Annotated in this window: 51 protein-coding genes (2 of these 51 only partly in view); 23 read left to right on the top strand and 28 right to left on the bottom strand. The window is 68.3% G+C overall.

Translation table 11 applies throughout. The annotated features are described in order from the left end of the window. A protein-coding gene (locus ABL312_RS00795) for a GntR family transcriptional regulator (RefSeq protein ID WP_349359471.1) crosses the window boundary here: on the bottom strand, positions 1 to 526 show its 5' portion. Its footprint begins 197 nt before the window's first position; only the first 526 of its 723 coding nucleotides appear in the window; its start codon is at positions 524 to 526; its stop codon lies beyond the left edge, outside the window. Between the two features lie 362 nt (positions 527 to 888). Here ABL312_RS00795 and ABL312_RS00790 point away from each other — a divergent pair, with 362 nt between their 5' ends. The 5 genes from ABL312_RS00790 (at position 889) to ABL312_RS00770 (ending at position 6629) form a co-directional block, all read left to right on the top strand. Further along, positions 889 to 2304, top strand: coding sequence for a glutamine synthetase family protein (locus tag ABL312_RS00790; RefSeq protein ID WP_349359470.1), 1416 nt, complete (start codon positions 889 to 891; stop codon positions 2302 to 2304). Positions 2305 to 2471: 167 nt separating this feature from the next. Beyond that, positions 2472 to 3563 (top strand): polyamine ABC transporter substrate-binding protein, encoded by a 1092-nt coding sequence (locus ABL312_RS00785; RefSeq protein ID WP_349361311.1) that lies wholly within the window; start codon positions 2472 to 2474, stop codon positions 3561 to 3563. A 63-nt stretch (positions 3564 to 3626) separates the two neighbouring features. Next, entirely contained in the window at positions 3627 to 4775 is a 1149-nt protein-coding gene (locus tag ABL312_RS00780; RefSeq protein ID WP_349359469.1) for an ABC transporter ATP-binding protein, read from the top strand. A gap of 35 nt (positions 4776 to 4810) precedes the next feature. Beyond that, entirely contained in the window at positions 4811 to 5776 is a 966-nt protein-coding gene (locus tag ABL312_RS00775; RefSeq protein ID WP_349359468.1) for an ABC transporter permease subunit, read from the top strand. A 31-nt stretch (positions 5777 to 5807) separates the two neighbouring features. Next, positions 5808 to 6629 (top strand): ABC transporter permease, encoded by an 822-nt coding sequence (locus ABL312_RS00770; RefSeq protein WP_349359467.1) that lies wholly within the window; start codon positions 5808 to 5810, stop codon positions 6627 to 6629. Between the two features lie 40 nt (positions 6630 to 6669). On the opposite strand, the gene ABL312_RS00765 is transcribed toward ABL312_RS00770, so the two are convergent. Beyond that, entirely contained in the window at positions 6670 to 7842 is a 1173-nt protein-coding gene (locus ABL312_RS00765) for a GNAT family N-acetyltransferase (RefSeq protein WP_349359466.1), read from the bottom strand. Between the two features lie 286 nt (positions 7843 to 8128). After that, positions 8129 to 10045 (bottom strand): hypothetical protein, encoded by a 1917-nt coding sequence (locus ABL312_RS00760; RefSeq protein ID WP_349359464.1) that lies wholly within the window; start codon positions 10043 to 10045, stop codon positions 8129 to 8131. Positions 10046 to 10271: 226 nt separating this feature from the next. Here ABL312_RS00760 and ABL312_RS00755 point away from each other — a divergent pair, with 226 nt between their 5' ends. The 3 genes from ABL312_RS00755 to ABL312_RS00745 all read left to right on the top strand — a co-directional run bounded on the left by ABL312_RS00755 (position 10272) and on the right by ABL312_RS00745 (position 13049). Beyond that, positions 10272 to 10967, top strand: coding sequence for a CoA transferase subunit A (locus tag ABL312_RS00755; RefSeq protein WP_349359463.1), 696 nt, complete (start codon positions 10272 to 10274; stop codon positions 10965 to 10967). A gap of 17 nt (positions 10968 to 10984) precedes the next feature. Then, on the top strand, positions 10985 to 11626 hold the full coding sequence (locus ABL312_RS00750) for a CoA transferase subunit B (protein WP_349359462.1): 642 nt from the start codon (positions 10985 to 10987) through the stop codon (positions 11624 to 11626). 166 nt (positions 11627 to 11792) lie between these two features. Beyond that, the gene (locus tag ABL312_RS00745) at positions 11793 to 13049 is read left to right on the top strand and encodes a diguanylate cyclase domain-containing protein (RefSeq protein WP_349359461.1); all 1257 of its coding nucleotides are present in this window, start codon (positions 11793 to 11795) and stop codon (positions 13047 to 13049) included. 20 nt (positions 13050 to 13069) lie between these two features. Here ABL312_RS00745 and ABL312_RS00740 read toward each other — a convergent pair whose 3' ends face one another. Together ABL312_RS00740 and ABL312_RS00735 are read right to left on the bottom strand one after the other, a co-directional pair. Then, the gene (locus tag ABL312_RS00740) at positions 13070 to 13822 is read right to left on the bottom strand and encodes a glucose 1-dehydrogenase (protein ID WP_349359460.1); all 753 of its coding nucleotides are present in this window, start codon (positions 13820 to 13822) and stop codon (positions 13070 to 13072) included. 63 nt (positions 13823 to 13885) lie between these two features. Continuing rightward, positions 13886 to 15337, bottom strand: coding sequence for an aldehyde dehydrogenase family protein (locus ABL312_RS00735; protein ID WP_349359459.1), 1452 nt, complete (start codon positions 15335 to 15337; stop codon positions 13886 to 13888). Between the two features lie 190 nt (positions 15338 to 15527). Here ABL312_RS00735 and msrA point away from each other — a divergent pair, with 190 nt between their 5' ends. Next, on the top strand, positions 15528 to 16160 hold the full coding sequence (msrA, locus tag ABL312_RS00730; RefSeq protein WP_349359458.1) for a peptide-methionine (S)-S-oxide reductase MsrA: 633 nt from the start codon (positions 15528 to 15530) through the stop codon (positions 16158 to 16160). Positions 16161 to 16175: 15 nt separating this feature from the next. Here the strand turns inward: msrA and ABL312_RS00725 are convergent, their stop codons facing one another. From ABL312_RS00725 to cysG, 9 genes are all read right to left on the bottom strand, one after another. Next, on the bottom strand, positions 16176 to 17363 hold the full coding sequence (locus ABL312_RS00725; RefSeq protein WP_374730194.1) for a lytic murein transglycosylase: 1188 nt from the start codon (positions 17361 to 17363) through the stop codon (positions 16176 to 16178). Between the two features lie 104 nt (positions 17364 to 17467). After that, positions 17468 to 18472 (bottom strand): NADP-dependent oxidoreductase, encoded by a 1005-nt coding sequence (locus tag ABL312_RS00720; RefSeq protein WP_349359455.1) that lies wholly within the window; start codon positions 18470 to 18472, stop codon positions 17468 to 17470. A 47-nt stretch (positions 18473 to 18519) separates the two neighbouring features. Then, positions 18520 to 19128, bottom strand: coding sequence for an NUDIX domain-containing protein (locus tag ABL312_RS00715; protein ID WP_349359454.1), 609 nt, complete (start codon positions 19126 to 19128; stop codon positions 18520 to 18522). 85 nt (positions 19129 to 19213) lie between these two features. After that, complete coding sequence (locus tag ABL312_RS00710; RefSeq protein WP_349359453.1) at positions 19214 to 20026, bottom strand: ferredoxin--NADP reductase; 813 nt, start codon at positions 20024 to 20026, stop codon at positions 19214 to 19216. 130 nt (positions 20027 to 20156) lie between these two features. After that, positions 20157 to 20696, bottom strand: a complete 540-nt coding sequence (locus tag ABL312_RS00705) for a DUF934 domain-containing protein (protein WP_349359452.1) — start codon at positions 20694 to 20696, stop codon at positions 20157 to 20159. Between the two features lie 2 nt (positions 20697 to 20698). After that, on the bottom strand, positions 20699 to 21490 hold the full coding sequence (locus ABL312_RS00700) for a phosphoadenylyl-sulfate reductase (RefSeq protein WP_349359451.1): 792 nt from the start codon (positions 21488 to 21490) through the stop codon (positions 20699 to 20701). Further along, complete coding sequence (locus tag ABL312_RS00695) at positions 21477 to 23132, bottom strand: nitrite/sulfite reductase (RefSeq protein ID WP_349359450.1); 1656 nt, start codon at positions 23130 to 23132, stop codon at positions 21477 to 21479. The genes ABL312_RS00700 and ABL312_RS00695 overlap by 14 nt, the downstream gene beginning before the upstream one ends. A gap of 48 nt (positions 23133 to 23180) precedes the next feature. Continuing rightward, positions 23181 to 23501, bottom strand: coding sequence for a DUF2849 domain-containing protein (locus ABL312_RS00690; RefSeq protein WP_349359449.1), 321 nt, complete (start codon positions 23499 to 23501; stop codon positions 23181 to 23183). A 40-nt stretch (positions 23502 to 23541) separates the two neighbouring features. Further along, a complete protein-coding gene (gene cysG / locus ABL312_RS00685; RefSeq protein ID WP_349361310.1) occupies positions 23542 to 24993 on the bottom strand; it encodes a siroheme synthase CysG in 1452 nt (483 codons plus the stop codon). A 310-nt stretch (positions 24994 to 25303) separates the two neighbouring features. Here cysG and ABL312_RS00680 point away from each other — a divergent pair, with 310 nt between their 5' ends. Continuing rightward, on the top strand, positions 25304 to 26017 hold the full coding sequence (locus ABL312_RS00680) for a haloacid dehalogenase type II (protein ID WP_349359448.1): 714 nt from the start codon (positions 25304 to 25306) through the stop codon (positions 26015 to 26017). A gap of 143 nt (positions 26018 to 26160) precedes the next feature. On the opposite strand, the gene ABL312_RS00675 is transcribed toward ABL312_RS00680, so the two are convergent. Further along, positions 26161 to 27327 carry an acetyl-CoA acetyltransferase gene (locus ABL312_RS00675; protein WP_349359447.1) on the bottom strand — a complete coding sequence of 389 codons (1167 nt, stop codon included), beginning with the start codon at positions 27325 to 27327 and terminating at the stop codon, positions 26161 to 26163. 240 nt (positions 27328 to 27567) lie between these two features. After that, complete coding sequence (locus ABL312_RS00670; protein WP_349359446.1) at positions 27568 to 28608, bottom strand: substrate-binding domain-containing protein; 1041 nt, start codon at positions 28606 to 28608, stop codon at positions 27568 to 27570. 682 nt (positions 28609 to 29290) lie between these two features. Between ABL312_RS00670 and ABL312_RS00665 the strand changes: the two genes are divergently transcribed. From ABL312_RS00665 to ABL312_RS00645, 5 genes are all read left to right on the top strand, one after another. Beyond that, the gene (locus ABL312_RS00665; protein ID WP_349359445.1) at positions 29291 to 30607 is read left to right on the top strand and encodes an ABC transporter substrate-binding protein; all 1317 of its coding nucleotides are present in this window, start codon (positions 29291 to 29293) and stop codon (positions 30605 to 30607) included. A gap of 133 nt (positions 30608 to 30740) precedes the next feature. After that, positions 30741 to 31700: a sugar ABC transporter permease gene (locus ABL312_RS00660; RefSeq protein WP_349359444.1), complete on the top strand. Its 960-nt coding sequence runs from the start codon at positions 30741 to 30743 to the stop codon at positions 31698 to 31700. A gap of 27 nt (positions 31701 to 31727) precedes the next feature. Further along, on the top strand, positions 31728 to 32558 hold the full coding sequence (locus ABL312_RS00655) for a carbohydrate ABC transporter permease (RefSeq protein ID WP_349359443.1): 831 nt from the start codon (positions 31728 to 31730) through the stop codon (positions 32556 to 32558). A 7-nt stretch (positions 32559 to 32565) separates the two neighbouring features. Then, positions 32566 to 34260 (top strand): alpha-glucosidase, encoded by a 1695-nt coding sequence (locus ABL312_RS00650; RefSeq protein ID WP_349359442.1) that lies wholly within the window; start codon positions 32566 to 32568, stop codon positions 34258 to 34260. A 71-nt stretch (positions 34261 to 34331) separates the two neighbouring features. Further along, complete coding sequence (locus ABL312_RS00645; protein WP_349359441.1) at positions 34332 to 35435, top strand: sn-glycerol-3-phosphate ABC transporter ATP-binding protein UgpC; 1104 nt, start codon at positions 34332 to 34334, stop codon at positions 35433 to 35435. Positions 35436 to 36216: 781 nt separating this feature from the next. Here ABL312_RS00645 and ABL312_RS00640 read toward each other — a convergent pair. Further along, on the bottom strand, positions 36217 to 37407 hold the full coding sequence (locus tag ABL312_RS00640; RefSeq protein ID WP_349359440.1) for a porin: 1191 nt from the start codon (positions 37405 to 37407) through the stop codon (positions 36217 to 36219). Positions 37408 to 37865: 458 nt separating this feature from the next. Here ABL312_RS00640 and ABL312_RS00635 point away from each other — a divergent pair, with 458 nt between their 5' ends. The 5 genes from ABL312_RS00635 (at position 37866) to ABL312_RS00615 (ending at position 42958) form a co-directional block, all read left to right on the top strand. Then, positions 37866 to 38666: a glycosyltransferase family 2 protein gene (locus ABL312_RS00635; RefSeq protein WP_349359439.1), complete on the top strand. Its 801-nt coding sequence runs from the start codon at positions 37866 to 37868 to the stop codon at positions 38664 to 38666. Further along, complete coding sequence (locus ABL312_RS00630; RefSeq protein WP_349359438.1) at positions 38663 to 39958, top strand: TIGR03862 family flavoprotein; 1296 nt, start codon at positions 38663 to 38665, stop codon at positions 39956 to 39958. The genes ABL312_RS00635 and ABL312_RS00630 overlap by 4 nt, the downstream gene beginning before the upstream one ends. Before the next feature lie 199 nt (positions 39959 to 40157). Further along, positions 40158 to 41600, top strand: coding sequence for a diguanylate cyclase (locus tag ABL312_RS00625; protein ID WP_349359437.1), 1443 nt, complete (start codon positions 40158 to 40160; stop codon positions 41598 to 41600). Between the two features lie 375 nt (positions 41601 to 41975). Further along, the gene (locus ABL312_RS00620) at positions 41976 to 42188 is read left to right on the top strand and encodes a cold shock domain-containing protein (RefSeq protein ID WP_349359436.1); all 213 of its coding nucleotides are present in this window, start codon (positions 41976 to 41978) and stop codon (positions 42186 to 42188) included. 290 nt (positions 42189 to 42478) lie between these two features. Next, positions 42479 to 42958, top strand: a complete 480-nt coding sequence (locus tag ABL312_RS00615; RefSeq protein WP_349359435.1) for an Rrf2 family transcriptional regulator — start codon at positions 42479 to 42481, stop codon at positions 42956 to 42958. A gap of 261 nt (positions 42959 to 43219) precedes the next feature. On the opposite strand, the gene ABL312_RS00610 is transcribed toward ABL312_RS00615, so the two are convergent. The 8 genes from ABL312_RS00610 to kynU form a co-directional block, all read right to left on the bottom strand. After that, a complete protein-coding gene (locus ABL312_RS00610; RefSeq protein ID WP_349359434.1) occupies positions 43220 to 44419 on the bottom strand; it encodes an ABC transporter substrate-binding protein in 1200 nt (399 codons plus the stop codon). A gap of 130 nt (positions 44420 to 44549) precedes the next feature. Continuing rightward, positions 44550 to 45554 (bottom strand): branched-chain amino acid ABC transporter permease, encoded by a 1005-nt coding sequence (locus tag ABL312_RS00605; RefSeq protein ID WP_349359433.1) that lies wholly within the window; start codon positions 45552 to 45554, stop codon positions 44550 to 44552. A gap of 13 nt (positions 45555 to 45567) precedes the next feature. Beyond that, complete coding sequence (locus ABL312_RS00600) at positions 45568 to 46440, bottom strand: branched-chain amino acid ABC transporter permease (protein WP_349359432.1); 873 nt, start codon at positions 46438 to 46440, stop codon at positions 45568 to 45570. A gap of 5 nt (positions 46441 to 46445) precedes the next feature. After that, complete coding sequence (locus ABL312_RS00595) at positions 46446 to 47165, bottom strand: ABC transporter ATP-binding protein (RefSeq protein WP_349359431.1); 720 nt, start codon at positions 47163 to 47165, stop codon at positions 46446 to 46448. Beyond that, a complete protein-coding gene (locus ABL312_RS00590) occupies positions 47162 to 47932 on the bottom strand; it encodes an ABC transporter ATP-binding protein (protein WP_349361309.1) in 771 nt (256 codons plus the stop codon). Before ABL312_RS00590 ends, ABL312_RS00595 begins: the two co-directional genes overlap by 4 nt. A gap of 90 nt (positions 47933 to 48022) precedes the next feature. After that, on the bottom strand, positions 48023 to 48670 hold the full coding sequence (kynB, locus tag ABL312_RS00585) for an arylformamidase (RefSeq protein WP_349359430.1): 648 nt from the start codon (positions 48668 to 48670) through the stop codon (positions 48023 to 48025). Between the two features lie 49 nt (positions 48671 to 48719). Continuing rightward, positions 48720 to 49586, bottom strand: coding sequence for a tryptophan 2,3-dioxygenase (gene kynA, locus ABL312_RS00580; protein ID WP_349359429.1), 867 nt, complete (start codon positions 49584 to 49586; stop codon positions 48720 to 48722). Further along, entirely contained in the window at positions 49583 to 50845 is a 1263-nt protein-coding gene (gene kynU, locus ABL312_RS00575; protein ID WP_349359428.1) for a kynureninase, read from the bottom strand. The genes kynA and kynU overlap by 4 nt, the downstream gene beginning before the upstream one ends. Before the next feature lie 151 nt (positions 50846 to 50996). On the opposite strand from kynU, the gene ABL312_RS00570 reads away from it, so the two are divergent. After that, a complete protein-coding gene (locus ABL312_RS00570; protein WP_349359427.1) occupies positions 50997 to 51737 on the top strand; it encodes a GntR family transcriptional regulator in 741 nt (246 codons plus the stop codon). Between the two features lie 142 nt (positions 51738 to 51879). Further along, entirely contained in the window at positions 51880 to 53274 is a 1395-nt protein-coding gene (locus tag ABL312_RS00565; RefSeq protein WP_349359426.1) for an L-serine ammonia-lyase, read from the top strand. Positions 53275 to 53309: 35 nt separating this feature from the next. Here the strand turns inward: ABL312_RS00565 and ABL312_RS00560 are convergent, their stop codons facing one another. Continuing rightward, positions 53310 to 54653 (bottom strand): SAF domain-containing protein, encoded by a 1344-nt coding sequence (locus ABL312_RS00560; RefSeq protein WP_349359425.1) that lies wholly within the window; start codon positions 54651 to 54653, stop codon positions 53310 to 53312. A gap of 95 nt (positions 54654 to 54748) precedes the next feature. On the opposite strand from ABL312_RS00560, the gene ABL312_RS00555 reads away from it, so the two are divergent. Further along, positions 54749 to 55441, top strand: a complete 693-nt coding sequence (locus tag ABL312_RS00555; protein WP_349359424.1) for a thiamine diphosphokinase — start codon at positions 54749 to 54751, stop codon at positions 55439 to 55441. 10 nt (positions 55442 to 55451) lie between these two features. On the opposite strand, the gene ABL312_RS00550 is transcribed toward ABL312_RS00555, so the two are convergent. Together ABL312_RS00550 and ABL312_RS00545 are read right to left on the bottom strand one after the other, a co-directional pair. Then, positions 55452 to 56228 carry an ABC transporter permease gene (locus ABL312_RS00550; RefSeq protein ID WP_349359423.1) on the bottom strand — a complete coding sequence of 259 codons (777 nt, stop codon included), beginning with the start codon at positions 56226 to 56228 and terminating at the stop codon, positions 55452 to 55454. Further along, a protein-coding gene (locus tag ABL312_RS00545) for an ATP-binding cassette domain-containing protein (protein WP_349359422.1) crosses the window boundary here: on the bottom strand, positions 56225 to 56602 show its 3' portion. Its footprint extends 357 nt past the window's final position; the window shows 378 of its 735 coding nt (coding positions 358-735); its start codon lies off the right edge, out of view; it ends in the stop codon at positions 56225 to 56227. Before ABL312_RS00545 ends, ABL312_RS00550 begins: the two co-directional genes overlap by 4 nt.

The raw sequence follows: 56602 nt of genomic DNA, 5'->3' as shown, positions 1-56602 counted from the left end.
GCAGCCACAGGCTTTCCACCAGCGGCAGCAGAACCTCGGACCCGGCCGCGCGATAGATATAGAAGTGAAAGGCGAAGTTTTCGCGCATGTAGGTCTCCGCATCGCCGCCGCGCAGGCTGTCGTCGACGCGGTCGTCGATCCGCCGCAGGACGTCGGCGTCGCGCGCGCCGAGCCGCGCGCCGGCGGCCAGCGCCAACTCCGGTTCCAGCAACAGCCGCGCCTTGAGCAGTTCCGCCAGCCGCTCCGCGGTCATCGTGGGCACCTGGATGCGGCCGTTGGCGCGGATTTCCAGCGCCTGGCCGGCGGCGAGCGAGCGCACCGCCTCGCGCACCGGCATGGGGCTGACGCCCAGATCCTGCGCCAGTCCGCGCAGGGTCACCGACCGCCCCGGCACGAAGCGCCCGCTCAGCAACGCCTCGCGCACCGCGCGCTCCACCCGGTCGCGGGCGGACGAGCGCCCGGGTCGGTCGGGGGCGGGCGGCCCGGGCGGCGGCGTATCCGCAAGCGCCTTTCCACTGTCGGCCATCGCTGCCGTCCTTTCCTGGGCCCGGGGTCGCGTGCCCCGGAGCCTTTCATGTCGAAGGGGCCCACCCTGACAGGCCGCTTGACACTCCCGCACCTACGTGATCACATTTTTCAGTTCGCGGCAATCGCGCCCCGTCCACCCGCCCCGCGCGGCAGGCCTCACAACCTGTGTTGCACGCCTGTGCCACACTCAAGGGAAGACCGGGAGGGGGATCGGGACGGGCGCGCGCGAAACACCCCTTCGGCCACCTCGGGCGCCTTCGGCACCCCGCGGCTTCAGGCCCTGTTTCAACGCCTCTCCGGCCCGGCCCCGGCACAGTCCCGGGCCCGGCGCACAAAGGACCGTCCGATGTCGAGTTTTTCATGCTGACCTCCAGTCCGACCGGCACTGCGACCGGCGCCGCCACCGGCTGGACCCGCCCGGGCGACGACGCGGCGCGGCAGGAAGAGCTTGCGCGCTTCGAGGCGGAGCATCCCGATCTCGACACGGTCGAGGTGATCCTGCCCGACAGCAACGGCGTGCTCAGAGGAAAGTGGCTTCCCGGAAGCGCCCTGCGCAAGGTTTATGAGAACGGCGTGAACCTGCCCTTTTCGCTCTTCGGCCTCGATGTCTGGGGCCGCGAGGTCGAGGAAACGGGCATGCACATCGAGACCGGCGACAAGGACGGCGTGTGCTGGCCTGTGCCCGGCACCTTGAAGACCGTGCCCTGGGCCGCGCGGCCGACGGCGCAGGTGCTCCTGTCGATGCACGACCGCGACGGCGTTCCCTTCCTGTGCGACCCGCGCCACGTGCTGGCGCGCATGACCGACCGGCTGGCGGAGCACGGCCTGACGGCCACCGCCGCCTTCGAGATGGAATTCTATCTCTTCGAGGATCAGGACGACGGCGACTGGAGCGGCGATCCGACGCCGGTGTTTTCCACCCATCTCGGCCCGGCCCGGCAGAACATGTATGCGCTGTCGGATCTGGAAGCCTTCATGCCGCTGGTCGACGAGATCCGCCGCTCCGCCGACGCGCAGGACATTCCCGCCGACGCGGCGGTGTCGGAAGCCGCGCCGGGGCAGTTCGAGCTCAACCTGCATTACCGGCGCGATCCGCTGCGCGCGGCCGACGATGCGGTGCTGCTGCGCCGCCTCGTCGCCGGCGTCGCGCGCAAGCACGACCTCAAGGCGTCCTTCATGGCCAAGCCCTTTGTGGAATGGCCGGGCAACGGCATGCATGTGCATGTCTCGCTGGAGGACGGCAGCGGCAACGTCTTCGCCGATCCCGAGCACGGCGAGGCGCGTCTCGGCCATGCCATCAAGGGCCTGCTCGACACGATGCCGGTGGCGCATCTCCTGTTCGTCTCGACCTTCAACGGCTTCCGCCGGATGCAGCCGGGCTCCTATGCGCCGACCTCCATCTGCTGGGGCCACGACAACCGCTCCGTGGCGCTGCGGGTGCCGGCCTGCACGCCGGAGGCGGCGCGCGTCGAGCATCGCATCGCCGGCGCCGACGCCAATCCCTATCTGGTGCTGACCGGTGTGCTCGCCGGCATGCTCGCCGGCATGCGCGGCAAGGCCGCTCCGCCCCCGCCGGTGGTCGGCAATGCCTACGAAAAGACCGCGCCGCATCTGACGCCCTGGATGGACGAGGCGATCGACGCCTTCGCCGCCTCCGACGCCATGAAGGAGGCGGTCGGAGAGGAGATGCACAAGGTGCTGGTCGACATCAAGCGTCATGAACTCTTCGCATTCGGGCGCGAGATTTCGACGCTCGAACGCCAGACCTATCTGTGATCGCGTCCTTGATCGCGGGGGACGGCCTTCGCGCCGGGGGCGCACGTTTTTTCAGGGGGATGCGCGCGGTGTGCCCTTGAGCCGCGGCGCGCGTTGCTTCTAGGCTGGGGCGAGGTGCGCGGGCGCGTCGTGTGCCCAACGGACGAGACGGACGGAGGTGAGGAATGATGAAGAAGCTGCTTTGCGCGGGTGTGGCGATGGCCGCCGTCCTCGCGGCCACGAGCGTGTCGGCCCAGGAGCGCACGGTGCGCGTCTACAACTGGTCCGACTATATCGACGAGTCGATCCTGGAGGACTTCACCAGGGAAACCGGCATCAAGGTCGTCTACGACGTCTTCGACAGCAACGAGATCCTCGAAACCAAACTGCTCGCCGGCGGCACCGGATACGACGTGGTCGTGCCCACCGGCACCTTCCTCGGCCGGCAGATCCAGGCCGGGGTCTTCGGCAAGCTGGACAAGTCGAAGCTGGAGAACATCGACAATCTCTGGCCGCAGATCATGCAGCGGATCGAGAAGTTCGATCCGGGCAACGAACATGCCATCAACTACATGTGGGGCACGACCGGCATCGGCTACAATGTCGAGATGATCAAGGAGCGCATGCCGGATGCGCCCGTCGACAGCTGGGACATGATCTTCGATCCGGAGGTGGCGTCGAAGTTCGCCGATTGCGGCATTCATCTGCTCGACACGGCGGACGAGATGTACCCGGCCGCGCTCAACTATCTGGGCCTCGATCCGGACAGCAACAGCACCGAGGACTTCGAGAAGGCGACGGAGCTTCTGCTAAAGATCCGGCCCTATATCCAGAAATTCCACTCCTCGGAGTACATCAACGCGCTCGCCAACGGCGACATCTGCCTCGCGGTCGGCTGGTCGGGCGACGTTCTTCAGGCGCGCGACCGCGCGGCGGAGGCCGACAACGGCGTCACTGTCGCCTATTCGATCCCCAAGGAAGGGGCGATGATGTGGTTCGACAACATGGCGATCCCCGCCGACGCGCCGCACCCGGAGGAAGCGCATATCTTCCTCGACTACATCATGCGGCCCGAGGTGATCGCCCGAGCGACGAATTATGTCTTCTACGCAAACGGCAATCTGGCCAGCAAGGAGTTCGTCGATCCGGACGTGCTCAACGACCCGGCGGTCTATCCGTCCGACGCGACGGTCGACAACCTCTTCACCACGACCACCAAGGCGCCGCGCGCCATGCGCGTGCGCACCCGCGAGTGGACCAAGGTGAAGACCGGCCAGTAACGGCGTATCGGGCCCGGCCGCCGGCCGGGCCCGTCACCCATCAGGGGCGTGGGAGGGGCATCCTTGGCGAAGAAACCGATCGGGCCGGTACGGCGGGACTTTCAGCCCTGGGACGACCCCAGCGCCACGCCCTACATCGAATTTCGAAACGTCACCAAGCGGTTCGGCGATTTCACCGCCGTCGACAACCTCAGCCTCAAGATCTACGAGCGCGAGTTCTTCGCGCTTCTGGGCGGCTCGGGCTGCGGCAAGACGACGATGATGCGCATGCTCGCCGGCTTCGAGACGCCGAGCGAGGGGGAGATCCTTCTCGACGGCCAGAACCTCGCCGGCGTGCCGCCGCACCGCCGCCCGGTGAACATGATGTTCCAGTCCTACGCGCTCTTCCCCCACATGAGCGTGGAGGCGAATGTCGCCTTCGGGCTGAAGCAGGAGGGCATGGCGAAGCCGGACATCGAGACGCGCGTCGCCGAGATGCTCAAGCTGGTGAAGCTGCAGGACTTCGCGAAGCGCAAGCCGCATCAGCTCTCCGGCGGTCAGCGCCAGCGCGTGGCGCTCGCCCGCTCGCTCGCCAAGAAACCGAAGGTGCTGCTGCTCGACGAGCCGCTCGGCGCGCTCGACCGCAAGCTGCGCGAGGAGACCCAGTTCGAGCTGACCGACCTGCAGCACGATCTCGGCATGACCTTCGTGATCGTCACCCACGACCAGGAAGAGGCCATGACCATGGCCGACCGGATCGCGGTGATGGACAAGGGCCGCATCATCCAGATCGCGACTCCGGCGGAAATCTACGAGTTGCCCAACTCGCGCTTCGTCGCGGATTTCATCGGCGATATCAACATTCTGGAGTGCAAGGTCGCGGGCCGCGAGGGAGAGGTGACGCGGCTTGCCGCCAGCACGATGGCCTGCGACATCGAGGTGGCGCAGCCGGTGGACGCCGGCATCGGCGACACCGTGTGGTTCGCCATCCGCCCCGAAAAGGTGCGCATCGGCTTCGACGAGCCGGAGGGTGCGGTCAACCGCCTGACCGGCGAGATCTGGGACATCGGCTATCTCGGCGACGTGTCGATCTATCACACGCATATCGTCGACGATCAGACCGTGCGCGCCACCGTCGCCAACCGCAGCCGGGTCGTGGAAAAGCCGATCGGCTGGGAAGACCGCGTGTGGCTGTCCTGGGACCGGGACGCGGGCATGGTGCTCACCCGCTAGGCGGGGCGGCTTACCAGGGAAAAGGGGGAGCGGGCATGACGGATCGGACCGATAGTGGCGCTGCGGCAGCCTTCGCCGTGCCCGCGCGCAAGCGCAAGGCCCGGCGCGGAGCGGCCGGCTGGCTGCTGATCGCCATCCCTTACGCGTGGCTGCTGGTGTTTTTCCTCGCGCCCTTCTTCATCGTCTTCAAGATCTCGCTGTCGCAGATCGCGGTGGCGATCCCGCCCTACACGCCGACCATCGACCTTGCGCAGGGCTGGGAGAGCCTGCGCAGCGCCCTCGCCGCCTTTTCCTTCGAGAACTACGTCTGGCTGACGGAAGACGACCTTTACTGGAAGTCCTATCTCTCCAGCGTGTGGATCGCCGGCGTGTCGACGGCGATCACGCTTCTCGTCGGCTATCCGCTGGCCTATGGCATGGCGCGCGCGCCCAAGGCCTGGCGGGCGACGCTCCTGATGCTGGTGATCCTGCCGTTCTGGACGAGCTTTCTCATCCGCGTCTACGCCTGGATCGGCATCCTCAAGAACGAGGGGCTGCTGAACCAGCTTCTGATGGCGCTCGGGCTGATCGACGATCCGCTGACGATTCTCAACACCAACATCGCCGTCTATATCGGCATCGTCTATTCCTACCTGCCCTTCATGGTGCTGCCGCTCTACGCCAATCTGGAGAAGCTCGACACCAGCCTGCTGGAGGCGGCGAGCGATCTCGGGTGCCCGCCCTGGCGCGCCTTCTGGACGATCACCGTGCCTTTGTCCGTGCCCGGCATCGTCGCCGGCTGCTTCCTGGTGTTCATTCCCGCCGTCGGCGAATTCGTGATCCCCGATCTGCTCGGCGGCTCCGACACGCTGATGATCGGCAAGACGCTGTGGACCGAGTTCTTCGCCAACCGCGACTGGCCCGTGTCGTCGGCCGTCGCCGTCATCCTTCTTCTGCTTCTGGTGGTGCCGATCGTGCTCTTCCAGAACCAGCAGCAGCGCAGCGCGGAGAAGGATCGATGACACGCGCCGCCGCCAAACGGGAGCCCTCGTGATGCGTCAGGGACCGAGCTGGTTCAACGTCACCTCGCTGGTACTGGGGTTTTCCTTCCTCTACCTGCCGATCGTGCTTCTGGTGATCTACTCCTTCAACGATTCCCGGCTGGTGACGGTGTGGGGCGGCTTCTCGACGCGCTGGTACGTGGAGCTTCTGGACAACCAGCAGTTGCTCGACGCCGCCTGGGTCACGGTGCGCGTGGCCTTCACCTCGGCGAGCGTGGCCACCGTGCTCGGCACGCTGGCGGCCATCGTGCTGACGCGGTCGGGGCGCTTTGCCGGACGGACGCTGTTTTCCGGCATGGTCTACGCCCCGCTCGTCATGCCGGAGGTGATCCTCGGGCTGTCGCTGCTGCTGCTCTTCGTCGCCATCGACCAGGCGCGCGGGTTCTGGACGATCATGATCGCCCATACGACCTTCGCCATGTGCTATGTCGCGGTCGTGGTGCAATCGCGGCTCGCCGGCTTCGACCGCTCGCTGGAGGAGGCGGCGCAGGATCTCGGCTGTCCGCCGCTGCGCACCTTCGTCTCGATCACCCTGCCGCTCATCCTGCCCGGCGTGATCGCCGGCTGGATGCTGGCCTTCACGCTGTCGCTGGACGATCTCGTCATCGCCAGCTTCACCACGGGGCCGGAGGCGACCACGCTGCCGATGAAGATCTACTCGCAGGTCCGCCTCGGGGTGACGCCGGAGATCAACGCCGTGTGCACGATCCTCGTCGCGGTGGTCACCGTCGGCGTGATCGCCACCTCGATCGCCACCAAGCGCCATGAAGTGCGCCGGGAACGCGACATGCGCCGGGCCGAGGCGCAGGCCTGATCCGCGCGGTTCGCCTGCGAGCGGCCTGGAGCGGCCCGCCTCAATGCAGGCGCGGCGCGGGGGACACGGCCGGCGCCTGTCCGGCGTCGCCGCTCCGGGCGGACGGCCCGAGATGCAGGACGGCGCTGCCGAACATGTCCTTCAGCCGCAGGCAGGCGGCGCCGAAGCGGGTCACCGGCCGGCAATAGGTGTGCAGCGCGAGGCTTTCGGCGCCGAAGCGGGCCTTGTAGCCTTGGGTGCCGTTCCCGAAACAAAACTCGCGGATCCCGGCCTCGCGCGCGCGCTCCAGCAGGCAGTCGATCAGAACGATGCCGGGCGAGTATCTGATCCTGTCGCCGGAGGTGATCGAGTTGAGCACGCCGGTCATCTGACCGCGGTCGTGCAGCGCGGCCGTGGCGGCGAGGATCTCGCCGTCGAGTTCCAGCGCGGCGAGCCAGGCCCGGTCCGCGCCCCCGTCCTCGCACAGCAACGCGTGATAAAAGGCGCGGATCTCCGGGCTGTTGAGACTGTAGTCGACCCCTGAGCGCGCGAGCCGGTCTCCGGCCTGGGCGATCAGCGTTTCGAAGATGCGTTCGCGCTCCGGCGGGGTCTCGGCGAAATGGATGCGCAGGTCGCCGATCTCCGCGAGCTTGCGCCGCTTGCGTCGCGCCTCGGCATAGACGGAGCGCTTGGCACGCGCCCGCGCGTAGGCCTCGCCGGTCAGATCGAAGGCGAAGATGCCCTCGTCGGCCGGCTCGATGTCCGCGACGCCCGCAAGCGGATTGGCGTGACCGCGCACGCGCGAAACGACATGCTTGATGCGGACGATATCGGCCCCGAGCCCGCCGACGATCTCCGGCCAGGCCTCGGCGAACTGCGCCGCCGCCGGACTGTCCGGCACGAAGACGGGGGCCGCCACGTCGCACAGGCCGCGGTCGGGCACCTCGGCGACCATCACCGGTCCGCGCCGGTGGATGAAGAATGGCAGGAGCAGCTCGGCCGGGCCGCCCGCGACGGAGCGCAGCAGCGCGACCTTGATCTCGCCATGCCAGCCGGCGGCGACGGTGTTCAGAAAGCCGGCGATGGTGGCGCAGGACTGGAACGGCGTTCCCACAGCCGTCTCCGGCAGCTGCCGCCAAAGACGCTCGAGATCGGCGCCATCGCGCACCGCATGGAGCTCCACGCCGACCCGGGCCCTGGCAGTCCGACCCGACGTCTGAGGCATTCCGACCATTTTGCCATCTCCGCACGACCAACGGCGTTCCGCGTCCGCGCAGCCGGAGGCGCGCGGCGGACCCGTCACAAGTGCGGATAAGTCTGGCCGCAAGCGCCTTGATATTTCGTGAAAGGCGGGGCTCCCGCGCATCGGCTGCGCGACCAAAAAAGCGCATCGGCTGCGCGAGCAGAAACCGCGCATCGGCTGCGCGACCAAAGAAATGCATCGGCTGCGCACACCAAAATGCGCATCGGCTGCGCGGGCAAGGATCGCCGAATGCAGGGCGACGGCGGAGCCGCGCGGCTCAGTGCACCGGCTGTGCGCCGGCGTCGGTGAGGTCGGGAAGCAGACGCGGCGCCAGCAGCGTGCCGCTCAGGAAGACCGGCACGCGCGCTGCGCCGGACGCGCCTGCCTCTCCCGGCGACGCGGGGTCCGGCGCCTCGGAGGCGGGGCCCGTTGCGGGAGCCGTCCCGGCATCCACTCCGACAACCCCTCCGGCAGCCCCTCCGGAAGCCGGCGCCGTCGCCGCCGTGCTTTCCTGAGCAGGGTCCGGCGCCGTTTCCGGGGAGGCGGGCGCTGCGTCCGACGCGGGGCCGAGGCTGCCTTTCAGCGCCAGCGTCCAGCCGTGCGGATCGATGGCGCCCGCCAGACGCACGTCGTGGCGCGGCGTGCGCGCGTCGAGACGGGTCACGCCGATGCGCCTTGGGCCGATATCGAGGGCGAGGTCGACCGTTTCGAGCCGCGACGTGCCGCCGGGGGTCCGCACCGCCTCACGCGATTGCAGATGGGTGAGCGCGGCATCGATATCGGCGCCGCGGAGCTCGACCTCGCGCAAGGCGAGTTCCGCCCGGCCGCTGCTGCCGCGCAGGAGATCGGCGAGGCTTGCCCCGCGCGCCGCGAGATCCAGCATCCCCGACCCCTGCCCGCCGCGCATCTCCGCGATCCTTGCCAGATAGGGCAGCCCGGCGAGGGCGAGGTCGCGCGCCCGGGCGCGCAGGGTGGCGTTGTATCCGACGTCCTGATCCGGCCGCACCCGCGCCGCCAGCGTGACGACCCCGCCGGCGATGCGCGTTTCGCTGACCTCCAGCGACGCGTCGCCATCCTGCAGCAGGAGAGTCAGCGCGGCCGGTCCGGTTTCGAGTTCTCCGAGCGTGAGCGATCCCGTGGACAGTCTGAGATCGACATCCATGCGCCTCAGCTTGCCGAAGAGCGGACGCTCCGGATCGGGCACGGAGGCGTCGCCGGTCGCCAGCGCATGGACGAGATCCTGCAGATAGGCCGTGCCGTCGAACGCGTCGAAGGCCAGCGTCGCCTGAATGCGGGGACGCACCGGTGTCAGCGCGAGCGCCAGGCGTCCCTCGCCGGTGTTGCCGTCGAGTTCGAGCGTGGCGGCTTCGAGATCGAGGCCGTCCGGTCCGGCGATCCCGCGCCCGCCGACCCGCATGGCGCCGAAGGAAGCCCAGCCCGGCAGCGGCTGCCCGATCCGCTGGGCGATGCCCCGCAGATCGCTGCTGGCAAGGTCCACCCGCCCGTCGAACCGCGGGCGCTCGCCCGCCGTCATCCCCGACAGCGTGCCATCGAGCTCGAGACGGGCAAGCGAGGAGGAGACGGTCGCCGCAAGATCGCTCGACCCCGGTGCGCTCAGGAGCGCGATATCGCCGAGGCGGGCCGATATCTCCACCGTCTGGTCGGCGATGCGGAACGATCCGCGCAGGCTCGCCCCCGCCCCCCGCGGAGCGATCGCTAGGGTCAGATCGCGCAGCAGCGGCGGCGTGTCCGCGCCGACGGCGAGCGCCAGGCCCTCGACGGTCACCCGATGTTGCAGAAGGCGATGAGCCACCCGCGCGCTCGACGTCGGACCGGCCGTTGCGGGCGCGGACGCCAGACGCAGCGTCCCGCCCTCGAGGCGCGCCTCGGCGAGCCGGATCTCGCCGACGAGCAGGTCCGACAGATCGAGACGGGCCGAAATGCGGGTGGCGGCGAGGGTCCAGGTGCCGTCCCGGTCGCGCAGCCGTGCGCCTTCCAGAATAAGGCGGGGCCGGGGGACGAAGGCCAGATGCGGCCGCGCGCCGACCTCGACGCGCGCCGCGAAGCGCGCGGACAGTTCGGCCTCGATGCGGGCGCGCACCGTGTCGCTCGACATCAGCGCGACCGGACCGTAGGTGGCGGCCAGTGCGACGAGGACGGCGAAGGCCAGGGCCAGTCCCAGGGCACGCTTCATGTCCGTCTTCCTCCGCCTGCCACGTTGGATCGATTCCTGCGGGGCTTTCCGCCCTGCGCAATAGGCGCTAACACACCACGGTTCAAGGTGAAACCGTCAGGCCGCGACACCCACGCGGACGGGAAGACGCTTGAGATGGAGACGCCGGGACGATATCACAAGGCGCCTGACGAGCGGTTCATGTGGGAGGCGTGGGCGACACGCATCCCGGTGCAAGGAGACCCCCATGAGTAAAGTATACCCCGACGCGGCTTCCGCGCTTGAGGGACTGACGTTCGACGGAATGACGGTGATGGCTGGCGGCTTCGGCCTGTGCGGCATCCCGGAAAATCTGATCGTCGCCCTGCGCGACTCCGGCGCCAAGGACATCACCGCGATCTCCAACAATGCCGGGGTCGACGACTTCGGGCTGGGGCTGCTGCTGCAGACGCGTCAGATCAAGAAGATGATCTCCTCCTATGTGGGCGAGAACGCCACCTTCGAGCGCCAGTATCTCAACGGCGAGCTCGAGCTGGAGTTCAACCCGCAGGGCACGCTCGCCGAGCGCTGCCGGGCCGGCGGCGCGGGCATCCCCGCGTTCTACACCAAGACCGGCGTCGGCACGATGATCGCCGAGGGCAAGGAGCACAAGGAGTTCAACGGCGAGACCTACATCATGGAAACCGGGCTCGTCGCGGACCTGTCGCTCGTGAAGGCCTGGAAGGCCGACAAGGAAGGCAACCTGATCTTCCGCAAGACCGCGCGCAACTTCAATCCGGAGATGGCGACCGCCGGCAAGGTCACCGTCGTCGAGGTCGAGGAACTCGTGGAGAACGGCGAACTCGACGCGAACGACATCCACACGCCGGGCATTTTCGTGGACCGCATCATCGTGGGCACCCACGAGAAGCGGATCGAAAAGCGCACCACGCGCGAAGCCTGAGGACAAGGAGACGAACGATGGCCTGGACTCGCGATGACATGGCGCGGCGCGCGGCGCAGGAACTTCAGGACGGCTTCTACGTCAACCTGGGGATCGGCATTCCCACGCTCGTGTCCAACTACATTCCCGACGGCATGCACGTCACCCTTCAGTCAGAAAACGGGATGCTCGGCATGGGCCCCTTCCCGACCGAGGAGGAGATCGACGCCGATCTCATCAACGCCGGCAAGCAGACGATCACCGAGCTGCCGCAGACGAGCTATTTCTCGTCGGCGGAGAGTTTCGCCATGATCCGGGGCGGCCATATCGACATGGCGATCCTCGGCGCGATGGAAGTCTCGGAAAAGGGCGACCTCGCCAACTGGATGATCCCGGGCAAGCTGGTCAAGGGCATGGGCGGCGCCATGGATCTGGTCGCCGGCGTGAAGCGCGTCGTGATCATCATGGATCACACGTCGAAGAGCGGCGATCCCAAGCTCCTCAAGGAGTGCACCCTGCCGCTCACCGGCGTGCACTGCGTCAACCGGATCATCACCAACCTCGGCGTGTTCGACGTGACCGAGGACGGTCTCGACCTGATCGAGCTGGCCGACGGGGTGACCGTCGAGGACGTGCTCGCCAACACCAGGGCGAAGGTGAACGTCAAGGTCGCCGCCTGAACGAAGACCGGCGCCGCGCACCGCCGCCACGCGCGGCGTCCAAGAAACCGGGCCGCTCGGCCCGGTTTTTTTGTTCCGAATCGAGATAAAGCCCCATCGGGGAACCCTTCTTTTACTCAAAAAACCTAAAATTCAACGAAAGGTAGAAAGAACAGAGCGACATATAATGAATAAACAGGTTCTGCTGGTGGAAGACACCGCCTTCTTCGAGCGGGTCATCCGTCGCCAGCTCGACGCGATCGAGGGTATGGAGGTGGTATCGGCCCCCAATCGCGCGGAGGCCGAACGGCTGCTGCAACGCGCCGACGTCGCCCCGGTGGTGGCGCTGCTCGACCTGACCCTGCCGGATGCGCCGAACGGCGAGATCGTCGACGTCGCCCTGGCGCGGGGCATCCCGACCATCGTGTTCTCCGGACGGTTCGACGACAAGCTGCGCGCCGCGCTGCTGGAGAAGGGCGTCGTGGACTACATCCTCAAGGAGAACCCGACCTCGCTCGCCTATGTGACCTCGCTCGTTCAGCGCATCTGTGCCAACCGGCAGATCGACGCCCTCGTCGTCGACGACAGCCGCATCGACCTGGAGGCGGTCGCGCGGCGGCTGCGCCTGTACCAGCTGCGGGTGCACACCGCGACAAGCTGCGAGGACGCAATGGCCAAGCTCGACGGATTGGAAAACCTCCGGCTTGTCGTGCTCGACTATCTGATGCCCAGGGTCGACGGCTTCGAGTTGCTGCGCAGCCTGCGCGCGCGCTACAGCATGGACAGGGTCGCGGTCGTGGGCCTGTCGGCACGCGCCGGGCCGGAGGTCATCGCCCGCTTTCTCAAGTCGGGGGCCAACGACTTTCTGCCGAAGAGCTGCACGCCGGAAGAGTTCATGCTGCGCATCTCGCAGAACCTCGACACGCTCGACCGGATCAAGACGCTCGACGATCTCGCCAACCGCGACCCGCTGACGGGTCTGTCCAACCGCCGCCATCTGTTCTCGCACGGCGCGGCGATGCTGGCGCGCAAGCGCGGCGCCGGTCTGCCGGTCCGCGTCGCGGCGATCGACATCGACCGCTTCAAGTCGATCAACGACCGCTACGGGCACGAGGCCGGCGACGAGCTGATCCGGTTGCTCGGCGAGGCGATCGACGCCTCGCTGCCGCAAGGCGCCTTCGCCGCGCGGCTCGGCGGCGACGAATTCTGCATCATTCTGCCCGACCTCGAGGAGCAGCCGGCGCGCGAGGCGCTCGACCGGCTGCGCGAGCGCGTGAAGTCACTGACCGCGCTCGCGGGCGATCTTGCGCATCTCGACAGCGTCACCTTGAGCATCGGTCTCAGCGACGGCAGCGCCCTGTCGCTTCAGGACGCGATCCGGGCCGCCGACGTCCATCTCTATGCCGCCAAGCGCAAAGGGCGCGACCGGGTGGTCGCCTCCTGAGACCGGGGACGGCGCGCGCCTCAGATGCAGCGCCCGCCGTCGACCTCCAGCGCCACGCCGGTGATGAAGGCGGCCTCGTCGCTCGCCAGCCACAGCGCGGCGCTGGCGATGTCGTCGGGCCGCGACAGGCGTCCGAGCGGGATCGTCGCCTGAAACTGCGCGCGTTTTTCGGGCGTGTCCTCGCCCAGGAAAAGCCCCAGCATGCCCGTGTCGCCCGCGACCGGACACAGCGCGTTGACGCGGATGCCCTGCGGCGCCAGTTCCACGGCCATCGACTTGGTGGCGGTGATCGCCCAGCCCTTGGACGCGTTGTACCAGGTGAGACCGGGGCGCGGCCGCAGGCCCGCCGTCGAGGCGGTGTTGAGGATCGCCCCGCCCCCACGGGCGGCCAGCATCGGCACCGCGACCCGCGCGGCCAGATAGATCGCCTTTGCGTTGACGGCAAAGATGCGGTCGAAGGTCGCCTCGTCGACCTCCAGCAAAGAGCCGTTGCGATGGGTGAAGCCGGCGTTGTTGACGAGAATGTCGAGGCCGCCGAAGCTTTCTTGCGCGGCCGCGCACATCGCCTCGGCGCCCGCCTGCGTGGCGACATCCGCTGACACCGCCCGCGCGGCGGGTCCGATCTCCTCCGCGACCCGGGCCGCGGCCGTCTCATCCAGATCCGCCACGATCACGCGGGCGCCTTCCTGCGCGAAGCGCCTGGCGATCCCCGCGCCGAAGCCCGCGCCGCCGCCCGTCACAAGGGCCACCTTGCCCGCCAACCGATCTCCCATGTCGCCTCCCCCTGGCGTTGTCATTCCGCCGGCCGCACCGGCGCCATCGCAGCCCTGAGCACCTCAGCCGTGATTGACGACCACGGTCTTGATCACCGAGAACTCGCGCAGCGCCTCGAACCCCTTTTCGCGGCCGTGGCCCGACTTCTTCACGCCGCCGAAGGGCAGTTCCACCCCGCCGCCCGCGCCATAGCCGTTGACGAAGACCTGACCGGCGCGCACGGCGCGCGCCACGCGCAGGCAGCGCGCCCCGTCCCGGCTCCAGACCCCGGCGACCAGCCCGTAGTCCGTGCCGTTGGCGAGCGCGATGGCCTCGGCCTCGTCGCGAAACGGCGTGATCGCCAGCACGGGGCCGAAGACCTCCTCGCGGGCAAGCCGCGCCTCGGCCGGGACCGGGCCGAAGACCCGCGCCGGCTGATAGAACCCCCCGGGCGGGCTGTCGGGCATGATCGTGCCTTCGCCGATCAGCGGGATCCCGGCCTCCCGCGCTTCGGCGACGAACGCGGCGACGCGCTGCGCCTGGTCCGCGCTGATCAGCGGTCCGAGATCGAGATCGCGGTCATGGGGACCGGCGACGAGACCGCGGAAGCGCTGGCGCAAGGCCTCCGCGACGCGGTCGAAGGCGCTCGCCTCGACCAGCAGCCGGCTGCCGGCCGAACAGGTCTGTCCGCAGTTCTGGACGATCGCGTTGACGACGACCGGCAGCGCCGCCTCGAAATCCGCGTCGGCGAAGAGGATCTGCGGCGACTTGCCGCCGAGCTCCAGCGTGCAGCCGATGCGGTTCTTGGCCGCCGCCGTCTGGATCAGCGTGCCGACCTCCGGCGAGCCGGTGAAGGTGAGAAAATCGAGCCCCGGATGATTGGCGAGCGCCGCGCCGGCCTCCTCGCCGTAGCCCGGCACCACGTTCCACACGCCGGCGGGCAACCCCGCCTCCAGGGCAAGCTCGGCAATCTTGAGAACCGACAGGCACGCCGCCTCCGCCGGTTTCATGACGAGCGTGTTACCCATGGCGAGCGCGGCACCGGCGACCCGCGCCATGATCTGCGCGGGGTAGTTCCAGGGCACGATGGAGCCGACGACGCCGTGCGGCTCGCGCAGCGTCATCGCCAGAAACCCGGACTGCACGGGGATCGTCTCGCCGGCGACCTTGTCCGCCGCGCCGCCGTAGAACTCGAAATAGCGCGCGGCCGCCGCGATATCGGCGCGCCCCTGGCGCAGCGGCTTGCCCGTGTCGCGGCTTTCCAGCGCGGCGAGCTCGTCCGCCTGCTCGAGTATCAGCTGCCCCAGCCGCGACAGGATCCGGCCGCGCTCCACGGCCGGCATTCCGGCCCAGGGGTCGCTCTCCAGCGCCCGGCGGGCCGCCACCACGGCGCGTCCCACATCCGCCGCGTCGCCGCGCGGCACGCGCGCGAAGGGTTCGCCGGTGGCGGGCGCGAGCATCTCGATCCAGCGCCCCGCCGTGGCGGCACAGCTTTCTCCGTCGATCACGGCCTTGAAATCCATCTGCGTGCCCATGCCGCTCCGTCGTCCCCTGCCGTCGCATTTCCTTGTCATACCAATGCGCTTCGCCCGGACGGTAGCCCAAGGCGTGTGCCCCGGCAATGCGCATCCCACGCCGCCCGCCTTGCCGGGATCGTGATCGTCCGCCCCCTTGCGGCGGGCGGTCCGTCGGGCACACTGACCGCCGCATGAAAGGATGGCATCCATGTTTCGATTCCTGATCCCGCCTGGTTTGCGCGCGCTCGTGCTGATCCTTGCGCTGACCGCCACGGCCGGTCCGGCACGGGCCGGCGAGCCGCAGACGGCGATCTTCGCCGGCGGCTGCTTCTGGTGCGTGGAATCCGATTTCGACCGTATCCCCGGCGTGCTCGAGACGGTTTCGGGGTACACCGGCGGCACGCTTGCCGATCCAAGTTACGAACAGGTCACCGGCGGTGGCACCGGGCACTATGAGGCGGTGCGCATCCGGTTCGATCCCGATCGGGTCAGCTATGCCGACCTTGTCGCGGCCCTGTTCCGCAGCATCGATCCGACCGATGCGGGCGGCCAGTTCTGCGACCGGGGCCCGTCCTATCGCAGTGCGATCTTCGTGCGCGACGCGACCCAACGCACGGCGGCGGCCGCCGAGATGAAAAAGGCCGAGACCGCTCTCGGCCGCGCCCTCGTGACACCGATCCTGGAGGCCGGAGTGTTCTACCCGGCCGAGGACTATCACCAGGACTTTTACAAGAAGAGCGCCAACCGCTACCGGTTCTACCGCTGGTCCTGCGGCCGCGACCGGCAAGTCAAGCGGATCTGGGGTGCCGACGCCTTCCAGGGCATTCCGGGCAAGCGTTGAGGGGACGGCCGGCCGTCAGCGCCCGCCGAGTTTCTCGTAGATCTTGCGGCCCGGGCGTCCGGTGACCTCCATCCCGAAGCGCGCCTCGGCCTGCCGGATGCCGGCGCGCGTCGCGGGTCCGACGCGCCCGTCCGCCTCGCCGATGTCATAGCCGGCCCGCAGGAGGAGCTTTTGCAACTGCAGCCGTTCGGCGCGCGACAGGCCGGGATCGTCGGTCGGCCAGGGCGTGGCGAAGGGGCCCGCGCCGCGCAGCCGGTCGGCGAGATGGGAGATCGCCAGCGCGTAGCTTTCCGCGACGTTGTAGGAATAGATCGCGTTGAAATTTTTGAAGACGAGGAAGGCCGGCCCGTTGCGCCCGGCCGGCAGCAGCAGACCCGCCGACGCCTCTCCCTTGAGCGCCGCGCCATCGAGATGGGTGACGCCGCGTTTGCCCCAGTCGCTGACGCTGGCCCGCGTCTTGCGGCCCGAGGGGCCGGAATAGCCGGCGGGCAGTTTGACCTCATAGCCCCAGGGCATTCCGTTTACCCAGCCGGCCTGTTTCAGGTAATTCGCCGTGGAGGCGAGCGCGTCGGGGACCGAGTTCACCAGATCGCGCTTGCCGTCGCCGTCGCCGTCGACCGCAAGCCGGCGGTAGGTGGAGGGCATGAACTGGGTCTGGCCGAAGGCGCCGGCCCAGGAGCCCTGGAGGTCGGCGAGCGCGACGTCGCCGCGATCGACGATCTTCAGGATATGGATCAGCTCGGAGCGGAAGTAGCGCGCCCGGCGGCCGCCGCACGACAGGTTGGCAAGGGCGTGCGGCACATGGAAATCGCCGCGAAACTGGCCGTAGTCGCTTTCCACGCCCCATACGGCGAGCACGATGTAGCCGTCGACGCCATAGGTCTTCTGAACCCGGGCCAGCGTCGCCTCGTGCCGCCGCAGCATCCTGGCGCCGTCCTCGATGCGCTCCTCGTCGACGAGGAAGGCGAGATAGTCCCAGATCGGCGTCTTGTATTCCGGCTGACTGGTGGCGAAGCGCCTGACCTTTTCGTCGAAGGCGGCGCCGGCGAGCGCCCGGTCGACGGTCGCGCGACTGACGCCTTCCTTCACCGCCTGCGCCTTGATGCGCTGCAGGCAGGCGGCATCGAGCGGCGCGGATATCGCGGGCGCCCCCGCGCCCAGCGCGATAACAAGCGCAAGCGCCAGCGCGCCAATGCCCCCCATGACCGGATGTTTCACCACGGCAGCCTCCCAGTCTCGCGCCTCGACCGGGCCAAGCATGCCCGCGCCATCGTGTCATCACGATGGCGCGGGCGAAGCGTCAGCACTCAGACCTTGAGGCTGAGCTTGCCGAAATTGCCGCCGGTGTAGAGCAGGTTGAGCGTGTCGACGAAGGCATCGACGCCGCCCTCGCGCACATCCTCGCGCAGCCGCAGCTTGCCCGCCTTCACCCACTGTCCGAGATCGGCGAGCGCGGTGGCGTTGTCCTCGGCGAAGTCGAAGACGATGAACCCCTGCATCTTCAGCCGCATGGTCAGCACGAAGCGGATGTTCTTCGGCCCCGGCGGCAGCGAGGTCGCCGTATAGGCGGAGATCAGACCGCAGACGGCGATACGCCCGAATGGGTTCATGCGCGGCAGGATCGCATCGAGAATGTCGCCGCCGACGTTCTCGAAATCGACGTCGATGCCGTTCGGACAGGCGGCGTCGAGCTGCGCGCCGAGATCGCCGGCCTTGTAGTCGACCGCCGCGTCGAACCCGTCCTCCTCGATCAGCGCCCGGCATTTTTCCGGACCGCCGGCGATGCCGACAGCGCGGCAGCCCTTCAGCTTCGCGATCTGCCCGACGAGCGAGCCGACCGCGCCGGACGCGGCGGAGACGACGACCGTGTCGCCTTCCTTCGCCGCGCCGACGCGCAGCAGGCCGAAATAGGCCGTCAGTCCCGGCATGCCGAGGCCGCCGATCCAGCTCTGAAGCGGGGCGATCTCCGGATCGACCTTCTGCACCCTTGTGCCGTCGGAGATCGCGTGCGTCTGCACGCCGAACAGGCCGACCACCTGATCGCCCTCCTTGAAGTCGGGATGGCGCGAGGCCTCGACCGTGCCGGCGGAAAAGGCGCGCATGACCTCGCCGAGGCTGACCGGCGGCACGTAGGACTTGCCCTCGTTGATCCAGCCGCGCATCGCCGGGTCGAGCGAGACATATTCGGCGCGCACGCGAAACTCGCCATCGCCCGGCTCCGGCACGGCTTCGTCGGCGATCTCGAAACACTCAGGCGTCACGAGCCCCGGGGCGGGGCGTTTCACCAGGCGCGCGACACGGTTCATCGTCATGGAAGAACGTCCTTGAATGAGAGGAAACAGAGAGGCTTGCGGGGAGGCTACGCAAACAGGCCGGGTCTGCGCAAGCGCAGTGCCTGAACCAGGATCAGCGTCTTGGCGTCGGCGAGCCGGCCCGCGTCGGCCTCGGCCGCGAGATCGGCAAGCGGCACCTCCAGCACCTCGATCCGCTCACCCTCATGCGCCAGACCGCCGCCGTCGTGCCGGCGGTCGGCCGCGGAAAAGGGAGCCAGAAACAGGCTGATGCGCTCCGTCATCGCGCCGGGAGAGGAAAACACCGTGCCGGCCGGCTCCAGATGCGCGAGCGCCACGCCGACCTCTTCGGCCGCCTCGCGCCGCGCCGCCGTCCCGGCATCCTCGCCGGCATCGATGTAGCCGGCCGGGGCCTCGGCAAGATAGCCGTCGTGATCGCCGCGCGCCAGCAGCGGCACGCGCAATTGCCGGGCCAGAAGCGCGATTGCACGGTGGGGGTCATAGGGCAGGACGGCGATCACATCGGCCCGGGTCTGAAACTCGCGCGACAAGACATGCGTCGCGCCGTCGGCGCTCCGTTCCTCCACGTCCATTTCGCAATAGCGCGAAAACCCCTCGTAGAGGGTGCGGCGCGCAAGGATGCGCACGCCGTCCCGCCTGCCTTCGGTATCCGTCATGATCTCGGTCCCGGCTGATTGCCCGTTCGGGCTTCGCCCGGGATGATCGCGGCGGGATCGCGCGACCGCAAGCCGCCCGACGGCCCTACCCGACGAAGGCGCGTTCGATGACGAATTCGGCCGGCTTGTTGTTGGCGCCCTCGGTCAGCCCGCGCGCCTCGAGCAGCGCCTTGGTGTCCTTGAGCATGGCCATGGAGCCGCAGATCATGCCCCGGTCGTCCGCCGGGTCAAGCGGCGGCAGTCCGAGCGCGTCGAACAGAGTGCCGTTTTCGATCAGCGTCGTGATGCGGCCCTCGTGCTCATAGGGCTCGCGGGTGACGGAGGTGAAGAGGCGCAGCCGTTCCGACGCCAGTTCGCCGATCAGCGGGTCTTCTTTTGCAGCGGCGACAGTTTCCTTGGAATAGGCCAGTTCGGCGACGAAGCGGCAGGAATGGGTGACGATCACCTCGTCGAACTTGTCGTAGGTCTCGGGGTCGCGGATCAGGCTCGCAAAGGGCGCGAAGCCCGTGCCGGTGGAGAACATGTAGAGCCGCTTGCCGGCGATCAGCGCGTCGTTGACGAGCGTGCCGGTGGGCTTCTTCTTCATCAGGACCTTGTCGCCCGGCTGGATCTTGGCAAGATGCTCGGTCAGCGGCCCGTTCGGCACCTTGATGGAGAAGAACTCCAGTTCCTCGTCCCACGACGGCGAGGCGATGGAATAGGCGCGGAAGATCGGCTTCTCGCCGACCATCAGGCCGATCATCACGAACTCGCCGGAGCGAAAGCGGAAGCTTTGCGGCCGGGTCATGCGGAAGCGGAACAGATCGTCGGTGTAATGCTGCACCTCGGTCACGGTCTCCGCCGTGGCGCCGGCCGGAACCGCGTCGGCGAGGTCGCCGGAAAGATTGACCACATTCATGCCTTGTATCCTTGCATCCGCAAACCCGCGCGCCGCGCAAGCGCCCGCGCGGCAGGTCACGCGAGAATAATCACCTCGTCGGCCCGGCACATCAGCAAAGGTCCGAACCCGACGCCATGGGAATTCGCAATCAGGCCCCGGAAATCGCCGGCCGTCTGGCCCAGGCGCGCGCGCCCGCGGGCCGCTCGGCCGCGTTGCCGAGCGGTTGCAGATATAGCGGGACGTCGACGTCGTGGCCAGCTTCGAGCGCGCGCCGTGTCGGGGCGTGGGCGACCTCGAAGGCATCGAACCCACAGCGGCGCATCAGCGGGATCTGGTCGAGCAGCACGTCGCCCGTGGCGCGCAGCTCGCCCCGGTAGCCGTGGCGCTCGCGCAGCAGCCGGGCGCTCGAATAACCGCGCCCGTCGGAAAATGTCTCGAAGGCAATCGCCACAACCTCCAGCCGGTCCAGGACCGGCGCCAGATCGCTGACGTCGTCTGCGGCGGTGACATGCGCGCCGATGTGCAGCCCGCGCGGGGCCTCCGGCGCCTCGGCGCGCGCCCGCGCGACGGACAGCAGGACATGGCCCGTGTCCGGCAGCGGCGCGTCGTCGTCGAGCAGGTGCCAGGCGTCGGCGACGAAGGCCCCGGCCTTGTACAGCGCCACGTCGTCACGAGAGATATCGGACATGATCAGATCCCCGCCCCCTGTTCGTTTTCCTGGGGCAGCGCGACATGGATGCCGCATTCCACCTTCTCCTGTCCGCGCCAGCGCCCGGCGCGCGGATCCTCGCCGTCCGCCACCGGTGTGGTGCAGGGCATGCAGCCGATGGACGGGTAGCCCTTGGCCACCAGCGGATGCGGCGGCAGGCCTTCCGCCCTGGCATGGGCGCGCAGGTCGCCCGGATCCCAGTCGGCGAGCGGATTGATCTTGACGCGCGGCCCATCCGCCTCGACCAGCGGAATGTCGGAGCGCGAGCTCGCCTGGAAGCGCTTGCGGCCCGAGATCCAGGCGTCGAAGCCGGCAAGCGCGCGGGCGAGCGGACGCACCTTGCGGATGTCGCAGCACGCATCGGTGTCGCGCAGCCACAGCGCGCCGGAGGGATCGTCGGCCGCAAGATCCTCCGCCGCCGGCGTCAGGGTGCGCACATCCGTCAGCCCGAAGCGCGCGACCAGCGTGTCGCGGTAGCGCAGCGTCGCGGGAAAGAGCTTGCCCGTGTCGATGAAGAGCACGGGGATCGTCGGGTCGACCGACGCCGCGAGATGCAGCAGCACCGCCGATTCCGCCCCGAAGGAGGAAACGAGCGCCAGACGGTCGCCGAATTCGGCGCGCGCCCCGGCAATCGCGGCCCGGGCATCCGCCCCGTTCAGGCGGGCGGCGAGGCGGGCGGCGAGGCGCGCGACACGGGCCTCCGTGTCGCTCTCCGTCCCGTCGTGCGCCCGCCGGTCGTCGGCGGCATGAGAGAGCGTGTCAAGCGGTGCCATAGAGCGCCTCCTTGAAGGGGTCGTCGCCGAGCCGGCGATAGGCGGTGAGGAAGTCCTCCTCCGGCGAGGCGCGCAGGCCGAGATAGGTGTCGACCAGCGTTTCCACCGCGTCGACGACCTCGTCGTAGGAAAACCCGCGCCCGACGATCCGCCCGATGGAGCTCGCCTCGTCGGCCGAGCCGCCGAGCGTGATCTGGTAGAATTCCTCGCCCTTCTTCTCCACGCCGAGAATGCCGATATGGCCGACGTGGTGATGCCCGCAGGCATTGATGCAACCGGAGATCTTGATCTTGAGGTCGCCGATGTCCTGCTGCCGGCCGGAGGCGGCGAAGCGCTCGGAAATCCGCTGCGCGACGGGAATCGAGCGCGCCGTGGCGAGCGCGCAGTAATCCATGCCCGGGCAGGCGATGATATCGGTGATCAGCCCGGCGTTCGCCTCCGCCAGACCCGCCTTCTGCAGCGTGGCGAAGACGGCCGGCACATCGGCGAGCCGCACATGCGGCAGCACGAGGTTCTGCTCGTGGCTGACGCGGATCTCGTCATGGCCGTAGGTCTCCGCGAGTTCGGCGACGACCTCCATCTGCGCGGCCGTGGCATCGCCCGGCGCCTCGCCGATGGGTTTGAGCGAAATGGTCACGCTGGTGTAGCCGGGCGCGCGATGGGGATGCAGGTTGGTCCGGGCGAAGGCATCGAGCGCCGTGTCCGCCGCGCGCGCCGCGTCGAACGCCGCGGTCCCTTCGGCCGCCTCGAAGGCGGGCGGGGCGAAATAGGCGGCGATGCGGTCGACCTCGTCCTTCGGCAGTTGCAGCACGCCGCCGCGGATATCCTCGAACTCGCGTTCGATGTCCGCCTTCAGCGTGTCGATGCCGGTCTCATGCACCAGGATCTTGATGCGGGCCTTGTACTTGTTGTCGCGCCGGCCATAGCGGTTGTAGACGCGCAGGATGGCCTCCGAATAGGCCAGCAGATCCGCCTCCGGCAGGAAGTCGCGGACCTTGCGCGCGATCATCGGCGTGCGGCCGAGACCGCCGCCGACGAAGACGGCGAAGCCCACTTGCCCCTGCGCGTTGCGCACCGCCTGCAGGCCGATGTCGTGCACCTGCACCGCCGCCCGGTCGTGCGGCGCGCCGGTCACCGCGATCTTGAACTTGCGCGGCAGGAAGGTGAACTCCGGGTGGAGCGACGACCATTGCCGCAGGATCTCCGCATAGGGTCGCGGATCGACGATCTCGTCGGCGGCCGCGCCCGCGAAATGATCGGCGGTCACGTTGCGGATGCAATTGCCCGACGTCTGGATCGCATGCATGCCGACCTCGGCAAGCTCGGACAGAATGTCGGGAATGTCCTGCAGGCGCGGCCAGTTGAACTGGATGTTCTGCCGGGTGGTGAAATGCCCGTAGCCGCGATCGTAGGTGCGCGCGATCTGCGCCAGCTTGCGCATCTGCCGGGCGTTCAGCGTGCCGTAGGGAATGGCGACGCGCAGCATATAGGCATGCAGCTGCAGATAGACCCCGTTCATCAGCCGCAGCGGCTTGAACTGTTCCTCGGTCAGGTCGCCGGCGAGCCGACGGCTCACCTGGTCGCGGAACTGGTCCACGCGCGCGGCGACGAACTGGGCGTCGAATTCATCGTAGCGGTACATTGTCTGGTCCTCGGGTCGGGTCTTGAGCCGGAGAGAGTGGTGCCGGGATCAGGCGGCGGACGGGTGCTTGCGCGCCTGCTTGCCCAGATCCGTGCGCGTCGTCGGGCCTTGCGCGCGAATGCGCTCGCGAAACCGCACCGGCACGAGCGCGCCGGACTGCGCCTGCGACAGATCGATCAGATAGGGCTCCACGACATGGCGATCCGCCACCGCCGCCGCGCCCTCCTCAAGGGCGCGCGCCGCGTCCTCGGGCGTCTCGAGCACGCGCGCGAGCGCCAATGTGTCGACCCAGCGCGTCTGCGGGTCGTCGCCATGGCCGAGCCACACCACCTCGCCGTCGAGCAGCCGATTGGCCGTCAGTGCCTTCATGCGAAAACCTTTCCTCGTTTGCGGGTCCGCGCCCGACGTGTCACGCCGCAACCGTCGCGCCGAGGCGCTCGCCCGCCGCCGGCGGGCACAGCGGCGCGCTGGCACTCAGATCGGCCGCGCCGACCACCTCCCCGATCACGATCAGCACGGGCCCCGACACATCGTCGCGGTCCTCAAGGGCGCCGAGGTCGGCGAGCGTGCCGGCGAACAGGCATTCCCCGTCCTGCGCGGCATTCTCGATCACCGCGACCGGCGTGGCGGCATCGAGCCCCGCCTCGGTGAGGCGGGCCGCCACGCGCGCGGCGACGCTGCGGCCCATGTAGACGGCGACCGTCGCGCCCTCGAGCGCCATCTGCCCCCAGGCCGGCAGCGTGGCGCCCGACTGGTCGTGCCCGGTGGCGAAGACGAGCTGCGAGGCCACGCCGCGCAGGGTGAGCGGGATCTTGGCGCTCGCGGCCGCCGCGAAGGCAGCCGTCACGCCGGGCACCACGTCATGGGCGATGCCGGCGGCGCGCAGCGCGGCAATTTCCTCTCCGGCGCGGCCGAAGATCATCGGATCGCCGGACTTCAGCCGCACGACACGCCGGCCCGCGCGCGCCTCGCGCAGCAGGATGGCGTTGATCTCCGGCTGCGGAACCGAATGGGCGCCCTTGCGCTTGCCCACGGCAATGCGCTGCGCGTCCCGCCGGCCCATCGCCACGACCGCGTCGGGCACCAGGGCGTCGTGGACGATCACATCCGCCTCCTGCAGCACGCGCTGCGCGCGCAGGGTGAGCAGGTCCTCCGCGCCGGGTCCCGCGCCCACGAGCCAGACGAAGCCGCTGTCCGCGTCATCGGCGTTCAGGAGCCGCTGCGCCTCGGCGCGGGCGGCGCCCGGCCGGCCGGCTTGCAGATTGGAGGCGACACTGCCGGAAAAGAACCGCGCCCAGAAGCGGCGGCGCGCCGCGCCATCGGGGATGACCCGGGCCACCGTGTCGCGGAAGGTCTCGGCGAGACGGGCCAGATCTCCGGTCTCGCGCGGCAGAAGCGCCTCGATGCGCGCGCGGATGTGGCGCGCCAGCACCGGCCCCACGCCGGTGGAGGTGATGGCCACGGCGACCGGCGCGCGGTTTACGAGCGCGCCGACGTAGAAATCGCACAATCCCGGGCGGTCGACCGCATTCGCGGGAATGCCGAAGATGCGCGCCGCCTCGACCACCGCGCGGTCGGCGTCTTCCTCGCCGCTCGCCGCGAAGACCAGCGCCGCCCCGGTGAGCAGCGCCGGACGGAACGGCCCGGGCAGATGCCGGCCGCCGGCCTTCTCCAGCGCCGCGGCCAGCGCCGGCTCAAGGTCGGGCGCGATCACCTCGATCCGCGCCGCCGTTTCCGACAGGAGACGGACCTTGGCCGCCGCCTCCTCGCCGCCGCCCACGACGACGACACGCCGGCCGGCGACCTTCTGGAAGGTGGGAAAGACATCGAGTTTGCGCTTTTCGGCCGCGTGCATCGGCATCACCCTGCGGTTGGACAACGGGTATCCTCACGCTAGCGAAGAGCCGCCGCCGACACCGGGCATCACGTTTCAAACAATCGCCGAAGTGCAAAAAATCCTGCTGCCCCGCCTCGCTTCCGAACGACGCGGACACCTCCCGCACTTCCCCGGGAGGCTGCCGCATGACGCCGCGGATGTTGCATGGCATTTCGCGACATTGTTTACTTCTGGTTGATTCCGGGGTGTGAAAACACGATACTCGCGTGCATCCGCAGCCCTTGCATTCGTCCAACCTTATTGAGCAACCGCCCAACGATATTGAGCAACGACAGTGGTCAAAGCGATTTTCTTCGATGTGTTCGGAACGGTCGTGGACTGGCGATCGGGACTCACCACCCTTCTCGACAAGGCCTTCGCCAAATCCGACGCCGAGATCGACGCGGGCGCGCTGGCGCGTACCTGGCACCGACGGGTCCATATGGAGTTGCGCGTGCGGATCGAGGCGGGCGCGGACTATGCGCCTCTCGATACGCTGCATGCGCAAGCGCTGACGGAGACGCTGGAGGATGCGGGACTGGCGCATCATCTCACGCGCGAGGAAACCGCGCGGCTGGCTCGCGGATGGGAGCGCCTGCCGCCCTGGCCGGACAGCACGCCGGGCCTGCGGGCACTGCGGCGCGACTATGTGCTGGCGCCCTGCACGGCGGCCTCGATCGCCATGACGACCTGGCTCGCCAAACACGCGAACCTGCCCTTCGACCTGATGCTCGGCGCGGACATCGCCCGCGCCTATCCCCCCGCACCGGAGGTCTTCCACGCCTCGGCCGCGATCATCGGCCTGGCGCCGGAGGAGGTGATGCTGGCCTCCGCCCATAATGCCGATCTCGCCGCGGCCCGCGCGGCCGGCCTGAAGACGGCCTTCTTCGCCCGCCCGCACGAACATGGCCCCGATCAGGCCAGCGACCTCGCGCCGGAAGACGACTGGGAGATCGAGGCCTACGACCTGCTCGATCTCGCCCGGCAGATGGAGACCGCCGGCTTCTGAGCCGGCGTCTTGCCGGGAGGCGCGCACCTCCGACCTTGCACGAACGGTCCGACCGGGTGCGCGCAGGCGTGAAAAAGCCGGCGCCGCGGGATCGCGACGCCGGCCATTCGAAGCGCGCGGGCGCCTGGGCCCGATCTCGCCTTTTACTTGAGCGGCTGAAGCACCGAGACGTAGTTGGCCACCGCGGCGCCGCCCATGTTGAACACGCCACCAAGTTCCGCGCCCTTGACCTGAATGTCGCCGGCCCGGCCGGTGAGCTGCATGGCGGTGAGCGCATGCATGGACACACCGGTGGCACCGATCGGATGCCCCTTGGCCTTCAGCCCGCCGGACGGGTTGACCGGCAGCTTGCCGTCCATCTCGGTCCAGCCCTCGAGGATCGCGCGATGCCCCTCGCCGGGCGCGGTCAGGCCCATCGCCTCATACTCGATGAGTTCGGCGATGGTGAAACAGTCGTGGGTCTCGACAAAGGAAAGGTCGTCAAGCGTCAGACCGGCCGCACCCAGCGCCCGGCGCCAGGCCTCGCCGCAGCCCTCGAAGGCGAGAATGTCGCGCTTGGACATGGGCAGGAAATCCTGCGCATGCGCCAGCCCGCGAAACGCCACCGCCTTGTCGCGGCCGAGCGCGGTCTCGACGTCGGTCAGCACCAGCGCCGCCGCGCCATCCGACACGAGCGAACAGTCCGTGCGCTTGAGCGGCCCGGCCACGAAGGGATTCTTCTCGCTTTCGGTGCGGCAGAAGTCGTACCCGAGATCCTTGCGCATCTGCGCGTAAGGGTTGTTGACGCCGTTCTTGTGGTTCTTGGCGGCAATGGCGGCCAGGGCGTCGGACTTGTCGCCGTACTTCTGGAAATAGCCTTGCGCGATCTTGCCGAAGACACCGGCGAAGCCGGCCGGCGTGTCGCCATCCTCCGGCAGATAGGAGGCCTTGAGCAGGTTCTTGCCGATCTCCGGCCCCGGCGTCGTCGTCATCTGCTCGACGCCGACGACAAGCACGACCCGCGCCTCCCGCGACGCGATCGCCCGCACGCCCGCGTGCACGGCGGCCGAGCCGGTGGCGCAGGCGTTTTCCACCCGCGTCGCCTTCTTGAAGCGCAGCGCCGGATCGGCCTGCAGCACCAGCGAGGCGGTGAAATCCTGCGTCGAGAAGCCGGCGTTGAAATGGCCGAGCACGATCTCATCGATGTCCGCCGGCTCCATGCCGGCATCGGCGATCGCGTCGCGCGCGACGGATACGATCAGGCTTTCGACGGTCTCTTCGGAATGCTTCCCGAACGGGGTATGGGCCCAGCCCACGATCGCAGCGGTCATGCTCTCTCTCCCTTGCTCCTCGCGCTCAGTCCTGCGCGCCCAATTCTTCGCGCCCGCAAAATCCGCAAGCCGGCCGGTCCTTGAAAACGACCGTCACCCCTGCGGCAAGCGCCCTTCAGGCGGATCGCGCGGGAGAATTCCACCTCCCGGCCGGGAAAGCAAGCGACTTATTTACGAAAACGTCAATCGACAGGATTTATTAATTTAATTTCAATATATTATCTGAATTCCTTTACTGGATCATAGTTCGCTCTCGACCACCGAAAGCTGTGGCGGCGCGGCGGTCGACCCGCGATAGACGAGGTCGACCGGCTGCACGCTCTGCAACTGCGCGAGAGGGGTGCCGGTGGCGAGCCGGATCGCGAACTCCCCCACCCGTTCCCCACCCTTGCGGATCGGGCTGCGGGTCACCGTCAGCGGCGGATCAAGCGTATGCGGGCGCAGGAAGGGCAGGTCGTCGTCATGGGCGATCACGGAGACATCCCCGCCAACGGTCAGGCCGAGGTCGCGGATCGCGCGATAGGCGCCGAAGGCGAGCAGCACGCTGGAGCACAGCAGCGCGGTCGGCGGGCGCGCCGCCTCCAGCAGTCGGCGGGCGAAACGATAGCCGTTTTCCTCCGTCATCGCGCCGCTGAAGGTCGCCGTGTCGGGCGCCGCGCAGCCCGCCGCCGCCAGCGCCTCCCGCCATCCGCACCGCCGGTCGTGCGCGAAGGTCAGATGCTCCTCCCCGTTGATCAGCGCGATCCGGCGATGACCGAGATCGAGCAGAAGACGCGTCGCCTGGGCGAAGGCGCCGCGATTGTCGATATCGGCGTAGGCATAGGGCTCGGCGGAGCGGGTGCGCCCGTGCACCACGAAGGGCAGACCGAGCGCCTGCAGCTCCGCGATGCGCGGATCCTCCCGCTCGGGGCCGGACAGGATCACCACATCCGCCGCCTGGGTGCGCTTGAAGCGGCGGTAGACGTCGCTTTCCAGCCCTGTGGTCGGGCTCACCGTCAGGTCGTAGCCCGCATCGCCGGCCTTTTCGGCCACGCCCGCGAGGAACTCGATGAAATGCGGGTCGAGCAGCAGGTTCCGGTCGACCGGAAAGGCGACCCCGAGCGCCTGCGCGCGACCCGTCGCCAAACGCCGGGCCCCGGAGTTGGGGCGATAGCCATGGCGCTCGGCCGCCGCGATCACCCGCTGGCGGGTCTCGGCCGCCACATCGGCATAGCCGTTGAGCGCCCGACTGACCGTGGTTTGCGACAGGCCCAGAAGGGCCGAAAGCTCGCGCAGGTTCACCTTCCGCTTTCCTCTGTTCCGGGCCTTGTCCGCAAGGCCCAAGGCGTGGTCGCCCCACGCCCCGGCCATCACAAGCCGGTTGTCTGTTGCCGATCGTCTGTCGCCCGCCGGTGTCGGCAGGATCCCCCGATGATCCGCGCTTCCCGACAGGCACCCAAAGCGCTTTGGATTTCCCGACGCACCGCCCCGGATCAGGTGTCGCGGGCACGGTCTTCCGCTCCGTGTCACCGGCGCCGTCTGCGGGCGTGGCGCGCGTCTCAAGCCGATCATACAGAGCGGAACGCCGCAATTTCCAGGGGTTTTCATGATGCAGCGCAAAGCGCGCAGTGTGCTGCGCACAATCGAAAGTCACAGAGCTTTCTTGACACACGCAGGCCGATTCGGCACGCTTTTGATCCAAAGCGCTTTGGACGCAGCGTCGGAACGTCTCGTCGTCACACCCTTTGGCGACCTACTGGGGGGCGACCTTCAGGGAGGCGACCTTCAGGGAGGCGACCTTCAGGGAGCGATTTACTGGGGCGACTTTCAGAGGGCGACCCACAGAGAGGGTGACGATCGGCACGGGAGAGACACGCAGAGATCTCACGACGTTTTTCAAAGCGCCCCGGCCGGGACAACCCGGCTCAGGGGATCCCGGACGGGGGCGCCACGATCCCCGGGGAACGACAGGGAGGACAAGACCATGACGCATGCAATAACCGTGCGGACCGCGCGGTTCGCCCGGCGGACCGTCCTGACGGCCACGGCGCTGGCCGCCCCGCTGGCCTTTCTGGCGCCGGGCGCGCCCTCGGGGGCCCAGGCGGCGGAGATCGCCATTTCCTGCGGTGCGGTCGGCATCGAGCTGGAACTGTGCAAGACCGGCGCGGAGGCCTGGGCCGAAAAGACCGGCAACACCGTCACCATCGTCTCGACACCGAATTCCACCACCGAGCGGCTGGCGCTCTACCAGCAGCTTCTCGCCTCCGGGGCCGATGACATTGACGTCTTCCAGATCGACGTCATCTGGCCGGGCATTCTGGGCACCCATTTCCTCGATCTGGCGCAATATTCGGATGGCGCCGAAGCGGCGCATTTCGCGCCGATCGTGGAGAACAACACGGTGGACGGGCAGCTTGTCGCCATGCCCTGGTTCACCGATGCGGGCGTGCTCTATTACCGCAGCGACCTGCTCGAAAAACACGGGCAGCCCGTGCCGGCAACCTGGCAGGAGCTGACCGAGGTGGCGCAGGCCGTGCAGGACGCGGAGCGTGCCGCCGGCAACGATCAGATGTGGGGCTTCGTGTTCCAGGGCAAGGCCTATGAGGGGCTGACCTGCGACGCGCTGGAGTGGATCGACAGTTTCGGCGGCGGCACCATCGTCGACGACGCGGGCGAGATCACCGTCAACAACGCGCAGGCCATCGCGGCGCTCGATCTCGCGGGCTCCTGGGTCGGGACCATCACGCCCGAGGGCGTGCTGAACTACGCGGAAGAAGAGGCGCGCGGCGTGTTCCAGTCGGGCAATGCGGTCTTCATGCGCAACTGGCCCTATGCCTGGTCGCTGGGCAACTCCGACGACAGCCCGGTGAAGGGCAAGATCGGCGTCACCGCCCTGCCCCGGGGCGGCGCGGAAGGCAAGAACACCGGCACGCTCGGCGGCTGGCAGCTCGCGGTGTCGAAATATTCGGCGCACCCGGAAATCGCCGCCGATCTCGTGATGTATCTGACCAGCGAGGCGGAGCAGAAGCGCCGCGCCATCGAGGGCAGCTACAATCCCACGATCTCCGCGCTCTATCAGGACGCGGAGGTTCTCGCCGCCGTCCCCTTCTTCGGCGATCTCTACGAGACCTTCACCAATGCGGTGGCCCGCCCCTCGCGCGTGACCGGCACGAAATACAATCGCGTGTCCAACGCCTTCTGGAACGCCTCGCATGACGTCCTTTCAGGCAAGAGCGATGCGACGACCGCGCTCGCCGACCTGGAATCGGAGCTGAAGCGCATCAAGCGCCGCGGCTGGTAAGCCCGGATCGCCCCGCCGCCGGCACCTGCGCGGCGGGGCGCCTTCGCCACATGCCGACGGCCACACGCTTGTGGCCACACACCGGTGGCCACGCGAAGCCCCGCATCGATCCCCGGCCGAGGAGCGTTCCCCGATGAGCGATATCGCGATCACGCGCGCGGATGCCGCGCCGGCCCGCCGGTCCCGCCTCTCCCGCGCCCGGCTGCGCTCCGCCTGGCTGCTCCTGACGCCGATGCTCGTGGTGCTGGCGCTGGTGGCCGGCTGGCCGCTGCTGCGCACCATCTGGTTCGGCTTCACGGATGCCAATCTCTCCGATCTCTCCGCCACGCAATTCATCGGGCTGGAGAACTATTACGCGGTCTACGACGGGGAGGCGTACGGGCTCATCGTGGATCCCACGTGGTGGAACGCGGTGTGGAACACGCTGTGGTTCACCTTCGTCTCGGTGTCGCTGGAGACCCTGCTCGGCCTGATCGTCGCGCTGGTGCTCAACGCGCAGTTCCGGGGCCGCGCGCTGGTGCGCGCCGCCGTGCTCATTCCCTGGGCCATTCCCACCATCGTCTCGGCCAAGATGTGGGGCTGGATGCTGCACGACCAGTTCGGCGTGCTGAACGACATCCTGATGGGGATCGGCCTCATTTCCCAGCCCGTTGCCTGGACCGCCGATCCGGATACGGCGATGTGGGCGGTGGTCATGGTGGATGTGTGGAAGACCACGCCCTTCATGGCGCTTCTCATTCTCGCCGGGCTGCAGATGCTGCCCTCCGACTGCTACGAGGCGGCGCGCGTCGACGGCATCCATCCGGTCAGGGTGTTCTTCAGGGTCACCCTGCCGCTGATCCGCCCGGCCATCATGGTCGCCGTGATCTTCCGCGCGCTGGATGCGCTGAGGATCTTCGACCTGATCTACGTGCTGACCTCGAATTCCTCCGACACCATGTCGATGTCGGTCTATGCCCGTCAACAACTCGTCGATTTCCAGGAGGTGGGCTACGGCTCGGCCGCCTCCACGTTGCTGTTCCTGGTGATCGCCGCCCTCACCATCATGACCATCACGCTCGGCAAGGTCCGCCTGAGCGGTGAGCCCAGGTAACCGAAGGGCAAACGGGGAGATACGCCGATGCGCCGCAGGCTCGTCAACCGGATCGGACTTTACGCGCTCGTCGCCGCGATCGTCGTCTTTTCGGTGTTTCCGTTCTACTACGCGATCCTGTCGTCCTTCCGCTCGGGCTCGGAGCTGTTCACGGTCGCCTATTGGCCGACCAGCTTCGATCCGGCCAACTACATCTCGGTCTTCGCCGAGCAGCCCTTCGCCCTCAACATCCTCAACTCGGTGGTGGTGGCCACCGTCGTCGTGGGGCTGTCGCTGTTTCTCGGCGTGACGGCGGCCTATGCGCTCGCGCGGGTGCACTTTCGCGGGCGCGGCATGCTGCTGTTCACCATCCTCTCGGTGTCGATGTTTCCGCAGGTGGCGGTGCTGTCGGGCATGTTCGAGCTGATCCGCTGGCTCGGCATCTACAACTCGCTGCCCGGGCTGATGCTCTCCAACCTGATCCTCACCCTGCCCTTCACCGTGTGGGTGCTCACCACCTTCATGCGCGAGCTGCCGAAGGAACTGGAGGAGGCGGCCGTGGTCGACGGCGCCTCGTCCTTCGTGATCGTGCGCCGGGTGTTCCTGCCGCTGATGTGGCCGGCGCTGGTGACCACGGGCCTGCTTGCATTCATCGCGGCGTGGAACGAGTTCCTCTTCGCCCTCACCTTCACCCTGTCCAACGACATGCGCACCGTTCCGGTGGCCATCGCGCTGATCACGGGCGCCAGCCAGCACGAATTGCCCTGGGGCAACATCATGGCGGCCTCCGTGATCGTCACCGTGCCGCTCGTCGCCCTCGTGCTCGTCTTTCAACGCAAGATCGTCTCCGGCCTGACCGCCGGCGCCGTCAAGGGATAGACCGTCCATGCTGACCACGCCCGCCGCCCCACCGGCTTCCTCCGCGAACCCGCAAAGCGCACACTCCCCGCAAGCCGCGAGCGAGGCCGACTGGTGGCGCGGGGCGGTGATCTATCAGATCTACCCCCGCTCCTTTCTCGACACCGACGGCAATGGCATCGGCGATCTCGCCGGCATCACCGCCAAGCTCGACTATGTGGAAAGCCTCGGCGTCGACGCGATCTGGGTGTCGCCCTTCTACCCCTCGCCAATGGACGATTTCGGCTATGACGTGTCCAACTTCACCGATGTGGACCCGATCTTCGGCACGCTGGAGGATTTCGACCGGCTGATCGAGGCGGCGCATCTGCGCGGGCTCAAGGTCATCGTCGACCTGGTGATCTCGCACACCTCCGACCGGCATCCCTGGTTCCAGCAAAGCCGGGCGAGCCGCGACAACGCGCGCGCGGACTGGTACGTGTGGGCCGATCCGAAGCCGGACGGCACGCCGCCCAACAACTGGCTGTCGATCTTCGGCGGCTCGGCCTGGGCCTGGGAGTCGCGCCGGCGCCAATACTATCTGCATAATTTCCTGACGAGCCAGCCGGATCTCAACTTTCACAACGCGCAGGTCCAGGACGCCGTGCTCGACGCGGCGCGCTTCTGGCTCGAACGCGGGGTCGACGGGTTCCGTCTCGACACGGTGAATTTCTATTTCCACGACAAGCAGCTGCGGGACAATCCGCCGCTGCCGCCGGGCAAGCCGCTGACCGGCGTCGACCCGTCCAACCCCTATGCCTATCAGGACCACATCCACGACAAGACGCAGGCCGAGAACCTCGCCTTTCTGGAACGGCTGCGGGCACTGACCGACAGCTATCCGCATGCCACCATGGTCGGCGAGATCGGCTCCGACCGCGACCCTTTCGCCACCACGGCCGCCTATACGCAGGCGGGCAAGCGGCTGCATATGGCCTATGGCTTCGACCTGCTGACGAACGATGCCTCGGCCAGCTACATCCGCCGCACCGTGGCGGCGATGGAAGCGGGCATCGGCAGCGGCTGGCCGAGCTGGGCCGTCTCCAATCACGACGTGCCGCGCGTCGTCACCCGCTGGGGCGGCACCCATCCGCCGGAGAGCTTCGCCCCGCTGACCGTGGCCCTGGTCACCTCGTTGCGCGGGACGCCCTGCCTCTATCAGGGCGAGGAACTGGGGCTCAACGAGGCGGAGGTCGCCTACGAGCACATCCAGGACCCCTACGGCAAGGAGTTCTGGCCGGAATTCCGCGGCCGCGACGGCTGCCGCACGCCCATGCCCTGGGACGGCAGCGACCCGCTCGCGGGCTTCTCGCATGTCGATGCGTGGCTGCCGATCCCGGAAGGTCACCGGGCGCGCAGCGTGCAGGCGCAGGAGGCGGATCCGGCCTCGCCGCTCCATCGCACACGCCGCTTCCTCGCCTGGCGCAAGACGCAGCCGGAGCTGATCACCGGCGCCATCGCGCTGCTCGACACGCCGGAACCGGTGCTGGCCTTCCTGCGCGGAGACGGGGCGACGCGCGTCCTTTGCGCCTTCAACCTGTCGGACAGCGAGCAGCAGATCGCGCTTCCCGGCGTGACGCCGGTCGCGACGCTGGAGGCGCCGGACTTCACCGGGCGCTTCGACGGCGGCGCACTGCAACTTGCGCCTTTCGACGCGGCCTTCGTGCGCGTCATCGACACTTAGGGGCGCACGCCCGGGACCGGACACGGACAAACCGCCGGCGCCGGAAGCGCCGCAGGGAGGGAGACAGATCGATGGCGGAGGTGATCCTCAGACAGGTGCGCAAGTCCTTCGGGCGCGTGGAAACGATCCACGGGGTCGACCTCACTATCCGCGACCGGGAGTTCGTCGTCTTCGTCGGCCCCTCGGGCTGCGGAAAGTCGACGCTTCTCCGCCTGATCGCGGGGCTCGAGGACATCACCTCCGGGGCGCTGGAGATCGGCGGCGAGGACGTCACCGACAAGACGCCCAAGGAGCGCGGCATCGCCATGGTGTTCCAGTCCTATGCGCTCTATCCGCATATGACGGTCTACGAGAACATGGCCTTCGGCCTGCAGCTCTCCAAGACCGGGCGAGAGGAGATCGAGCGCAAGGTGCGCGACGCCGCCGCCACGCTGGAACTCACCGACCTGCTCGACCGCCTGCCGAAGCAGCTCTCCGGCGGACAGCGCCAGCGGGTGGCCATCGGGCGGGCCATCGTGCGCAATCCCAAGGTCTTCCTGTTCGACGAACCGCTGTCCAATCTCGATGCAAGCCTGCGCGTGCAGATGCGCATCGAGATCGCCAAGCTGCACGAGCGCATGAGCGCCACCATGGTCTATGTCACGCACGACCAGGTGGAGGCCATGACGCTCGCCGACAAGATCGTGGTGCTGTCGGCCGGAAGGGTCGAACAGGTGGGCGCCCCGCTCGATCTCTATCATCGGCCGCAAAACCTCTTCGTCGCCGGCTTCATCGGCTCGCCGCAGATGAATTTCATCAAGAGCGAGGTGGTTGAGGTCGCGCAGGAGGGTGCGCTCATCGCCCTGCCCGGCGGCGGCACCGTGCGCGCGGCCGTGGACGGAAGCGGTCTGCGACCCGGCGATGCGGTGACGCTCGGCGTGCGGCCGGAGCATCTGGCCCTTGCCGGCGAAGACGACATGGCAACCGTCGGCGGAGAGATCGAGGTGGTGGAGGAACTCGGCGAAAGCCACTTCCTGCACGTGCGGCTCGCCGACAAAACGCTGATCACCGTGCGCTCGGCGGGAGACGCCGCCCATGCCGTCGACGGACGCGTGCGCATCGCGCTTCACGGCGGCGACTGCCATGTCTTCACCGCCGACGGTCAGGCGGCGCCACGCCTGATGTCCCACGCCTGATGTCATAGGCACGACGCGCCCGCGCGCGCGGCTTCACTGTACCGTTCGGCCACAAACGCAGCGTCCCGCGTGCGCCCTGATCCGCAGCTTCATGCCGTCCGGGGCACGACACGGGGTGATGATCGAGAGATTGCGTGATCGCGGCATGGCGCGAGGCTCTCCGACGCCGGCTTTCCTTGGGTTCGGCCGGAGCGGGGCACTGTGGAGCGGTCCGGAGTCTTCCCCCGCGCATCCTTCCGGACACAGGCGAAGCCGGAGATCCGGGCTCGGAGAGGCCGCGGCGGTTCGGCGTCGCACCGCGCTTTTCGTCTCGCGCCCCGTCAAGCCCGTGCCGCTCCCATGCCTGCAAGCGTTACATGCGCGCGGTCTCATGGCTTGAGGCACAGGGGGGAGTGACGCTCTTCGGGCGCGCACAATTCTGAGGCATCAAACACCGGAAACGGACGGCGCTTCGAGCCACAGCGCTTCGGACCTAAGAGCGCCTGAGCCCCGGCCTTCCCGTCGACACTTCGCGCGGATCGGCCAGCGACGGCGCAATCCTGAACTCATGAACAGGGAAATCCTGGACCGGACGGGCGGACGCGCGCCTGGTCGAGCGACGGCGGTGACAGCGCTCGCGGATGACACGCGCGAGACGCGGACCGACGGGACGGCCCGCCTTGCGACTCTGTGCCGCAAAACACGACGTCTGACAAAACACGACGTCTGAAATGCGCGGCCCCAAACGAAAAGGGCCCGGCGGAGACCGCCGGGCCCTCAATCCAATCCTTAAAGGATCAGATTAGAACGTGCGCTGCACGCGGAAGATACCGACGAGCGCGTCGTTGTCCGCAGCCGTGCCGGCGATGCCGTCGAAGCGGCCGCGGTACTCGAGCTCGGCACCGAAGTACAGGCCCGACACCGGACGCCACATCAGGTTACCCTGAACGTTCAGCTCCTGGAAGTCGTCGCCACCGACCGACTGGTCGAGAGCCGAGTAGCTGGCGGTCAGCGACGAGGAGATCGCCGGGGTCCAGAAGTGCGTGAAGCCCGCACCGATGCCCCAGGCGTTGGAGAGCTTCAGGCTGCCGGCTGCGTTGTAGTTCGCATCCGAGAACGCCGTGAAGTTCTGGTTGACGTAGCCCACGGCGCCGGACGCGTAAGCGGCCTGCAGCGAGAAGCTGTCGCCAGCGGCGATCATCGGCAGGTTGAAGGTCGCGCCGGCGCCGATCGCCCAGCCCACCTTGCTCTCACCGCCGAAGAAGCCCGGCTGGTTCAGGCCGTACACATGGGTGACGGCACCCATGATCTGGGCCGAACCCCAACCCTGGTCGACGCGCAGGTTGGCGACGAAGTCCGGGATCTTGTGACCGCCGTACTGGTTGCCGGCGAGCGGACCACCGATGACGCCACGACGAGCCGGGGACTCAACCGAGGCCGACGCCGAGAAGCCGTTGCCGAACTGGAAGGTGTACGCGAACAGGTTCACGTCGCCACGGTCCGCGAAGCCCTGGTTCAGAGCCGCGCCCCAGTTGTCGCCGGTGTAGAAGTCGAAGTACGAGCCGGTACGACCAGCGACGAAACCGCCGAGCTGGATGAAGGCTTCGTCAAGCGTCCAGGCAACGCCGCCGTAGGACTGGTCCACCGTCGCGTAGGTCGCGACATAGGTGCGGAGCAGGCCGTACTCGGTGTTGGTGCGGCTGTCGAAGTTCATGTACGCACGAGCGCGGAACGTCGTGGCGTCGTCGCTGCGGTCGTCCCAGTTCTGGCCGCCGCCGTCGAGGACGTCGTTCATGCGGGCTTCGACGCGGACGCCGCCGCCGATCTTCAGGCAGGTCTCGGTGCCCGGGATGTAGAAGAAGCCCGTGCCGAACGCGTCGCAAACGCGGACGTAGTCGACCGGCTCCGGAGCGACCGGAAGGTCGGCCGCCTGAGCGCCCGTGGCTGCCAGGGCGGCAGCGGAAGCGCCGAGCAGGATGCTCTTGATGTTCATTTCCTGACCTCGTCGTTGTTTCCTGCATGGGCCCTGGGGCCAACAGGAGAGGATGAGTTGAGCAAGCTTCCCCGCGAGCTCGAGTTTGTTCTAAGCGACGGGGGGCGCGGGCCGCAACCGGCAAATGCCCTCCAACGACACGCCCGGGACACAGTGTGTCTTTGAGGTGACACCCCGTTAAGGTCCCGTTAGGACTTTCGGCGCGAAAGGCGGCGTTTTCCGGGGCGTGGCCCGATGCCGGCCCGATGGCGGCGATGTTTCGGCGCGCGAGACGTCGCGAGACTTGATGCGCCTGCGCGCGACGCTGTAAGGACGACCCCGGGCGCTCGGGGTCGCGCCGTCCTTATAAATAGCCCATCACGGAATGTCCCATCGGACGAGCGCATGGCGACCCGGATCATAGACTTGCCCGACCTGGGCCCGACGCGCCCGAATCGGCGGGCGGCGAGGATTTCGCAATGCATGAGAGCCTGCCGATCTCCGTCTTTATAATTGCCCGCGACGAGGCGGACCGGATCGCGCGCGCCATCGACAGCGTGTCGGACTTCGCCGACGAGGTGATCGTCGTGGACAGCGGCTCGCGCGATGACACGATCGCGGTGGCCGAATCGCGCGGGGCGACCGTTTTCCGCAACGACTGGGCGGGCTACGGGCCGCAGAAGCGCTTCGCCGAGGACGCCTGCCGCAACGACTGGCTGTTCAATCTGGATGCCGACGAGGCGGCGACGCCGGAGTTGGTGGCGGAAATCCGCAAGCTCTTCGCGGCCGGACCGCCCGGGACCGCTTCCTTCTGGCAGGTCCGGATCAAGGATGTCTTCGCGCACGAATCGGGCCCGGCCCCCTGGGCCTATGGCTACAACCAGATCCGGCTCTACGACCGCAGGGTCGGCCGCTTCTCGGAGTCGCCCGTGCATGACACGGTGCGGCCGCCGGCGGGAGCGCGGCTCGGCCAGCTCTCCGCGCCCATGGCGCATCGCTCCATCCGCTCCATCGCCTTTCACGTGGAGAAGATGAACCGCTATTCCACGATGCAGGCCGACGACATGGCGTCGCGCGGACGCCGCCTTGCCCGTCACAGGCTGCTGACCGAATTTCCGCTGGCGTTTCTCAAGGCCTATCTCGTCCGCCGCTATGCGCTCTACGGCTGGTGGGGCCTCGTGATCTCCACCAATTTCGCCTATACGCGCTTCCTGCGGCTCGCCAAGACCTATGAGCGCGAACTCGCCGCGCGGGCCAGATCCGATTCGGGCGCCGCATGACCGGCGTCGGCCCTGCCTCTTCCCCCAGCGTGTCGATCATCGGCGCCGGTCCGGCGGGGCTGATCGCCGCCGATGTGCTGTCGGCGCGCGGCGCGCGCGTCACCATCTCCGAGCGGATGCCCTCGCCGGCGCGCAAGTTCCTGATGGCCGGGCGCGGGGGGCTGAACCTCACGCATGCCGAAGGCCGGGACGCGTTTCTCGCCCGCTACCGCGCGGCCGCGCCGCATCTCCGGTCGGCGCTCGACGCCTTTCCGCCCTCCGCGCTGCGGGCCTGGTGCGACGGGCTCGGCATCGAGACCTTCGAGGGCACGAGCGGACGGATCTTTCCCGACCACATGAAGGCCTCGCCGCTGCTGCGCGCACTGCTCGCCCGCCTTGCCGCGCGCGGCGTGACGCTGCGCACGCGCTGGCGCTGGACGGGATGGGACGCATACGGCAGTGCGACCTTCGACACGCCCGACGGACGCGTCACGGAGCCCGCCGCGGACGCCACGCTGCTGGCGCTCGGCGGCGCGAGTTGGCCGCGCCTTGGCAGCGACGCCGCCTGGACCGACATCACCGATGCGGCCGACATCGCCCGCACGCCCTTCGCGCCGGCCAATTGCGGCGTGTGCATCGCCTGGTCGGAGCATCTCGCACACCGCTTCGCCGGCACCCCGCTGAAGCGCATCGCGTTCCGCGTGGGCACGCGCGAAGCGCGGGGCGAGGCCGTCGTCACCCGCGCCGGGCTGGAAGGCGGGGCCGTCTACGCGCTGTCGGCCGAGATCCGGGAGCTGCTTGCCGGTGACGGCGTGGCGCGAATCGAGCTGGACCTGCGGCCCGACCTCGATCTCGACGCGCTGACCGCGCTGCTCGCCCGCCCGCGCGGCAAGCGCTCGCTGTCCACCCACCTGCGCAAGGTCGCCGGCCTTCCGCCGGTTGCCGTCGCGCTGGTGTCGGAAGCGGGCCCCCGTCCCGCCGAGCCCGGCGCCCTCGCCCGCCGGATCAAGGCGCTGCCGCTCGCCGTCACGGCCGTGAGCGGACTGGAGCGCGCGATCTCCTCGGCCGGCGGGCTCTGTTTCCGCGACCTGACCGACGACTTCATGCTGCGGGCGCGCCCGGGCGTCTTTGTCGCCGGCGAGATGCTCGACTGGGAAGCCCCGACGGGGGGCTATCTGCTGCAGGCCTGTTTCGCCACCGGCTGCGCGGCCGCGCAAGCCATCGCCTCCAGGCTCGGCTTGCCGGCGACGGAGGCGGAGCCTTTCGCATCCGGCCGGTCACCGGAGCGATGGGAGGCCCGCCGACCGGGCTGACGCCGAGTCGCCCCCGTCCCGCGACCGTCATGAAAGCGAACGACTTAGATTTTCGAAGCAGAAGCAATTGGCGATTACTATTCCTCTCAGATTGCAATCGCGCATTGATTGATCATTTACCCGGCGATGCTACGATTTAGTACGTATCGTTATTAATGACAGGGCTTGAGGTCGGAGCCCTTACGCAGGGGTTGCGCGCATGGCAACACCGGACTCGGCGACCCGGCCGACACCTTACCTCGAAGATCTGGCGGAGTGGGCCGGCCCTGGCGATGCACGCGCGGTTTCACCTGCCGGGCAGGGCGCGCATCCGGCACCGCTGTCGAGCCTGTTTAGTCTGTTGCGTCGGGTGTTCGATGCCGACACCGTCTGCGTCATCCTGCGCGACCAGGCGGCCGAGGCGCGCGTCTACCACGAAGGGGCGCATTCCGGGTTGATCGCAACCGCCCCGCACCTGGAACGCCTGGTCAGCGAGCACGACGCCCCGGTTGCCCTTGCCGACGTCGCCAACGCGCCGGAGACGGCCCTGCGCCGTCATCTTCTGACACTCGGTCTCGGCTTCTTCGTCGGCAGGAAACTCAGCGACGATGCAGGCCGCGTCCTCGGCGTGCTGTGCCTCGCTCACCCGCAGGCACGGCCTCTTCCCGAAGACGCAAGCGCCCTCCTTCAGGACGCCGGGCACCTGGTCGTTCGCGAAATCCAGCATGAGATCGCGGAACGGATCGCGCAGCGGTCCTGGGAGACGCTGGTGGAGGCCATCGAAACGCTCCCCGACGGCTTCGTGCTCTATGACGAAGACGACCGGCTGACGATCTGCAACGAGCAATACCGCCAGTCCTATCCGCAATCCGCCCATGTCATCCGGCCGGGCAACACATTTGAGGACATCGTGCGCGAGGGCGTGCGCTGCGGGCAATATGCGCAAGCCGTCGGCCGCGAGGAGGACTGGATCGCCGAACGCCTCGCCGCGCATCGCGCTCCGGACGGCCCGGTCGAGCAGGAAATGCCGGACGGGCGCTGGCTGCGCGTGCTGGAAAAGCGTCTGCCGGGCGGCGGCACGGTCGGGTTTCGCGTCGACATCACCGAATTGAAGCAGCGCCAGCACGAGCTCTACGACCTCGCGCACCGGGACGAGTTGACCGGCACCATGTCGCGGCGCGCCATTCTCGCGGCGGCGCGGCGCGCGGCCGCCGGCCCGGCCGGGGACCGAAGGCCGCTCGCGCTGCTGATTCTCGACATCGATCACTTCAAACGGGTGAACGACCGATACGGACACTTCGCGGGCGACGATGTGCTGAAGGCCTTTTGCACACGCATCACGCATCTGCTGCGCGAAAGGGATCACTTCGGACGGCTCGGGGGCGAGGAGTTTCTCGCGCTCCTGCCGGACACGAACCTGGATGCGGCGGTGGCGGTCGCCGAGCGGTTGCGCGCCGCGCTGGCCTGCCGCCCGGTCGAGGTCAATGGCCAGTCCATCCCGGTGACCGTTTCGATCGGGGTGACCGCCTTCACCGGCGGCGAAGCCATCGACGACGCCTTCGCCCGGGCCGACCGCTTTCTCTATCAGGCGAAACAGGACGGGCGGAACCGGGTCGTCGCCGGCGATGCGCATCCGGCACCCCCTCGGCACAGCCCCCCTTGAGGGACCGCGCCGACGCCGGCCCTCTGCGCCCCGCTGTTCGGCGGCCCGCTCGACAAGGCACTGAGATTGCGCAGCTTCCTCACCCCGTCGGCCGCGCAGCGGAGGGCAGACCGCGATCTTCTGTGGGTGAACGATGCGGTTCGGCCTTGCTGCGTTGACGACTTTCGCATATAGTGTGCGCGTTGGACTTTCGTCCGGCAACAGCGGGCTTGAAAATTCGAACCCCGGTTAAGAAAGTTTCGGTATGCGGCGCCATTGGCCTCCGGTCGATCCCGTCGAGCAGAACTGCCTTTCCCGTTTCAGAATGCCACGCTCGCGCAAGCAAGTGCGCTTACTTGCGCTCTTTACGACTAGACACGGGACAGGAGTTTTCCCATGCGCCAGACCGGCACCCTCAAGTTCTTCAACCATGACCGCGGTTTCGGCTTCGTGACCCCGGCCGAAGGTGGCAAGGACGTCTTCGTTCACATCACCGCGTTCGAGCGGTCCGGCCTCGCCGTTCCGGCCGAGGGCACCTCGCTGACCTTCGTCACCGAGGAAGACCGTCGCGGTCGCGGCATGCAGGCCGCCCAGCTCGAGCTCGCGTAATCCACGCAAGCTCTTGAGCAGATGGCCCTGACGGGCTTCAGCGCCGCCGGCTTGCCGGCGGCGTTTTGCGTTCGAGCACCGGATCGGCCCACGCGGCGACGATCCGCATCGCGCCCGCCCCTCCTGCTTCGAGGCGCACGACCCCGACATCCTCCGCCCCTCCCTGCGCCCCTGTCGCCCCCCTGCGCGACGCGTCGGGTGCGGCGCCGGGATCAAAAACGTGAGCCTCAGGGACAAGATTTTTTCGTCGCCCGTTGACGACACCCCCGATCCGACGCATATCTAGTTTCATGCGCCTTACTCAACAGACCAATTACGCGGTTCGCACCCTGATCTACTGCGCCGCAAACCCGGGCCGCCCGAGCCGCGTCGCGGATATCGCGGCGAGCTTCGAGATGTCCGAGACGCATCTGTTCAAGATCCTGAAGGTGCTCGTGGACAACGGGTTCGTGCGCACCATTCGCGGCCGCAACGGCGGCCTCGTTCTGGCCAAGCCGCCGGAGGAGATCACCGTCGGCGCCGTCGTGCGGGCCGCCGAGGAGAGCTTCCTGCTGGCGGAGTGCTTCGAATCCGGGCGCAAGGACTGTCCGCTGATCACCTCCTGCGGCTTCAACGGGTTGCTGCACGAAGCGCTCGAGGCCTTCATGAACGTGCTCGACGCCCACACCATCGCCGAACTGGCCGAGGACCGGACCGAGATCCGCTTCCTGCTCAACATTGCGCCCGAGGTCACGAGCGAAGCGACGGCCCGCAAGCTCCAGGGCGCCTGAGCGGTCAGGCGACCGCCGCTCCCGATATCGGGTGGTTCAGCTTCTTGGATTCTGAGTTTTCACGGCTGACGTGCCTCATGGACGTTGTCCAGAGGTCGCGACCTTCCGGGCTGCGCCATCGCAGCCGGGTGCGACCGGATGTCCCCTGGCTCGCAGCGACGCGCCGCTGTCTGCCGTCGACCCGTCAACGACCCAAGACCACGAAAAAGGCCGCCGGAGGAGATCCCCCGGCGGCCCGTGTCCTTGCACGCGAGGCGCGGCTTACTTCATGTCGGAGATCGCCTCGAAGGCATCGCCCGAGACCTTGAACAGGGCATAGGTGCCCGGCACGTCGCCGGCTTCGTTGAAGTTGTGATCGCCGGCCGCGCCCTTGTAGTCGATGGCCGTGCCGGCCGCGATGAGCTCCTTCGCCTTGGCCCATTCGCCCGGGCGGATCGGCTCGCCCTCGCCGTTCGAGACCTCGCGGAGCGCCGCGGCCACCTTGGCCTTGTCGCCGCCCGCCTTCTCGATCGCCAGCGCCATCAGGAAGGCCGCGTCATAGGAGGTGGTGGTGAAGATCGCCGCCGGGTCGCCACCGGCCTCGGAGAAGGCGGTGTTGAACATTTCCAGCGCCTCGGACGCCTCGCCGACCGGGGCCGAGGCGAGGAACGTCGTGAGGTTTTCAGCGCCCAGCTCCTTGATCGGCGCATCCGACTTCATGCCGTCGCCGCCGATGAAGTTGGTGAAGAAGCCGTTTTCCAGCGCCTGACGCAGCATGGTCAGGCCCGAGCCGTCGCCATAGTCGAAGATGACGAGCGTATCGGCGCCGCCCGAGGCAAGCTCGGCCAGGTTGGAGCGGTAGGAGGCCTTCTCGCCCTCGTGCGCGGCGAAACCGGCGATCTCGCCGCCGCCGGCCTCGAACTCGGCGCGGAACGAATCGGCCAGGCCCTTGCCGTAGTCGTTGTTCAGATAGGCCACCGCCACCTTGGTCGTCCCGCGCTCGAGCACGGTGCGCGCCAGCGCGCGGCCCTGATAGTCGTCGGAAGGCACGGTGCGGAACACGGTGTCCTTGTCGTCGAGGCCGGTGATTTCCGGCGAGGTGCCGGACGGGGTGATCACGGTCACGCCGGCGGGGATGGTGACCGAGTTGGCGGCGGCGAGCACCGCGCCGGAGCAATGCGGACCGACGATGCCGATCACGCCCTCGATATTGACCGCCTTGGTCGCCGCGTCCGTGCCGTTTTGCGGATTGCAGGCGCTGTCGCCGATGACCGCTTCCAGCGTCTGGCCGTCGAGAATGCCGCCATTGTCGTTGACCTGCTGGATCGCGAGCCGGGCACTGTCGACCATCGCCGGCGCCATCGCCGCGATCGGCCCCGAAATGCCGCCGATGAGGCCGATCTTGACGTCGGCCTGGGCCGGCGCCGCCAGCGCCGTCGCGCCAAGCAGCACCCCGGCCAGAGCGGTACGGAACTTGTTCATCACTCACCTCCACTTGATGGTTCGACCGGCCGGCGGTGCGCCGTCCGGCTTTCGGGAGCCGTTTTGCCCGGCTCCGTCTGGGCGACAGTCTCAACCGAAACGTGCCTGCCCCACAAGAGCGATCCGGCGATTACCCGCCGGATTTCGCATCGCCTTTCGCCCCGGTCCCGCCGGGCCCGCCGGCGTCGGCACCGGAGCCGGACGCATGGCCCACCTGGGGTTCGGGCAAGAGCCCTTCGGAGCGGAACCGCAGCACCAGCTGCAGCATCAGGCCGATCAGGAAGACGCGCAGATATTTCGCCTGCACCGCATATTCATGCGGCAGCTGGTCGGTGACGATCTCCGACAGCGACCAGATCGTCCACACCACGGCGACGCCGAGGATCGCGCCGCGATTGTTGCCCGAGCCGCCGAGGATCAGCATGATCCACACGAGGAAGGTCGCGATCATGGGATCGATCGCCTCCGGCGTGATGGTGCGGTTGAAATGGGCGAAGAGCGCGCCGCCCAGCCCCATCAGCGCCGAGCCGAAGATAAAGGCCTCGAGCCGCCGGTAGGGCACGTCCTTGCCCATCGCGCGGGCCGCGTTCTCGTTGTCGCGAATGGCGCGCATCATCCGACCCCAGGGCGCGGTGATCTGGCGCTCGACCATCAGATAGGCAATCAGCAGCACGCCGGCGACGATCGCCAGATAGGCGAGCTGCGAATAGACATAGGGCAGGTCGCCGAAGGGCCGCGGGATATCGGTGATGCCGCGCGCCGAGTTGGTCAGCCAGTCCTCCGACTTGATCACCAGACGGATGATCTCGGCCACGCCGATGGTGGCGATGGCGAGATAGTCGGAGCGAAAGCGCAGACAGATCTTGCCGATCGGCCAGGCGATCAGCCCGGCCACGACCATCGCCCCGATCCAGCCCGCGACGACCGGCAGATCGAAGCCGCCGAGCCGTCCGTCGGCCGGCGGCGAGGTCAGGATCGCGGAGGTATAGGCGCCGACCGCGAAGAACCCGGCGATGCCGGCGTTGAACAGCCCCGTGAAACCCCACTGGATGTTCAGCCCCAGCGACAGCAGCGCATAGATGCAGATGAAGATCGCCATGAAGACGGCGTAGTTGGCAAGTCCGAGCCATTCCATCGGGCCGCCTCCCTTACAGAACCTTGCCGCGCAGCAGCCCCGTGGGGCGCACCAGCAGCATGACGAGCAGGATCGCGAAGGCGGTCGCCGCCTTGTATTCGGACGGCAGGATCAGCGTCGACATCTCCTCCGCGATGCCGACGATCAGCCCGCCGATCACCGCGCCCTCGACCCGGCCGACGCCGCCCAGGATCGCGGCCGCGAACATCGGCAGCAGCATGGTCCAGCCCATCATCGAGCGCAGCTCGTAGTTGAGCCCGAGGAACACGCCGGCCGCCGCGCACAGCCCGCCGACGATCACCCAGGTCAGCATCACGACCTTCTTGTTGTCGACGCCCGACAGCAGCGCCAGGTCGGGATTGTCCGACATGGCGCGCATCGCCTTGCCCCACTTGCTGCGCTGCAGGAAGAGATAGAGCGCGGCGACGATGCCGATCATCGCCGCGACGGTGACGATCTCGCGATCGCGCAGGCGCAGGCCCCACCAGTTCTCCGCCCTTGCGATGCCGCCGGTGTAGGTCTCCGCATCGACGCCCCAGACCACCTGCACCACGGAGCGCACCATCAGCGCAACGCCGAGCGAGGCCATCACGGTGATGATCTTCGGCCGTTCGCGCAGATACTCGTAGAAGGCCTTGTCGAGCACGACGGCGGTCGCCGCGGTGAGCACCATCGCGATCGGCAGCGCCACATAGGGTGACACCCCGCCGAGCGTCACCGCGCCGAGCGCCAGGAAGGCCCCGAGGGTCGCCAGGTCGCCATGCGCGAGATGCGCGTAGCGCAGGATCGCGAAGACCAGCGTGATGCCGACGGCGCCGAGCGCGTAGATCGATCCGACCACGATCCCCGGCACCACGTAGAAGTTGATGATTTCCATCGCGCCCATCGCGCTCACCCTCCGAGGAACATGTCGGCGACGTCGCGGTCGGCCAGAAGCTCGGCGCCCGTGCCCTCGTGCCGGTTGGCGCCGGAGGCCAGCACATAGCCGCGGTCGGCGAAGGCGAGCGCCTGCTTGGCGTGCTGTTCGACGAGCAGGATGGTCACGCCGGTGTCGCGCACGTCGCGGCAGATCTGGAAGATCTGCTCCATGTATTTCGGCGACAGGCCGGCGGTCGGCTCGTCCAGGAGCAGGAGCGTCGGCTCCAGCATCAGCGCGCGCCCCATGGCGACCATCTGCCGCTGCCCGCCCGAGAGATTGCCGGCGAGCGCCTTGCGCCGCTCCTTGAGATCGGGAAACAGCGTGTAGACCCGGTCGTAGGCGGCGGAAAGATCGCCGGAGCGCAGGAAGGCGCCCATTTCCAGGTTCTCGTGCACCGTCATTTCACGGAACACATTGCTGACCTGCGGCACGTAGCACACGCCCGCCTCGACGATGCGGTTGGGCGCCATGCCGGTGATGTCGGTGCCGGCGACCTCGATGCGCCCGCCGCGGATCTTCAGGAGGCCGAAGATCGCTTTCATCGCGGTCGACTTGCCGGCGCCGTTGGGGCCGACGATCACCACGATCTCCTTTTCCGCCGCGCGCAGCGAGACGCCCTGCAGGATGTTGGCGTCGCCATAGCCGCCGACGAGATCGGTCATGACGAGAATGTCGTTCGCGGGTCGTGTCATGCGGCATCTCCGACCACTTCGCCGAGATAGGCTTCGAGCACCCGCGGGTCGGAGCGCACCGTCTGGAAATCGCCTTCGATCAGCACGCGCCCCTCGGCCATGCAGATGACGGGATCGCAGAGCTTCTCGATCATTTCCATGTCGTGTTCGATCAGCACGAAGGTGTAGCCGCGCTCCTTGTTGAGGATCGCGATCTTCTCCTCCAGCTTGCGCAACAGCGTCCGGTTGACGCCGGCGGCCGGCTCGTCGAGGAGCACCAGCTTCGCGTCCGTCATCATGGTGCGGCCGAGTTCCAGAAGCTTCTTCTGCCCGCCCGACAGATTGCCCGCGCGCTCATGCGCGAGGTGGGTGAGCTCGAGGAAGGCGAGCGTCTCCTCGGCCCTTGCGCGCACCTGCGCCTCGCGCTCGCGCACCCGGCCGTAGGCGAACCAGTTGGCGAACAGCCCCTCGCCGGCCTGACCCGGCGGCACGGTCATCAGGTTTTCCAGCGCGGTGAGGCGGTGAAACTCATGCGGGATCTGGAAGGTGCGCACCAGACCGCGATGGAACCGCTTGTCCGTCGGCAATTTGGTGATGTCCTTGCCGAGATAGCGAATCCTGCCGGCACTCGGAGGAAAGGCACCGGCGATCAGATTGAACAGCGTGGTCTTGCCCGCTCCGTTCGGACCGATGAGGCCGGTGATGGTGCCCTCGTCGACGGTGAACGAACACCCGTCGACGGCGCGAAACCCGCCGTAGTTCATGACGAGGTCGTCGACCTCCAGCATGTGCGTTTGCACGCCCATCCGCTCCCTCGCAAGGTTTGGCGGTCCGTTCGTGCGGCCGCCTTGTGGTTGTCGCCCCTCTGCGCCGCCGCCTCAGGACGCACACGTCCGGAGAACCGCGCGCACCGGCGCTGCGTCAAGTCCTTCTAGCTTCAATGGCGGCGCGATCAACTCATAATCCCCAAATTCCGCAAGGGTCAGCGCCAGATTCTCCAGAATCCGCATGTCATGACGACGGACTGCCATATGGGCGGGCAGATCCTTGGAGGTCTCGGGATCGACCGAGGGCACGTCGACGCCGATCAGCCGCACGCCGCGCGCTGCGAGCAGCTCCACCGTCTCGGGCGCGAGCGCGCGAAACCCTTTCGGCCAGCGTTTCGGGTCGAGACCGTCGGCCAGGCGGATGAGAATACGCGGCGGCGCGCCGTCGAGCCGGTCTTCGATGTCCTGCGGAAAACAGAGAGGCCCGTCGCCGCGCCCGTCGATCAGCCGCGCCGGGCCGATGTAATCCTCGAGCGCGAGCCGGTCGATGGAGGCGCCGGCGGGATCGTAATGCAGGGGCGCGTCGGCATGGGCGCCGCAGTGGGTCGACAACGAAACACTGGTGACATTGACCGGACAGCCGGGGCCGATCTTGAAGGTCTCGCGCACCTCATAGGGCGCATCGCCCGGAAAGACCGCCATGCCGGGCGTCAGCGCCGGCGTGATGTCGATCAGGCGGGGGGCGTTCGGTCGAGACATGGCGCGGGCTCCTCCCTCTCGCGCGGCATGCGGCATCAAGGGCGCGGCGCTACAGGTCGGCGCGAATGTCCCACAATTCCGGAAACAGCACCACGTCGAGCATGCGGCGCAGATACTGCACGCCGGACGTACCACCCGTTCCCCGCTTGAAGCCGATCACCCGCTCCACCGTGGTCACGTGATTGAAGCGCCAGCGGCGGAAATAATCCTCGAAGTCGACGAGCTTCTCCGCGAGATCGTAGAGATGCCAATGGGCGCGGGGGTCGCGGTAGACCTCCAGCCAGGCGCGATGAACGCTGTCGTTCTTCTGATAGGGAAGTGCATGATCACGGGCCAGATGATCGGCGTCGATCGCGAAGCCGGAGCGCGCCAGCAGCCGGATCGCCTCGTCGTAGATGCTGGTTTCCCGGCGCATCTGGTCAAGCCAGTGATGCAGGCGCGGGACATGGGCGTGGGGCCTGAGCATCGCCGCGTTCTTGTTGCCGGCGAGAAACTCGATCGCCCGGTACTGATGCGACTGGAAGCCCGACGACTGGCCGAGATCCTCGCGAAAGTCGGTGTATTCGGACGGTGTCATGGTGCGCAGCACCTGCCAGGCGCCGGTCAGCTGCTCGAAGATGCGCGCCACGCGCGTCAGCATCTTGAAGGCCGGCGGCAGATCGTCGGCGGCAATGCGCGCCTTGGCCTCGACCAGTTCATGGATGATCTGCTTCATCCACAGTTCCGACGTCTGATGCTGGATGATGAACAGCATCTCGTCATGAGCGTCCGACATCGGATTCTGCGATGTCAGGATGCGGTTGAGGCACAGATAGTCGCCATAGGACATGCGTCCGTCGAATTCCATCTGCGCGCCGTCCTGCGACGGATCGTAGGGCGACAGAACGCGCTCTTTCCTCGTTGTCTCGTCGCTCATGTCACCTTCGCCCGCTTGTGAAACTCCGGCCGGTCCCAGGACCGCGTCGTCACGATATCCTCCAGGATGTCGCAGGCGGCCAGCACATCGCCATGCGACAGGTAGAGCGGCGTGAAGCCGAAACGCACGATGTCGGGGGCGCGGAAGTCGCCGATCACGCCGCGCGCGATCAGCGCCTGCATCAGCGCGTACCCCTCGTCGAAGCGGAAGGACACCTGGCTGCCGCGCGCCGCCGGATCGCGCGGGCTGGCAAGCTCCAGGTCGGGACAGCGGCGCTCGATCTCGGTTCGGAACAGCTCCGACAAGCTTTGCGACTTGGCCCGCACGACGGCCATGTCGACCCCATCGAAGGCGTCGAGCGCGGCATCGAGCGCCGACAGCGACAGGATCGGCGGCGTGCCGACGCGCATGCGCCCGACGCCCGCGTCGGGGCGGAAATCGAGGTCGAAGGCGAAGGGCGCCTCATGGCCCATCCAGCCGGTCAGCGGCGGGGTCACCGCGCCCTGATGCTCCGGCGCGACGTAGAGAAACGCCGGCGCGCCCGGGCCGCCGTTCAGATACTTGTAGCCGCAGCCGACGGCGAAATCGGCCTTCGCGCCCGAAAGATCGACGGGAATCGCGCCGGCGGAATGGGCGAGATCCCAGACCGTCAGCGCGCCGACCGCATGGGCGCGGGCCGTCAGGCCGGCCATGTCGTGCAGGCGGCCGGTCTTGTAGTCGACCTCGGTCAGCATCATCACCGCGACGCTCTCGTCAAGCGCGTCGGCGACATCCTCCGGGGCCACCACCTTCAGCTCGTGGCCGCGGCCGAGCAGGTCGCGCAGACCCTGCGCCATGTAGAGATCGGTCGGGAAGTTGCCGGTATCCGACAGGATCACCTTGCGCTCGGGCCGCAGGGCCAGCGCCGCGGCGAGCACCTTGAACACATTGATCGAGGTGTTGTCGCAGGCGGTCACCGTGCCGGGCGCGGCGCCGATCAGGCGCGCGATCCGGTCGCCGACCTTTTGCGGCAGATCGATCCAGCCGTGCGTGTTCCACGCGCGGATCAGGCTCGTGCCCCATTCGCTCGCCACCACCTCCGACAGACGCGCCGGCACCGCCCTCGGCAACACGCCGAGCGAATTGCCGTCGAGATAGATCACGCCCTCGGGGATCGAGAAGAGGTCGCGCCTGGCGGCCAGCGGATCGTCGGCATCGCGCGCCGCGGCGCGGTCCTTCAACGTGGAGTCGGGGGTCTGTGACGCGGTGATCGTGGGCATGTCTGTCTGTCCCTTGCGGAGCGGGCGGGACAGGGACCGCCCGCACGCCATCGTCGGTTGCAGATGCAACGGTAGCAAGCTGGACGCCGGCCCTCAAGAATTATATATAATCTTTGATATCATATTTTCGAATGGCGACCGACCGAGCGACATGGCGAAGATCGACGAAGCCTATCACCGGCTGAAGGCCGACATTCTGGCGGCACGGCTTGCGCCGGACACGCCGCTCGCCGTTTCCATGCTGACCCGGCGCACGGGGCTCGGGTGGACCCCGCTGCGCGAGGCCTTGTCGCGACTGGAGGCGGAAGGGCTCGTCGTGTCGTCGCCCAACAGGGGCTACCGGGTGGCGCCCGTGTCCTTCGACAGCCTGCGCGATCTGCAGGTGGCGCGGCAAACGGTGGAGGATGCGCTGCTGGTCCGCTCGGTGGAGACCGGCGACACGGACTGGGAGGGCCGGCTCGTCGCGGCCCATCACGCGCTGTCGCGCGCGCCCGTGCCCCGACCCGACCGGGCGACGGAGGATCTGGTGCTGTGGGAGACCCGCCACGACGCCTTTCACGCCGCGCTGCTGTCGGCCGGCGACAGCGCCACCCTCACCCGCTTTCATGGGCAGATCAGCGATCAGCTGCGCCGCCATCACCGGCACATGCTGGTCGATCCCGCGCTGCAGAGCGCCATGGACGCGACGGCGCGCACCACCTTCGACCGCCTGCTGTCGCGCATGCTGGGGCTCGCCCATCACACGCGGCTGATGGACGCCGCGCTCGCCCGCGATCTGGAGGGCGCGCGAGCGCTCTTGCGCGAGCACATCGGCTTCTCCAGCGCGGTCTATGCGTTCCTGCGCGAGCTGGGTGCCGGCGAGGCCACCGCGGCTGCCCCGGCGCGGCGCTGAAATCCGACAGGCATTTTCCCGATTGCGTCATTGCTGCACTGCGTTGATGACGCGCGTTCGATCAGCCGCCATGGTAGCGGCGATCCGCGCCCTCATCGGCAACAGACAGGGGGGGTGGGCGCGGCGACCAGGGAGGGTTTGCGTGTTCATTTCCGTGTTCGACATCTTCAAGATCGGGGTCGGTCCGTCCTCGTCGCACACGATGGGACCGATGGTGGCGGCCGGCCGGTTTCTGGACAGGCTGCGCGACCGGGAGCTCAGCCCCGCGCGCTTCGCCGTTTCGCTGCACGGCTCGCTGGCCTTCACCGGCAAGGGGCATGCGAGCGACCGCGCGATCTGCCTCGGGCTCGCCGGCCACGCCCCCGCGACCCTCGATCCCGATTGCGTCGAGGACGAAATGGCCCGGCTCGCCCGCGACAAGACCGTGACCGTCGCCGGCCTCGGCCGGGTCGCCTTCGATCCCGACACGGATCTCGTCTTCGACTACGGACCGCCCCTGCCCGGCCATGCCAATGGCATGATCTTCACCGCGCGGGACGCGCGCGGCACCGTTCTCTTCGAGGACACGCTCTATTCGATCGGCGGCGGCTTCGTGGTCACGGCCGCCGAACTCGACGCGCAGGACGACCTGATGCCGGCGAGTGGCGACGCGGAGGTGCCCTATCCTTTCGCCACGGCGAAGGAGATGCTGGCGATGGGCGCGGCGAGCGGCCTGACGATCGCCGACATGAAGCGGGCGAACGAGGACGCGCGCGCCGGGACCGGCGGGGCGGGGGCCGATCTGGACGAGCGGCTCGACGCGATCTGGTCGGCGATGGATGCCTGCCTGCAGCGCGGGTTGACCCGCGACGGCGAATTGCCGGGCGGGCTCAAGGTCAGGCGCCGCGCGCGCCAGATCCACGACAAGCTCACCGGGGAAGCCGGCAAGAACCGGCCTTTCCAGCACACGGTGATGGACTGGCTCGGCGTCTATGCCATGGCGGTGAACGAGGAGAACGCGGCCGGCGGCCGGCTCGTCACCGCGCCCACCAACGGCGCGGCCGGCGTGGTGCCGGCGGTGATGCGCTATTATCTCGACCATTGCCCGGACGGCTGCCGGGAGGGCATGCGCACGTTTTTGCTGGTGGCGGCCGCCATCGGCGGCATCATCAAGGCGAACGCCTCGATTTCGGGCGCGGAAGTCGGCTGCCAGGGCGAGGTCGGCTCGGCCTCGGCGATGGCGGCGGCGGGCCTGTGCGCCGCGCTCGGCGGCACCAACGAGCAGGTGGAGAACGCCGCCGAGATCGCGCTCGAGCACCATCTCGGCATGACCTGCGATCCGATCGGCGGGCTCGTGCAGGTGCCCTGCATCGAGCGCAACGCGCTCGGCGCGGTGAAGGCCGTGACCGCCGCCTCGCTGGCGCTGCGCGGCGACGGCACCCATTTCGTGCCGCTCGACAGCTGCATCGAGACCATGCGCCAGACCGGGCTCGACATGACCGACAAATACAAGGAGACCTCGCAGGGCGGTCTCGCGGTCAATGTCGTCGAATGCTGACCCGGCCTTGCTGACCCGCCCTTGAAGGATCCGGCTCACGCCGGCGGGAAAGCCGCCTCCATCTCGCGGCGGACCTTCACCGCCTCGTCGTCCGGATCGAGCGCCACGTCGTCCCATGTGAGCATCGCGCCCTCGGCCACATCGCGCACGAGCCGCACGTTGGCGGCAAGCCCCAGCGGCAGGCGCCCGGCCGCGAGCGAGGCGGCCGCCGGCTGCTGCTTGCCCCACACGCAGGCACCGCCCTCGCCGTCGAGCATCTCGCCGGCCTTGAGATCGCGCTTGGCGGTCGCCACCACATCGGCGACGAAGCCGCGTGGCGCGCCGGTCGGCTCGCGCCGCAGCACGGCCGAGGCCACCGACAGCCCCAGCTCCATGCCGATCATGTGGGTGGGCCGGTAGAGCGCGGCGAAGCGGCCCGTCTCGTCCTCCAGCATGTGATACTCGCGAAAGCACTGGCGGGCGTAGTCCGTCTCGCCCTCGATCACCACGAAGGTACCCATGGCGAGATGATGCGGCACGTCGGCGCCGGCGCGGGTGAGCGAGGACACCACTTCCGTCGTGCCCGACAGCGCCAGCGTGCCGCCGGCGTCCTTCGGCCGACACACGCGGGACAGTTCGAAACGGCTCGCCGGCGGGAAGGCGAGCCCGTCGGGTTGCGGCGCGAGCCCGGTCGCATTGCACACCGCCGTCATCTCGATGCCGGACTTGGTCCCGTCGAGAAAGGAGTTGAACATCTTCGGGTTGATGAGACCGCGGTCGGTGATGTCGAGATATTGCGTGAGCACGTCCCAGACCGTGTCCGGCGTGAGCTGGTGATAGGTCGGCAGATAGCGCGTGCCCTTGCCGGCGCAGACCACCGAGAACCCGCAGGCCCGCGCCCAGTCCACATGCTCGCAGATGAGCGCCGGCTGGTCGCCCCAGGCCAGCGAATAGACGACGCCGGCCCGCGCCGCGCGCCGGGCGAGCAGCGGCCCGGCGAGCACATCCGCCTCCACATTGACCATGATCACATGCTTGCCGGCGTCGATGATCGCGGTGCAGTGGCGGATGCCCACCGCCGGGTCGCCGGTCGCCTCGATCACCACCTCGATGCGGTCATCGCGCAGCACCGCGCCGAGATCGTCCGTCACATGGGTCTTGCCCGTTTCGAGCGCGGCGTCGAGCGTCGGGGCCTGCGCCTGTTCCTCCGGCCAGCCGCAGGTCGCAAGCGTCCCCTTGACCCGTCCCGGATCGAGATCGACGATCGCCGCCACATGCACGCCGCGCGTCAGCCGGGCCTGGGTCAGATACATGGAGCCGAACTTGCCGGCGCCGATCAGCGCGACGCGCACCGGCGTACTTGCTTCGGCCCGCGCGGCCAGCATGGTGGACAGGTTCATCGCGTTTCCTCCCTTTCGCCAACGCAGGATGCGCGACAAAACCTGTGTGATACAAGGAGGATATGGCTTCCTTCAGATCCCCACCCGAGAGGCGCATGACAGCTTCCCGCCCCTTCCTCATCCTGCTCGGCGGCGACCTTGCGCCGGGCGACCGGCTCCGCCGCCAGATCGCGGGCGCGCGCGTCATCGCCGCCGACGGCGGCATGCGCCATGCCGAAACGCTCGGCGTGACGCCGGAACTGTGGGTCGGCGATTTCGATTCCAGCGACGATCCGCTGCATGCGACCTGGGCGGAGGTGCCGCGACAGCCGCATCCCTTCGACAAGGACATGACCGACGGGGAACTGGCGGTCGAGGAAGCGCTGGCGCGCGGGGCCGACGCGCTCGTGCTCGCCGGCGCGCTCGGCGGCGCGCGCTCCGATCACGCCGTCCACAATCTGCTGCATGGCGCGGCGCTCGCCGCGCGCGGGCTTCCCGTGGTGATGACCAGCGGCACGGAGGAAGCCTGGCCGCTGGTCATCGGGCCTCAGCATTTCGATCTGCCGGCGGGCACGCTGTTCTCGGTGCTCGCCTTCACCGACCTCGCGGGGCTGACGCTCGAGGGCGTCGACTGGCCGCTCAGCGAGCGCGACGTGGCGCTCGGCCAGTCGCTGACGCTGTCGAACCGCGTCGCCGGCGACAATCACGCCGGGATCGACGTGACGCTGCGCGCCGGCACCGCCGTGCTGGTCGCCCGGCCGGGCGAGCGGAGCGAGGCCGTGCCGCACCGCCGCGATCCGAGATACTGACCGCGAGCGCTCAGGCGGTATCGGTGCTTTCGCGCGCCCAGCGCGCCATGCGCCGGGTGGAGACCGACACGGCGGCATAAAGCAGCACCGCGAAGGTCGCGAGCACGAAGAGCGTGGCGAACATCAGATCCGTCTTGGCCCGGCCGTTGGCGAGCAGCATCAGATAGCCGAGCCCCTTGGAGGCCCCGACCCATTCGCCGATCACCGCGCCGATGGGCGCATAGACCGCCGCCAGCCGCAGGCCCGACCCGAAGGCGGGCAAGGCCGCCGGCAGACGCAAAAAGAGAAGCGTGCGCGCCGGACGCGCGCCCATGGTCCTTGCAAGATCCAGCAGGCCCGGATCGGTGCGCCGCAGCCCGTCGTAGAAGGTCGAGACGACGGGGAAATAGATGATCAGCAGCGCCATGGCGATCTTCGACGCCATGCCGTAGCCGAACCACAGCGTCAAGAGCGGCGCCAGCGCAAAGACCGGCACCGCCTGGCTGAACACCATGATCGGCAGAAGCAGCCGGCGTGCACTCGCCGAGATCATCAGATGCAGCGCCGTCGCCGCGCCGAGGGCCGCCCCCAGCACGAGGCCGATCAGCACCTCGGCGATGGTGATCCAGGCGTGTCCCGCGATCAGCGCGGCATTGTCGATCAGACTGTCGGCGACGCGGGCCGGCCCCGGCAGGATGAAGGGCGGCACGCCGGTGATCCACACCACCGCCTGCCAGATCGCGAGCGCGAGCGCGGTCGCGACGAGACCGTCGCGGGTGCGTCGCAGGACATGCGGCCAGGCGCTCATGCCGGCTCTCCCTTCAGCGCCCGGAACAGGCGGACCTGCATCTCCATGGTTTCCGGCGCCTCGACCGGGCGCACGGGCGCGAGGTCCGGCGCGGGCACCTCCGCGAGCCCGGTCTCCGACAGGATGAAGATGCGATGGCCGAGCCGCACGGCCTCGGCCGGATCGTGGGTGACGAGCAGCACCGTGCGCCCCTCAAGCGTCTCGAAGGCGAGCTCCTGCATGTCGGCGCGCGTGCGCGCGTCGAGCGCGGCGAAGGGCTCGTCGAGCAGGACGACGGGCCGGTCCTCCATCAGCACGCGGGCAAGCGCCACGCGCTGGCGCATGCCGCCCGACAGGCTGGCTGGCGCCTTGTGAACGTCGTCGGTCAGACCGAC

Source organism: Stappia sp., from assembly GCF_040110915.1.
In the GTDB taxonomy this organism is placed as follows: domain Bacteria; phylum Pseudomonadota; class Alphaproteobacteria; order Rhizobiales; family Stappiaceae; genus Stappia.
This window is presented reverse-complemented; position numbering and strand designations above follow the sequence as displayed.

What these genes read in the sequence shown, in the direction of transcription:
- ABL312_RS00790 (WP_349359470.1), top strand. Translation starts at nt 889, where the DNA reads ATGCTGACCTCCAGTCCGACCGGCACTGCGACCGGCGCCGCCACCGGC.
- ABL312_RS00785 (WP_349361311.1), top strand. Translation starts at nt 2,472, where the DNA reads ATGAAGAAGCTGCTTTGCGCGGGTGTGGCGATGGCCGCCGTCCTCGCG.
- ABL312_RS00775 (WP_349359468.1), top strand. Translation starts at nt 4,811, where the DNA reads ATGACGGATCGGACCGATAGTGGCGCTGCGGCAGCCTTCGCCGTGCCC.
- ABL312_RS00770 (WP_349359467.1), top strand. Translation starts at nt 5,808, where the DNA reads ATGCGTCAGGGACCGAGCTGGTTCAACGTCACCTCGCTGGTACTGGGG.
- ABL312_RS00765 (WP_349359466.1), bottom strand. Translation starts at nt 7,842, where the DNA reads ATGGTCGGAATGCCTCAGACGTCGGGTCGGACTGCCAGGGCCCGGGTC.
- ABL312_RS00760 (WP_349359464.1), bottom strand. Translation starts at nt 10,045, where the DNA reads ATGAAGCGTGCCCTGGGACTGGCCCTGGCCTTCGCCGTCCTCGTCGCA.
- ABL312_RS00755 (WP_349359463.1), top strand. Translation starts at nt 10,272, where the DNA reads ATGAGTAAAGTATACCCCGACGCGGCTTCCGCGCTTGAGGGACTGACG.
- ABL312_RS00750 (WP_349359462.1), top strand. Translation starts at nt 10,985, where the DNA reads ATGGCCTGGACTCGCGATGACATGGCGCGGCGCGCGGCGCAGGAACTT.
- ABL312_RS00745 (WP_349359461.1), top strand. Translation starts at nt 11,793, where the DNA reads ATGAATAAACAGGTTCTGCTGGTGGAAGACACCGCCTTCTTCGAGCGG.
- ABL312_RS00740 (WP_349359460.1), bottom strand. Translation starts at nt 13,822, where the DNA reads ATGGGAGATCGGTTGGCGGGCAAGGTGGCCCTTGTGACGGGCGGCGGC.
- ABL312_RS00735 (WP_349359459.1), bottom strand. Translation starts at nt 15,337, where the DNA reads ATGGGCACGCAGATGGATTTCAAGGCCGTGATCGACGGAGAAAGCTGT.
- msrA (WP_349359458.1), top strand. Translation starts at nt 15,528, where the DNA reads ATGTTTCGATTCCTGATCCCGCCTGGTTTGCGCGCGCTCGTGCTGATC.
- ABL312_RS00725 (WP_374730194.1), bottom strand. Translation starts at nt 17,363, where the DNA reads ATGGGGGGCATTGGCGCGCTGGCGCTTGCGCTTGTTATCGCGCTGGGC.
- ABL312_RS00720 (WP_349359455.1), bottom strand. Translation starts at nt 18,472, where the DNA reads ATGACGATGAACCGTGTCGCGCGCCTGGTGAAACGCCCCGCCCCGGGG.
- ABL312_RS00715 (WP_349359454.1), bottom strand. Translation starts at nt 19,128, where the DNA reads ATGACGGATACCGAAGGCAGGCGGGACGGCGTGCGCATCCTTGCGCGC.
- ABL312_RS00710 (WP_349359453.1), bottom strand. Translation starts at nt 20,026, where the DNA reads ATGAATGTGGTCAATCTTTCCGGCGACCTCGCCGACGCGGTTCCGGCC.
- ABL312_RS00705 (WP_349359452.1), bottom strand. Translation starts at nt 20,696, where the DNA reads ATGTCCGATATCTCTCGTGACGACGTGGCGCTGTACAAGGCCGGGGCC.
- ABL312_RS00700 (WP_349359451.1), bottom strand. Translation starts at nt 21,490, where the DNA reads ATGGCACCGCTTGACACGCTCTCTCATGCCGCCGACGACCGGCGGGCG.
- ABL312_RS00695 (WP_349359450.1), bottom strand. Translation starts at nt 23,132, where the DNA reads ATGTACCGCTACGATGAATTCGACGCCCAGTTCGTCGCCGCGCGCGTG.
- ABL312_RS00690 (WP_349359449.1), bottom strand. Translation starts at nt 23,501, where the DNA reads ATGAAGGCACTGACGGCCAATCGGCTGCTCGACGGCGAGGTGGTGTGG.
- cysG (WP_349361310.1), bottom strand. Translation starts at nt 24,993, where the DNA reads ATGCCGATGCACGCGGCCGAAAAGCGCAAACTCGATGTCTTTCCCACC.
- ABL312_RS00675 (WP_349359447.1), bottom strand. Translation starts at nt 27,327, where the DNA reads ATGACCGCTGCGATCGTGGGCTGGGCCCATACCCCGTTCGGGAAGCAT.
- ABL312_RS00665 (WP_349359445.1), top strand. Translation starts at nt 29,291, where the DNA reads ATGACGCATGCAATAACCGTGCGGACCGCGCGGTTCGCCCGGCGGACC.
- ABL312_RS00660 (WP_349359444.1), top strand. Translation starts at nt 30,741, where the DNA reads ATGAGCGATATCGCGATCACGCGCGCGGATGCCGCGCCGGCCCGCCGG.
- ABL312_RS00655 (WP_349359443.1), top strand. Translation starts at nt 31,728, where the DNA reads ATGCGCCGCAGGCTCGTCAACCGGATCGGACTTTACGCGCTCGTCGCC.
- ABL312_RS00650 (WP_349359442.1), top strand. Translation starts at nt 32,566, where the DNA reads ATGCTGACCACGCCCGCCGCCCCACCGGCTTCCTCCGCGAACCCGCAA.
- ABL312_RS00645 (WP_349359441.1), top strand. Translation starts at nt 34,332, where the DNA reads ATGGCGGAGGTGATCCTCAGACAGGTGCGCAAGTCCTTCGGGCGCGTG.
- ABL312_RS00640 (WP_349359440.1), bottom strand. Translation starts at nt 37,407, where the DNA reads ATGAACATCAAGAGCATCCTGCTCGGCGCTTCCGCTGCCGCCCTGGCA.
- ABL312_RS00635 (WP_349359439.1), top strand. Translation starts at nt 37,866, where the DNA reads ATGCATGAGAGCCTGCCGATCTCCGTCTTTATAATTGCCCGCGACGAG.
- ABL312_RS00630 (WP_349359438.1), top strand. Translation starts at nt 38,663, where the DNA reads ATGACCGGCGTCGGCCCTGCCTCTTCCCCCAGCGTGTCGATCATCGGC.
- ABL312_RS00625 (WP_349359437.1), top strand. Translation starts at nt 40,158, where the DNA reads ATGGCAACACCGGACTCGGCGACCCGGCCGACACCTTACCTCGAAGAT.
- ABL312_RS00620 (WP_349359436.1), top strand. Translation starts at nt 41,976, where the DNA reads ATGCGCCAGACCGGCACCCTCAAGTTCTTCAACCATGACCGCGGTTTC.
- ABL312_RS00615 (WP_349359435.1), top strand. Translation starts at nt 42,479, where the DNA reads ATGCGCCTTACTCAACAGACCAATTACGCGGTTCGCACCCTGATCTAC.
- ABL312_RS00610 (WP_349359434.1), bottom strand. Translation starts at nt 44,419, where the DNA reads ATGAACAAGTTCCGTACCGCTCTGGCCGGGGTGCTGCTTGGCGCGACG.
- ABL312_RS00605 (WP_349359433.1), bottom strand. Translation starts at nt 45,554, where the DNA reads ATGGAATGGCTCGGACTTGCCAACTACGCCGTCTTCATGGCGATCTTC.
- ABL312_RS00600 (WP_349359432.1), bottom strand. Translation starts at nt 46,440, where the DNA reads ATGGGCGCGATGGAAATCATCAACTTCTACGTGGTGCCGGGGATCGTG.
- ABL312_RS00595 (WP_349359431.1), bottom strand. Translation starts at nt 47,165, where the DNA reads ATGACACGACCCGCGAACGACATTCTCGTCATGACCGATCTCGTCGGC.
- ABL312_RS00590 (WP_349361309.1), bottom strand. Translation starts at nt 47,932, where the DNA reads ATGCTGGAGGTCGACGACCTCGTCATGAACTACGGCGGGTTTCGCGCC.
- kynB (WP_349359430.1), bottom strand. Translation starts at nt 48,670, where the DNA reads ATGTCTCGACCGAACGCCCCCCGCCTGATCGACATCACGCCGGCGCTG.
- kynA (WP_349359429.1), bottom strand. Translation starts at nt 49,586, where the DNA reads ATGAGCGACGAGACAACGAGGAAAGAGCGCGTTCTGTCGCCCTACGAT.
- kynU (WP_349359428.1), bottom strand. Translation starts at nt 50,845, where the DNA reads ATGCCCACGATCACCGCGTCACAGACCCCCGACTCCACGTTGAAGGAC.
- ABL312_RS00570 (WP_349359427.1), top strand. Translation starts at nt 50,997, where the DNA reads ATGGCGAAGATCGACGAAGCCTATCACCGGCTGAAGGCCGACATTCTG.
- ABL312_RS00560 (WP_349359425.1), bottom strand. Translation starts at nt 54,653, where the DNA reads ATGAACCTGTCCACCATGCTGGCCGCGCGGGCCGAAGCAAGTACGCCG.
- ABL312_RS00555 (WP_349359424.1), top strand. Translation starts at nt 54,749, where the DNA reads ATGACAGCTTCCCGCCCCTTCCTCATCCTGCTCGGCGGCGACCTTGCG.
- ABL312_RS00550 (WP_349359423.1), bottom strand. Translation starts at nt 56,228, where the DNA reads ATGAGCGCCTGGCCGCATGTCCTGCGACGCACCCGCGACGGTCTCGTC.